At 64.3% G+C, this 57,671-nt stretch carries 28 protein-coding genes (2 of these 28 only partly in view); 16 read left to right on the top strand and 12 right to left on the bottom strand.

Annotated features, from left to right (window positions below):
* Window positions 1-392, top strand: partial view of a cobalt-precorrin-6A reductase gene (locus ACFI9K_RS17960; protein WP_462664754.1) — the 3' portion only. Its footprint begins 370 nt before the window's first position; the window shows 392 of its 762 coding nt (coding positions 371-762); the start codon falls outside the window, past its left edge; its stop codon occupies window positions 390-392.
* On the opposite strand, the gene ACFI9K_RS17955 is transcribed toward ACFI9K_RS17960, so the two are convergent.
* From ACFI9K_RS17955 to cobG, 3 genes are read right to left on the bottom strand one after another with little or no spacing between them, the layout of a single operon-like run.
* A complete protein-coding gene (locus tag ACFI9K_RS17955; RefSeq protein WP_462664753.1) occupies window positions 378-1,868 on the bottom strand; it encodes a precorrin-2 C(20)-methyltransferase in 1,491 nt (496 codons plus the stop codon). The genes ACFI9K_RS17960 and ACFI9K_RS17955 overlap by 15 nt on opposite strands.
* Complete coding sequence (locus tag ACFI9K_RS17950) at window positions 1,865-2,491, bottom strand: precorrin-8X methylmutase (RefSeq protein ID WP_462664752.1); 627 nt, start codon at window positions 2,489-2,491, stop codon at window positions 1,865-1,867. The genes ACFI9K_RS17955 and ACFI9K_RS17950 overlap by 4 nt, the downstream gene beginning before the upstream one ends.
* Before the next feature lie 54 nt (window positions 2,492-2,545).
* Window positions 2,546-3,676, bottom strand: a complete 1,131-nt coding sequence (gene cobG, locus ACFI9K_RS17945; RefSeq protein WP_462664751.1) for a precorrin-3B synthase — start codon at window positions 3,674-3,676, stop codon at window positions 2,546-2,548.
* A 231-nt stretch (window positions 3,677-3,907) separates the two neighbouring features.
* Here cobG and cobN point away from each other — a divergent pair, with 231 nt between their 5' ends.
* The 3 genes from cobN (at window position 3,908) to ACFI9K_RS17930 (ending at window position 8,423) form a co-directional block, all read left to right on the top strand.
* The gene (cobN, locus tag ACFI9K_RS17940; protein ID WP_462664750.1) at window positions 3,908-7,513 is read left to right on the top strand and encodes a cobaltochelatase subunit CobN; all 3,606 of its coding nucleotides are present in this window, start codon (window positions 3,908-3,910) and stop codon (window positions 7,511-7,513) included.
* A gap of 18 nt (window positions 7,514-7,531) precedes the next feature.
* Window positions 7,532-7,912 carry a PPOX class F420-dependent oxidoreductase gene (locus tag ACFI9K_RS17935; RefSeq protein ID WP_462664749.1) on the top strand — a complete coding sequence of 127 codons (381 nt, stop codon included), beginning with the start codon at window positions 7,532-7,534 and terminating at the stop codon, window positions 7,910-7,912.
* Between the two features lie 85 nt (window positions 7,913-7,997).
* A complete protein-coding gene (locus ACFI9K_RS17930) occupies window positions 7,998-8,423 on the top strand; it encodes a VOC family protein (RefSeq protein WP_462664748.1) in 426 nt (141 codons plus the stop codon).
* A gap of 12 nt (window positions 8,424-8,435) precedes the next feature.
* On the opposite strand, the gene ACFI9K_RS17925 is transcribed toward ACFI9K_RS17930, so the two are convergent.
* Genes ACFI9K_RS17925 through ACFI9K_RS17915 form a run of 3 tightly spaced genes read right to left on the bottom strand, consistent with a single transcriptional unit; the run spans window position 8,436 to window position 12,104 of the window.
* Window positions 8,436-9,803, bottom strand: coding sequence for a metallopeptidase TldD-related protein (locus ACFI9K_RS17925; protein ID WP_462664747.1), 1,368 nt, complete (start codon window positions 9,801-9,803; stop codon window positions 8,436-8,438).
* Window positions 9,800-11,326 carry a TldD/PmbA family protein gene (locus ACFI9K_RS17920; protein ID WP_462664746.1) on the bottom strand — a complete coding sequence of 509 codons (1,527 nt, stop codon included), beginning with the start codon at window positions 11,324-11,326 and terminating at the stop codon, window positions 9,800-9,802. The genes ACFI9K_RS17925 and ACFI9K_RS17920 overlap by 4 nt, the downstream gene beginning before the upstream one ends.
* Window positions 11,327-11,336: 10 nt before the next feature.
* Entirely contained in the window at window positions 11,337-12,104 is a 768-nt protein-coding gene (locus tag ACFI9K_RS17915; protein WP_462664745.1) for a sulfite exporter TauE/SafE family protein, read from the bottom strand.
* 17 nt (window positions 12,105-12,121) lie between these two features.
* On the opposite strand from ACFI9K_RS17915, the gene ACFI9K_RS17910 reads away from it, so the two are divergent.
* The 7 genes from ACFI9K_RS17910 to ACFI9K_RS17880 all read left to right on the top strand — a co-directional run bounded on the left by ACFI9K_RS17910 (window position 12,122) and on the right by ACFI9K_RS17880 (window position 45,925).
* Complete coding sequence (locus ACFI9K_RS17910) at window positions 12,122-13,285, top strand: sensor histidine kinase (protein WP_462664744.1); 1,164 nt, start codon at window positions 12,122-12,124, stop codon at window positions 13,283-13,285.
* A gap of 16 nt (window positions 13,286-13,301) precedes the next feature.
* Entirely contained in the window at window positions 13,302-13,958 is a 657-nt protein-coding gene (locus ACFI9K_RS17905) for a response regulator (protein WP_462664743.1), read from the top strand.
* Between the two features lie 80 nt (window positions 13,959-14,038).
* Window positions 14,039-14,575 (top strand): FxsA family protein, encoded by a 537-nt coding sequence (locus tag ACFI9K_RS17900; protein WP_462664742.1) that lies wholly within the window; start codon window positions 14,039-14,041, stop codon window positions 14,573-14,575.
* A gap of 17 nt (window positions 14,576-14,592) precedes the next feature.
* The gene (locus ACFI9K_RS17895) at window positions 14,593-16,188 is read left to right on the top strand and encodes an amidohydrolase (protein WP_462664741.1); all 1,596 of its coding nucleotides are present in this window, start codon (window positions 14,593-14,595) and stop codon (window positions 16,186-16,188) included.
* Window positions 16,178-17,782: an apolipoprotein N-acyltransferase gene (lnt, locus tag ACFI9K_RS17890; RefSeq protein WP_462664740.1), complete on the top strand. Its 1,605-nt coding sequence runs from the start codon at window positions 16,178-16,180 to the stop codon at window positions 17,780-17,782. The genes ACFI9K_RS17895 and lnt overlap by 11 nt, the downstream gene beginning before the upstream one ends.
* A gap of 677 nt (window positions 17,783-18,459) precedes the next feature.
* Window positions 18,460-45,228: a non-ribosomal peptide synthase/polyketide synthase gene (locus ACFI9K_RS17885; protein WP_462664739.1), complete on the top strand. Its 26,769-nt coding sequence runs from the start codon at window positions 18,460-18,462 to the stop codon at window positions 45,226-45,228.
* A 100-nt stretch (window positions 45,229-45,328) separates the two neighbouring features.
* A complete protein-coding gene (locus tag ACFI9K_RS17880; protein ID WP_462664738.1) occupies window positions 45,329-45,925 on the top strand; it encodes a hypothetical protein in 597 nt (198 codons plus the stop codon).
* A gap of 67 nt (window positions 45,926-45,992) precedes the next feature.
* On the opposite strand, the gene pabB is transcribed toward ACFI9K_RS17880, so the two are convergent.
* The 3 genes from pabB to ACFI9K_RS17865 form a co-directional block, all read right to left on the bottom strand.
* Entirely contained in the window at window positions 45,993-48,053 is a 2,061-nt protein-coding gene (gene pabB / locus ACFI9K_RS17875) for an aminodeoxychorismate synthase component I (RefSeq protein ID WP_462664737.1), read from the bottom strand.
* 9 nt (window positions 48,054-48,062) lie between these two features.
* On the bottom strand, window positions 48,063-48,458 hold the full coding sequence (locus ACFI9K_RS17870) for a chorismate mutase family protein (RefSeq protein ID WP_462664736.1): 396 nt from the start codon (window positions 48,456-48,458) through the stop codon (window positions 48,063-48,065).
* 278 nt (window positions 48,459-48,736) lie between these two features.
* Window positions 48,737-49,075 carry an RNA polymerase-binding protein RbpA gene (locus ACFI9K_RS17865; RefSeq protein ID WP_027497120.1) on the bottom strand — a complete coding sequence of 113 codons (339 nt, stop codon included), beginning with the start codon at window positions 49,073-49,075 and terminating at the stop codon, window positions 48,737-48,739.
* Window positions 49,076-49,267: 192 nt separating this feature from the next.
* Between ACFI9K_RS17865 and ACFI9K_RS17860 the strand changes: the two genes are divergently transcribed.
* The 3 genes from ACFI9K_RS17860 to ACFI9K_RS17850 all read left to right on the top strand — a co-directional run bounded on the left by ACFI9K_RS17860 (window position 49,268) and on the right by ACFI9K_RS17850 (window position 51,987).
* Window positions 49,268-49,600 carry a hypothetical protein gene (locus ACFI9K_RS17860; RefSeq protein WP_462664735.1) on the top strand — a complete coding sequence of 111 codons (333 nt, stop codon included), beginning with the start codon at window positions 49,268-49,270 and terminating at the stop codon, window positions 49,598-49,600.
* A gap of 87 nt (window positions 49,601-49,687) precedes the next feature.
* On the top strand, window positions 49,688-50,143 hold the full coding sequence (locus ACFI9K_RS17855; protein WP_027497122.1) for a tellurite resistance TerB family protein: 456 nt from the start codon (window positions 49,688-49,690) through the stop codon (window positions 50,141-50,143).
* 206 nt (window positions 50,144-50,349) lie between these two features.
* Window positions 50,350-51,987 (top strand): cation:proton antiporter domain-containing protein, encoded by a 1,638-nt coding sequence (locus ACFI9K_RS17850; protein WP_462664734.1) that lies wholly within the window; start codon window positions 50,350-50,352, stop codon window positions 51,985-51,987.
* A 90-nt stretch (window positions 51,988-52,077) separates the two neighbouring features.
* On the opposite strand, the gene ACFI9K_RS17845 is transcribed toward ACFI9K_RS17850, so the two are convergent.
* Window positions 52,078-53,166 (bottom strand): GGDEF domain-containing protein, encoded by a 1,089-nt coding sequence (locus tag ACFI9K_RS17845; protein WP_462664733.1) that lies wholly within the window; start codon window positions 53,164-53,166, stop codon window positions 52,078-52,080.
* 145 nt (window positions 53,167-53,311) lie between these two features.
* Window positions 53,312-54,907, bottom strand: a complete 1,596-nt coding sequence (locus ACFI9K_RS17840; protein WP_462664732.1) for a DUF2207 family protein — start codon at window positions 54,905-54,907, stop codon at window positions 53,312-53,314.
* 571 nt (window positions 54,908-55,478) lie between these two features.
* Between ACFI9K_RS17840 and ACFI9K_RS17835 the strand changes: the two genes are divergently transcribed.
* On the top strand, window positions 55,479-56,156 hold the full coding sequence (locus ACFI9K_RS17835) for a hypothetical protein (RefSeq protein ID WP_462664731.1): 678 nt from the start codon (window positions 55,479-55,481) through the stop codon (window positions 56,154-56,156).
* A 376-nt stretch (window positions 56,157-56,532) separates the two neighbouring features.
* On the opposite strand, the gene ACFI9K_RS17830 is transcribed toward ACFI9K_RS17835, so the two are convergent.
* Entirely contained in the window at window positions 56,533-57,351 is an 819-nt protein-coding gene (locus ACFI9K_RS17830; RefSeq protein WP_462664730.1) for a helix-turn-helix domain-containing protein, read from the bottom strand.
* A 135-nt stretch (window positions 57,352-57,486) separates the two neighbouring features.
* On the opposite strand from ACFI9K_RS17830, the gene ACFI9K_RS17825 reads away from it, so the two are divergent.
* Window positions 57,487-57,671, top strand: partial view of an SDR family NAD(P)-dependent oxidoreductase gene (locus tag ACFI9K_RS17825; RefSeq protein WP_462664729.1) — the 5' end (the start) only. 190 nt of this gene lie beyond the right edge of the window; only the first 185 of its 375 coding nucleotides appear in the window; its start codon is at window positions 57,487-57,489; its stop codon lies beyond the right edge, outside the window.

Below are 57,671 nucleotides of genomic sequence, written 5' to 3'. Positions count from 1 at the left end.
ACGCGGCGGCGGCGATCACGCCGGGCAGTCGGGTGTTTCTCACGACAGGCAGGCAGGGCGTTCACCATTTTGCGCGTGTCGATCACTCGTGGTTTCTGGTCAGAGCGATCGATCCTCCGACCGAACCGGTGCCACCGCGCATGCGCCTACTGCTCGACCGCGGTCCTTTCGACCTCGATCACGAATCGAACGTGCTCGCAGACAATCGAATCGACCTGTTGATCACCAAGAACAGCGGCGGCATCATGACGCGGGCCAAACTCGACGCGGCGAGAGCAGCATCGATCCCGGTCCTCATGGTCGCCCGTCCCGCGGCACCGACTTCGGCACCGACCGTGTACGACGTGGATGCCGCAGTGGACTGGTTGACGGAGCGGTTACGCGTCTGCTGACGGGTAACGCCGGGAGGTGAACACTTTCGAACCACTTCCTGTCTCGACCACTGTGGTCATCGACGATCCGATGATGAGCAGGCACCGCATGTCGATCGACTTGGGGTCGAGTTCGCCGAGCGTGACGGTGCGCACCGATTCTTGCGCGCTACCCACCGCACGTCCGATCACCACCGGTGTGTGCGGTGAACGATGCTCGAGCAGTAGATCTTTCATGGCTGCAACTTGCCAGGTTCTCGACGTGGAGGCCGGGTTGTAGATCGCGATCGCCATGTCGGCTCCAGCGACCGCCGAGAGCCGTGCGGCCACGATGTCCCACGGCTTGAGTCGGTCGGAGAGCGAGATCACGGCGTAGTCGTGGCCGAGGGGGGCTCCCACTCGGCTCGCAACCGCGTTCGCAGCGGTCATTCCCGGCACCACTCGGACCGGGACCGAACTCCACTGTTGTTCGGCCGCAACCTCGATGACCGCCGTCGCCATCGCGAAGACCCCCGGATCACCCGAGGACACCACAGCGACCCGCCGTCCCTGTTTGGCGAGGTCGAGGGCGAATGCGGCACGTTCGGACTCGACCTTGTTGTCGCTGGCATGTCGAATTTGGCCGGGACGCTGAGGAACCCGATCGATGTAGGTGACATAGCCGACGAGATCGGTCGCGGCGGCCAGTTCGGCTCGCACCTCGTCCGTCGTCCAGGCGTCATCACCTGGACCGAGACCGACGACGACCACTTCGCCCGTGCTGGTGGGCGTCTCGGCTCGGTTGGACGGGCTCGGCACCACGATCATAGAGAAGTACGGGACGTCGTCCGCGTCGGCCGCAGCGAGGACGCGTTGCTCGGGTGTACTGGCCCGCTCGACGTATCGCGCTTCGTCGAGCCTGCCCGATCGTTCGAGCGCGTCGAGTACCGCCGGGTAGGTTCGCCCGAGTTTCATGATGACCGCCGCGTCGGTACCGCGTAGTCGGCGTGCGAGTTCGCCGGTGGGCAGTGTTCCAGGCAGGACAGTGAGCACTTCGTCGCGCTCCACCAATGGAGTTGCCATGGCCGCCGACGCAGCACTGACCGAGGTCACTCCAGGAACCACCTCGACTTCGAACCGGTGTGCCAGGCGTTTGTGCATGTGCATGTACGAGCTGTAGAACAGCGGATCGCCCTCGGCCAGAAGCGCTACCGATCGGCCGGCGTCGAGGTGTGCGGCGAGCCGTGCCGCAGCGGACTCGTAGAACTCGTCGATCGCCCCCTGATACCCACCGGGGTGAGATGTCGTCTCGGTGGTCACCGGATACACAAGGTGCTCCTCGAGTTGACCGTCATGCATGTACCCGGCGGCGAGAGCGCGTGAGATGCTGCGGCCGTGCCGAGCGCTGTGGAACGCAACGACATCGGCAGCGCCGATCACCCGAGCTGCTTTGACGGTCAACAGCTCTGGGTCACCCGGGCCGACGCCGACTCCCCATAATTTACCGGAGGTGCTCATTCCTGTTCGCTCGCAATGGCATTGACCGCAGCAACGGTGATGGGACTGCCACCCCGCCGGCCTCGAACGACCAGATATTCCACGCCGAGGTCGGCGGCGATCAGATCTTCCTTAGACTCCGCGGCACCGATGAATCCGACCGGGCCGCCGACGATGGCTGCCGGTTTCGGGGCGCCGGCCGCGAGCATCTCCATCAGGTGGAACAGGGCGGTCGGAGCGTTTCCGATGGCGACGACAGCGCCGCCGAGCTTGTCGCCCCACAATTCCAGCGCAGCAGCGGTTCTCGTGGTTCCCATATGTCGAGCCAGATCCGGTACCCGCGGATCGGACAGGGTGCACAGCACCTCGTTGTCGGCCGGAAGACGGCGACGAGTGATGCCGGCGGCAACCATGTTGGCGTCGCACAGCACCGGCGCCCCTGCACGCAGTGCGGTACGAGCGGAATCGACCACGTCGGGCGTGAATCCGATGGTCTCGGTCAGGTCGATCTCGCCGACCGCGTGAATCATACGCACGACGACCTGGGCGACATCCGGCGCGAACCGAGACAGATCTGCTTCGGCTCGAATGGTTGCGAAAGACTGGCGGTAGATCTCCGCGCCGTCGCGGATGTAGTCGTGCATGCGTGTCACGATAGGGGAGAGGGACCCCTCGGCCGGAAGCCGGTCTCCGGGTGCTCAGGACACCTGGTAGCCGATTCCGGTGGCGATCACATCGGTGACCTCACCTTTCGGTCGCCCACAACGGCGCTCGCACCCGGACCAGTGTTGCCGTTCGTCACGCGGAGTCATCCGGGCGTCGACTGCCGCCGCGAGATCGGAGCGGACGTCGGCCAACGACTTCGCGCAGCCCGGCGATCCGGTACAGGCGCTCACCCTGATCCACGGTGAATCCGCATCGAAGATCAGGCCCATCGGTGCCAATACCCGAACAACTTGCTCGGCGGGCTCCTCGTCGAGATCGCACACGATCAACGACCGCCATGGAGTCACGATCACCGGTCGGTCGATGGCGGCGAGGAACTCGGCCAACCGTGCGCCGAGGACGCCGTTGGCGAGTCCTGCGGCCAGCGCCACCAGCCCGTCGGTCTGCTCGAGCCAGCCGATCGGTGGTACCTCGACAGGTGCCGGCAGCGGCACTGTCGTGCCTGCGGAGAGCCCGAGCAGGTCGATGATGCGGGCAACACCGTTGTCGACTTCGGCCAACCGCCACTGCGATTCGCGCAGTTCGACGAAGGCACCCGCGCAGTTCAGCAGGGTCGGCACCACACTGTCCCGATCCACTCGAACGCCACTGTCTCGGCCCGCGAGCAGCAGCGCGTACGACCCGTCGGGCTGGGCGTAGGCACCGAAATCCGGTTCGAGTCCACACATGTCGCCGCGCCCGTCGTCGAGAGCGAACAGCGTTCGCCCCGGCAGGTCTACCAGGTCGCGGCGCGCGCGGAGTCCTTCGTCGAGCTCGACGACGAGCGCACGTACATCGGTGAGACCCCCGACCCGTCCCGACAACGGAGAAGCGAGAATGTTCCGTACCCGCTCGTGTGTGGCGGACGGTAGCAACCCGGCGTCGGCCAACCTGCTCGCCAAGGCGACCGGGTCCGAGACCGCGCGGAGCTGGACGTTGCCCCGGGAGGTCAGCTCCACCGTTCCGTCGCCCAGTTCCGCTGCAGCCCGTGCCAGGACCTGCATCTGATTCGGCAACACAACGCCGCCCGGCAGCCTTATCCGCGCGAGCGGACCGTCCGCTGCGAGGTGCGTCGTCAGCGCTCCCGGGCAGCCGTCGGGCACCGATCTGTCGGGCGATTTCATGTTCACCAGGCTACAAGTGCGACGGATGGACCGATGTGGCGTGCGCACCGGTAGCATTCGGTGTCACGGCTCAGGCCGAGAGGAAACCGGCGAAAATCCGGTACGGTCGCGCCACTGTGACGGCCCTGCAGTTCGCGTGCATGGGCCCCGAGTCAGACCCTCTCGCCGACGAGACGACACAGAGATCCACCTATGTCAGGGGCGCGAAAACCCCCGAGAAGGGCGCTAACCGTGTTCTTGCTGCTGTCCACATCGGACACCGATCTGCTCAGTGCTCGCGCCAGTGGAGCCGACTTCACCTGGGGTAACCCATCTCGCTTGCTGGCGCAGGACATCCCGTCGATGGCCGAATCGGCCGAGCTGATCATCGTGCGCATTCTGGGATCACGCCGTTCGTGGGAGGCAGGCATCGACGCCGTTCTCGCCACCGGGCTTCCCGTTGTCGTTCTCGGCGGTGAGCAGGCACCCGACGCGGACCTGATGGAGATCTCGACGGTGCCGGCCAACGTCGCCGCGCAAGCCCACAATTATCTGGCCGAAGGCGGGTCGGACAACCTGCGTCAGCTGTACAACTTTCTCTCCGACACCGTGTTGCTGACCGGTCACGGTTTCGATGCTCCGCGGCACCTGCCGACGTGGGGGCACCTCGATCGGGTGTCGGCTCCGCACTCCGACGGCCCGACGGTGGCGATTCTCTACTACCGCGCCCAGCATCTGGCCGGAAACACCACGTACATCGACGCCCTCGCCGCCGCGGTCGAGAACGCAGGTGCCACGGCTCTGCCGATCTACTGCGCGTCGCTGCGCACGGCGGAACCGGACTTGCTCGAAACGCTGAAGTCGGCGGATGCCCTGATCGTGACGGTGCTGGCAGCGGGTGGCACCAAACCTGCCGGGGCGTCTGCGGGCGGCGACGACGAGGCCTGGGACGTCGCCGAACTCGCGGCCCTCGACGTTCCGATTCTGCAGGGTCTGTGCCTGACGAGTTCACGAGCGACGTGGTCCGAGAACGACGACGGCCTGTCGCCACTGGACGTGGCCACCCAAGTGGCCGTTCCGGAGTTCGACGGCCGTCTCATCACGGTTCCGTTCTCGTTCAAGGAGATCGACGACGACGGCCTGACCACGTACGTTCCGGACCACGAGCGAGCAGCGCGGGTTGCCGGCATCGCTGTTCGCCACGCGCGGCTACGACACATTCCGGCCGCCGACCGGCGTATCGCGCTGATGTTCTCGGCCTATCCCACCAAGCATGCGCGGATCGGCAACGCCGTCGGACTCGACACACCGGCCAGCGCAATTGCTTTGATGTCGGACATGCGTGCCGCCGGTTACGATCTCGGGCCGCTCGACGGCCCGGACGCGGTGCCCGGTCTGGCCGCTCGCGACGGCGATGCCCTGATCCACGCATTGATCGCCCGCGGTGGCCAGGATCCCAACTGGCTCACCGACACTGCGCTCGAGGGCAACCCCATTCGCATCTCGGCGGCGCGGTACAGAACCTGGTTCGAGCAACTCCCGGCCGATCTGCGCGACGGCGTGATCGAGCATTGGGGCCCGGCGCCGGGCGAACTCTACGTCGATCGCTCTGCCGACCCCGATGGTGAAATTGTCATTGCCGCAATGCAATTCGGCAACGTCGTCATCATGGTTCAGCCGCCGCGCGGGTTCGGGGAGAAGCCTGTCGCGATCTACCACGACCCGGATCTACCGCCGAGCCACCACTACCTGGCGGCATACCGATGGATCTCTGCCACCGAGGCAGACGGCGGTTTCGGTGCGGATGCGATGGTTCATCTGGGCAAGCACGGCAACCTCGAATGGCTGCCGGGCAAGACGCTCGGTATGTCCGCCTCCTGCGGGACCGATGCGGCTTTGGGCGATCTGCCCCTGATCTACCCGTTCCTCGTCAACGATCCGGGGGAGGGCACGCAGGCCAAGCGTCGAGCGCACGCCACCCTGGTCGATCACCTCATTCCCCCGATGGCGCGCGCGGAGAGCTACGGAGACATCTCCCGGCTCGAGCAGTTGCTCGATGAGCACGCCAACATCTCGGCCCTCGATCCAGCGAAGCTGCCCGCGATCCGGCAGCAGATCTGGACGCTGATGACCGCGGCGCAGATGCACAAGGATCTCGGACTCGACGAGCGTCCCGACGAAGAAGTGTTCGACGACATGCTGCTCAACGTCGACGGATGGCTGTGCGAGATCAAGGACGTGCAGATCCGCGATGGACTGCACATCCTGGGGCAGGAGCCCGTCGGCGATGCCGAGGTCGAGTTGGTGCTGGCGATGCTGCGCGCCCGGCAGATGTGGGGCGGCGAGCAGACGGTCCCCGGACTTCGTGAAGCGCTCGGCCTCAGCGAGGACGGCGACGAGGAACGCACGCGCGTGGACAGCATCGAGGCCGTCGCGCATGGTCTGGTCGCGGCCATGCAGGCCACGGGGTGGAATCCCGACGAGGCCGAGCGCGTGGCAGGTGAACACGGCGACGTCGTCGCAGAAATCCTGAAGTTCGCTGCCGCCGAGGTGGTGCCGCGTCTGCGCGGAACCTCACGCGAGATCGAACAGGTGCTGCATGCTCTCGACGGCGGATTCATCGCCGCCGGGCCGAGCGGTTCACCGCTGCGCGGGCTGATCAATGTGCTGCCCACCGGGCGTAATTTCTACTCGGTCGACCCGAAGGCCGTGCCGTCCAAACTGGCGTGGGAGACCGGGCAGGCAATGGCCGAATCTCTGCTCGCTCGCTACCGCCAGGATCACGGCGAGTGGCCGAAATCGGTGGGGCTGTCGGTATGGGGCACGTCCGCCATGCGAACGTCCGGTGACGACATCGCCGAGGTCTTCGCCCTGCTCGGCGTATCGCCGGTGTGGGACGAGGCGTCACGCCGGGTCACTCGGCTCGAGGTGATCGATCTCGCCGAGCTCGGCCGTCCTCGTATCGACGTGACGGTCCGGATCAGCGGCTTCTTCCGTGACGCGTTTCCGCACGTACTCGCCCTACTCGACGACGCGGTTCGGATGGTTGCCGCGTTGGACGAGGAGCCCGAGCAGAACTACGTTCGGGCACACGCGCAGGCCGACCTTGCCGAGCACGGTGACGAAAGACGCTCCACGACAAGGATATTCGGTTCCAAGCCGGGTACCTACGGTGCCGGCTTGCTCCAGTTGATCGACAGCAAGACCTGGCGCAGCGACGACGATTTGGCGCAGGTGTACACCACGTGGGGCGGTTTCGCGTACGGCCGTGGCCTCGACGGCGTCCCTGCGTCCGACGACATGCGCTCCGCCTACAAGCGCATCGCCGTTGCCGCCAAGAACACCGACACGCGCGAGCACGACATCGCCGATTCCGACGACTATTTCCAGTATCACGGCGGCATGGTGGCGACGGTGCGCGCACTGACAGGAAAGTCGCCCGAGGCGTACATCGGCGACAGCACGCGCCCGGAATCGGTGCGTACCCGCACCTTGTCGGAGGAGACCGCGCGGGTGTTCCGTGCTCGGGTGGTCAACCCCAAGTGGCTCGAGGCCATGCGCAGGCACGGATACAAGGGTGCCTTCGAAATGGCCGCGACGGTGGATTACCTGTTCGGTTACGACGCCACCACCGATGTCGTCCAGGACTGGATGTACGAGAAGCTCGCCGAAACGTACGTGCTGGACGAACAGAACCAGAAGTTCATGCAGCAATCGAATCCCTGGGCCCTGCACGGCATCGCCGAGCGCCTGCTCGAGGCAGTGGAACGCACGATGTGGGCCGAGCCGAACGCGCAGGTTCTCGACGGGTTGCGCCGGGTCTACCTCGAGACCGAGGGTGAGCTCGAAGGCGAGTAGCGACGTACTCTGGGCGGTATGGCTGCCACGTTCGACACCATTGCCACAGGCAAATACGTACTCCTGACGACATTCAAGAAGGACGGCACCGGCGTGCCGACCCCGCTGTGGGGTGCTCTCGACGGTGACCGACTTCTGATGTGGACGGTGACCGATTCGTGGAAGGTCAAACGCATTCGACGGAATTCGAAGGTGACCATTGCCCCGTGCGACATGCGTGGTAATCCTCAGGGCGACGCGGTGGACGCCACCGCCGAGATTCTCGACGAGGCCGGTACCGAGAAGGCCCGCGCGGCCGTCGCGTCCAAGTACGGGATTCTGGGCTGGCTCACCGTGAAGGGCAGCGTGCTGCGGCGCGGCAAGAGTGGCTCGGTGGGGCTGTCCATCACCGCAGCCTGAATCCGAGCCGTCGGCACCATCGCTCGCATGCGCAGTTCCGAATACTTCACGATGCAGCTTCCCGGCTGCCGGAATGGAGTATCACGTGCCTATCGCAGTGACCGACTACAACCACGTTCGTCTCACCGTCCGCGACATCGAGCGTTCGAGGGCGTTCTACGATTCGGTGTTCGGTTTCGACGTCGCCTATGCGTGGGATCCCGACGCCGACGAAGAGACCAAGAAGGCGCTGTGGTTCTTGTTCGGCGGAGTAATCTACAAGTTCGGCGGGGGACTGCTCGGCCTGCGTCCGGTAGCACCGAGCGACGACACGTTCGGTGAAGACCGCTGCGGGCTCGATCATCTGAGTTTCACCGTGGATACGCGAGCTGCTCTCGAAGACGCCGTCAAGACGCTCGACGATCTCGGCATCGCCCACGAAGGCATCAAGGACGCGGGGCCAGGGCTGTCCATCGTCGAGTTCCGCGACCCGGACAACATCGCGCTCGAACTCTCCGGACCCGACAAGTAGCCCGGACCGACGTCACTGAGCGGCGCTGACCGACGACATGTGAAAGTCGGGAATGCGCAGCGGCGGCATCGCCGTGCGAGTGAACCAGTCCTTCCACTCGCGCGGCAATGTCGCCTCCGTCGCACCCGCCTCGGTGACGCGGCGGAGCAGATCCAGCGGGCTTTCGTTGAATCGAAAGTTGTTCACAGCACCGGTGATTCGACCGTTCTCGATGGCGTACACGCCGTCTCTGGTCAGTCCGGTCAGTAGCAGGGAGGTCGGATCGACCTCACGGATGTACCAGAGGGTCGTCAACAGCAGTCCACGCTCGGTGTCGGCTACCATCTCGTCGAGACGGGCATTCGTACCGCCCGTCATCACCAGGTTCTCGCCCGGCACCGCGACGGGAGCTCCGTATTTCCCGGCGGTCGCGCGCGGGTAGGCCAGAGCGGAGACCGATCCGTCACGTACCCAGTCGACGCGGTCGATATCCATGCCGTTGTCGAACACCGACACCGAGTCGCTCGACGATCCTGCCACCACGAAGGGCGCATATTCGAGCCCGCGTTCGCGCGGATCCGAGTACAGCGTGAGCGGTAGGGCCGTGAGCTTTTCGCCCACTCGCGTTCCGCCCGTACCGGACAGCGCCGTTCGGCCTTCCTGCGCGCCACGCCCCTCCATGGTCCACATCAGGTAGATCATCAGATCCGCCACGGCCGACGGCGGTAACAGCGTCTCGTATCGTCCTGCCGGCATCTCGACGGTGTGCTGGGCCCAACCGAGCCGGGTGGACAGCTCGTCCAGCATGCTCTGGGCGGACACGTCCCGAAAGTCCGTGGTGCCCGTACCGACCCAGGCGCTGGCCCCAGATCGTTTGCCGTTGATCTCGATCGAGCCGGTCGGCTGCGTGAAAGTGCGACGTAGCCCGGTCGAGGTGCCGAGCCACACGTTGTCGATCCGATGCTGAGCGAACCCGTACAGGGCATCGCGACCGTCGAATCCGACGTTCAATTCCGTTGCCAGCGCGCCGAACACATCGATCGACGTGTGCAGTGCGGGGCGGTCCCACTCGGGGGAGTCCGAGGCCGGCTCGCCGGGGAGCAAGGGCATCGCGTCGTCGGCGGGCTCCGCCGAACGGGCAGCCGCTTCACTTGCACGCACCACCGCCTCGATCTCCTCCGGATCGACGCTGGTCGAGGAAACAGTCCCCACTCGAACGGAGGCAGCGTCACGCACCACGGACACCACCTCCCAGCGCCGCGAGGTCGCGATTCCGTTGGTGGTCATGGAGTTTCCGGCCCACCGAAGCGTCGCGTCGCTCGAATCGGTGACGATCACGATCGTGTCGTCGACGCTCCCGCAGGCAAGGGCTCGCTCGACCACGTGTTGTGCGGCGATCATCGACCTGCCTCCGATCGGGTGTTGAGGACGTTGACGCCGCGGAACAGCGCCGGCGGACAGCCATGGCTGACGGCGGCAACCTGTCCGGGTTGCGCCTTGCCGCAGTTGAATGCTCCACCTAGCCGCCAGGTGGACGGTCCACCGAGCAATTCCATCGAACCCCAGAATTCGGTGGTCGTCGCTTGGTACGCGACATCGCGTACCTGGCCGTCGAGCTTGCCGTCGCGAATGCGGTAGAAGCGTTGACCGGTGAACTGGAAGTTGTACCGCTGCATGTCGATCGACCACGACTTGTCGCCGACGACGTAGAGGCCGTCCTCCACTGCACCGATCAGGTCGGCAGTGGTTCGGTCGGTGTCCGGGTCCGGTTGCAGCGACACGTTCGCCATTCGCTGGATAGGAACGTGATGGGGAGAATCTGCGTATGCGCACCCGTTGGATCGCTCCAGACCGAGTCGGGGAGCGAAGACACGATCGAGTTGATAGCCGACCAAGGTGCCGTCGCGGACCAGGTCCCACCTCTGCGAGGCCACTCCGTCGTCGTCGTAGCCGATGCTGGCCAGACCGTTGACCTCCGTGCGGTCGGCAGTGACGTGCATGATGGGAGATCCGTAACGCAACGTACCCAACTGGTCCGGCGTCGCGAAGGAGGTTCCTGCGTATGCCGCCTCGTAACCGATGGCGCGGTCGTATTCCGTTGCGTGCCCGATCGATTCGTGAATGGTCAGCCACAGGTTGGTCGGATCGATGACGAGGTCGGTCGGCCCGGCGACCACGGTCGGTGCCTTCACCTTCTCCGCCAGCCACTCGGGAATTCTGGCCAGCTCGTCGGTCCAGTCCCAGGTGCTGGTGTCGCCGAGATACTCCCAACCACGTCCCACCGGTGGCGCGAGGGTGCGCATCGTCTCGAAGGCACCGACGGACCGGTCGACGGTCGTCGCCTCGAACTGAGGATGCAGGCGAACCCGCTGCTGGGTGATGGCACTTCCGGCCAGGTCGGCATAGAAGGATTGCTCCTTGACCTGCAACACCGACGCGGTGACATGGTCGACGCCATCGGACGCGGCCAGTCGGGACGAATACTCCGCGAGCAGCGCTACCTTGTCGACGGTCGGTACCTCGAAAGGATCGACTTCGTAGTCCGATACCCACGTTGCATTCGAGTAGACCGGCTCCGGTGCCAGCTCGACCCGTTCGCGATTGAGGGCACGTAGTGCCGTCGCCACCTCGACTGCTTTCCGGGCGGTGTCGGCGGCTGCGTCGGTGCCGAGTTCTGCATGGGAGGCGAACCCCCATGTTCCGTCGACCACCACCCGCACGGCGAGACCGATCTCACCGGCATCGACCGAGGATTGAACCGAGCCGTCGCGCAACGAGATCGACTGCGTGGTCAGGCGTTGCACGCGCACATCGGCATGGGAGGCTCCCGCCGACCGCGCCGTGCTCAGTGCGGCATCCGCGAGTTCCTGCAGGGGCAGAGCGAGGAAGTCGGCGTCGACCGACCGGTCCGATTGTCTCGTCACCGCACCGACGCTAGCCGAACTGTTGCCAACCGAGTCGGACAACCATCCCGATCACGACGACGAGTAGGACGATTCTGACGAATCCGGCTCCTCTCGCGACCGCTGTTCTGGATCCGACCACTGCACCGAACACGTTGCATACCGCCATCGCAGCTCCGAGTTGCCAGTAGACACTGCCGGTGGCAGCGAAGAACGCGAGGGCACCGACGTTCGATCCGACGTTGATCACCTTCGCCATCGCAGCACTGCGTACGAATTCTGTTCCGAGCATCGTGGCGAACACGATGATGAGGAACGTGCCGGTTCCGGGCCCGAGGATGCCGTCGTAGAAGCCGATCCCCACGGCTGCGAGGCCGACGACGATCAGAACCTTGCGGTGGGTCGGCGGCGACGACGCCGCTGTGAGACCGATGGTCGGGCGGCACGTCACGAGCACTGCCACGCCGACGAGAACGACCATGATGATCGGGATGAACAGCTCGCGGTCGATCAGCGAGACTGCGGCAGCTCCGGCCGCCGAGGCCACCGCCGCGAGGACACCGGCCGGGATCAGTACCGGCCAATTCAGCGAGACCTTGCGTGCGAAGGTCACCACCGCGGCGACGGTACCGAACACCGCCGTAGCCTTGTTGGTCGCGAGCGCCGCCTGCTGCGTCAGTTGCGGAGCGACGAGCAGAATTGCGGGCAACAGGATCAGCCCGCCTCCACCGACCACCGCGTCGACCCAGCCCGCAGCTGTCGCAGCCACCATCAGCAGTCCCCAGTCCGCGGCAGTCATACGGCAAACTCAATCACATGCGTCGATTCAGCCTGTGGCTTCGTGGGCAGCCCTTCGTAGCCGATGCACTGCTGGCGGCGGGACTGTTCGTCGTCGAGATGCTGGTGTTCGCTAGTTCTTCGCAAGGACAGAACGCACCACTGTTTCTGCTGTTCTCTGTTGTGCTGTCGGTACCCGTTGCGTGGCGACGACGCTTTCCCCGGTCGGTGGCGGCAATCGCTCTTGCCGCTACCGGCGTCTGCGACATCGCAGGCAGCATGGCGGGCGACGCCACCAACGGTCACCCGGCGACGTTGGCGCTGCCGATCATGCTCTACACCCTGGTTGCGTATGTGGGACGAGTTCAGGGTGGTGTGTACGCCGTCGCTCTGGCCGCGTATTCCACAGCGTCCATGCTGTTGTTCGACCAACCGATCTTCACGTCGCTGCTGTTCGGTGCCCTTCTGTACACGCTGTCCTGGATCGCGGCGGAATTCCTCGGGGCCCGACGGGCGTACGACGAGGCGACGCAGGCCCGGCTCGTCGTGGCCGAATACGACCGTGATCGCCGCGCCGACGAGGCCGTGCTGGCCGAACGCACGCGCATCGCGCGTGAACTGCACGATGTCATCGCCCACAGCGTCAGTGTCATGGTGGTTCAGGCCGACGGTGCCTCGTACGCCATCCGACGCAATCCGGAGCGCGCCGAGCAGGCCGTTGCCAACATTTCGGCCACCGGTCGCCTCGCGCTCGCGGAGCTACGGCGCACGGTCGCGCTACTTCGCACCTCGCCCGACTCGGACGACATGCCCCAGTACGGCACCGCGGGTCTTGCCCGCGTGGTCGAGATGATGGGCCGTGCCGGGCTCAACGTCGAACTGGAGCAGACCGGAAACCTCGACGACATCAGCCCGGCGATCAGTCTGGGAGTGCATCGGTTGGTTCAGGAATCGCTGACCAATGTTCTGCGGCACGCCGGCCATGCTCCCCGTGCCCTCGTCAGAGTGGTGCGAGAGGAGCAGGAGGTCACCGTCGAGATCTCGGACAACGGCACCGGTGTCGGCACAGCGCCATCCGTGGACGGCGGCGGTCACGGATTGCTGGGGATGCGGGAGCGGGTGGCCGTGCTGCAGGGCACGCTGCACGCGGGCCGCACTCCACACGGCAACTGGCTCGTGCGCGCGACACTGCCGGTCGACTGAAGGATAGGTTGAGTCGGTGCCGATCACCGTTGTCGTCGTGGACGACCAGGAACTCATGCGCATGGGATTGAACATGGTGCTCGAGGCCCAGGACGACATCGAGGTGATCGGGGAGGCATCCGACGGTGCCGGTGCCGTCGAAGCCGCGGCCAGGCTGGCACCCGCCGTGGTGTTGATGGATGTCCGCATGCCCGGCATCGACGGTGTTGCCGCCACTCGCACCATCACCGAGTCCGGCTCCGCCACAAAGGTTCTGGTGATGACGACATTCGATCTCGACGAGAACGTCCTCGGCGCACTTCGCGCGGGCGCAAGTGGATTTCTGCTCAAGGACACACCACCCGAGGATTTGGTGTCCGCAATTCGTAGCGTGGCCGCGGGCGATGCCGTCGTCTCACCGAAGGTCACCAAGCGACTGCTCTCGAGGTTCGTCGCCCACTCCGTCCCGTCGACCGATGCGTCGGTTCTCGACGCACTCACCGGTCGTGAGCGGGAGGTGCTGGTGCACTTGGCCACCGGCATGTCCAACGCCGAGATCGCAGCGGTGCTGCACCTGTCCGAGGCGACGATCAAGACCCACATCGGTCGGATCCTGACGAAACTGGATGTTCGCGACCGCGTCCAAGCAGTCGTGTTGGCGTACGAGACCGGCCTGGTACGGCCTGGTTCCTGAGAATTTCCGACAAACAGGGCTTTCTGGGAGCGATTTCGTCGACTCGAGCGTTGTACCGGTCAAGCGAAGAAAGGACCGTCATGCTCGCTCTGTTCGTACTTTATGTCGTCGTCGAGGTCGCGGCACTGGTCGCCGTGTCGAGCGCGCTCGGTGTGCTCTGGACCGTCGTGCTGCTGATCGGTGGATCGCTGATCGGTTCACTGCTGGTGCGGTCGCAGGGTGGGCGCGTGTTGGACGGTCTGAGGAGGGCGTCGCGCGGTGAACGTTCCGCCGGCGGCGCAGTGGCCGACGGCGCTCTGTTCGCGGCGGGATCCGTCGCGATGTTCGTTCCCGGACTGGTCACCACGGTGATCGGTTTGCTGCTGCTGATCCCGCCGACTCGGTGGCTGTTGCGGCCGGCGGTCATGTGGGCGGCCGCACGCTGGCTACCGCAGGTTGCTACCGCAACGCGGCGCATGCGCCCCACCGTCATCGACGGTGAGATCCTCGACGACCGCCCCGAGACAGCCGGCACAGCGCCGTCCGCGGCCGGTTCGGCACTCGTGCTGGAAGGCCAGGTGATCGAGGCCGACCAGGTCGATCGACCGACCGGGGATTTCCGGAAGCCGCACCGGTAGGGGCACACTGGTCGTTCGTGACCACCGAATTGTTCTGCGGCGGACGGATCTACAGTCCCATGGCCTCCGACGCCACCGCCATGGCCGTGACCGATGGAGTCGTCAGTTGGATCGGTGAGGATCGCACCGGCCGAGCGCTTCACCCCGGAGTACCCGTCACCGACCTGGCCGGTTCTTTCGTGGCACCGGCATTCGTCGACACGCATGTGCACATCACCGACCTCGGGTTGTCCCTGATCGGACTGGATCTGTCCGGTTGCCGATCCCTCGACGAATGCATGCGTGCGCTGGCCGACTACGCGGCGAAGACGCCGGAGGCGCTCGTGTGGGGGCACGGCTGGGACGAATCCGAATGGATCGGACGCCGCCCACCGACGACGTCCGATCTCGATGCTGCCGCTCCTGGCCGATCGGTGTATGTCACGCGAGTCGACTCTCATTCGGCCGCTGTTTCCACACCGTTGCGGGCTGCGGCGGCGGGTATGAGCACCGCCACGGGGTACTCGCCACAGGCCCCACTCACCGCCGACGCACACCATCTCGCGCGGCTGACGGCTCGCGCCATGCTCACCGCGGACACCCGCGATCGGGCCCGTACGGCGGCGCTCGACCACGCTGCGGCGCAGGGAATCGTCGCCGTCCACGAATGTGGGGGCCCGATCGTGTCGGGAGCCCAGGACTTCCGAGAACTGATGTCGACCGAGCACGGGGTACAGGTGCGCGGCTACTGGGGTGAGGTCGTCGATACAGCCGACCGGGCGCGGCAGTTGTCGGCCGAAACCGGGGCGCATGGACTGGCCGGAGATATTTTCGTCGACGGCTCGTTGGGATCGCGCACGGCCTGGTTGTCGTCGCCCTATGCGGACGACCTCGGAACTGGAGTGTCCTATCTCGACGTCGACGCAATCACCGCGCACATCTCGGCGTGTACCTCGGCCGGAATCCAGGCCGGCTTCCACGTCATCGGCGATGCCGCAGTGACAGCGACAGTCACGGCCTTCGCGCGGGTGGTGGCCGAATCGGGGACACCGGCCGTTGCCGCGTGCGGGCACCGGCTGGAACATCTGTCGATGGTGACGCCCGAACAGTCCGATCTACTGGCGTCGTGGGGAGTGATCGCCAGCGTGCAACCGCTCTTCGACGCTACGTGGGGCGGTTCGGACGGACTGTACGCAGCACGGCTCGGTGCCGAGCGTGCTGCTGCGCTCCATCCGTTCGCCCGCCTGGCCTCGGCCGGAGTCGCCCTTGCCTTCGGTTCCGATGCGCCGGTCACCCGCCTCGATCCATGGGCGACGACGAGAGCTGCCGTCAACCACCACACGCAGGGCAGTGCCGTGTCACCCCGGGCAGCATTCTCGGCCGCGACGCGGGGAGCCTGGCGCGCGGGCGGGGTCCGGGACGGCTTGGCGGGCACGTTGGTGCCCGGTGCACCGGCCTCGTTCGCGGTATGGGACGTCGACGAACTCGTGGTTCGGGCACCGAAGGACAGCGTCCAACGCTGGTCGACCGATCCGCGTGCGGGAGTATCACCCTTGCCCAGCCTCGACGAGTCGGCCGAGAGCCCGCGTTGTTCGATGACCGTGCATCGCGGCAAGGTGATCCATGAGCAGTGACAGCGCTTCCGTGGACGCACCTACGGCGGACCCGAAGCCTTTCTCGCGCGGTCGTCGTCTGTCTCGGGCCGCCGTACCGACCCTGCTCTCGGTCGCTGCCGGGGCACTGATCTTCGGCAGCTTCCCGCCCCGAACACTGTGGTTCCTGGCACCTGTAGGTATTGCGGTGTTGGCGCTCGTACTGACCGGCTTCGGCGGTCGACGCTCGGTGTCGCCGAAGGCCGGATTCGGCTACGGGTACGTCGCCGGACTCGGATTCTTCGTCCCTCTGCTGCCGTGGGTGGGTGTCTACGTGGGGCCCATGCCGTGGTTGGCGTTGGCTGCCGCCGAGTCCGTCTTCGTGGGACTGTTCGGGGTGTTGGCGGTCGTCGCAGCCCGAAGTACCTGGTGGCCCCTGTTCATGGCGTTGGCGTGGAGCCTCACCGAATGGCTGCGGTCGAGTGTTCCGTTCGGCGGCTTTCCCTGGGGCCGGTTGGCCTTCGGGCAACCGGAGGGCTGGTTGCTGCCGTTGGCGAGCATCGGGGGCGCGCCGCTGCTCAGCTTCGGGGTGGCTCTGACCGGGATGGGACTGGCGGCGCTGGTCCTGGTGAGCACCCGCCCCAGCGGTGCGCGATCCTTCGTCGTTCCGATCGCCGCGACGACGATCGCGTCCATCGCGGCGCTGGCTCTGCTACCGACATTGCACACCAACGACGCAGAGGACGGTGAGCGCACGGTCACCATCGCAGCCGTGCAGGGCAGCGTTCCGCGCCTGGGTCTGGACTTCAACGCACAGCGCCGAGCGGTTCTGGACAATCACGTTCGAGAGACCATGACACTCGCCGCAGACGTCGACGCGGGCACGACACCCGCACCGGATCTCGTCGTGTGGCCGGAGAACGCGTCCGACATCGACCCGTTGCGCAATCCCGACGCTGCGACTCTCATCACACAGGCATCCGTTGCCGTCGGTGCGCCGATACTGGTGGGCACGGTTCTCGTCAATGCAGATGGAACGAATTCCAATTCCGTTATCGCCTGGAACGGTAGCGACGGACCCGGTGAGCGGCACGACAAGAAAATAATTCAACCGTTCGGCGAATACTTGCCCTACCGAAGTTTCTTCAGGTTGTTTTCCGAATATGCCGACCGGGCGGGATATTTCGTTCCTGGTAACGGTAACGGAGTCGTGCACGCCGCAGGAATCGCTGCCGGAATAGCGACGTGCTACGAGGTCGCATTCGATCGCGCTCTGGAAGAATCGGTCCGGTCGGGTGCCGAATTCATCGCCATCCCCACCAACAACGCGACGTTCGGCGACACAGAAATGACGTACCAGCAACTCGCGATGTCGCGAGTACGGGCCGTCGAACACGGAAGGACAGTCGTGGTCGCCGCAACCAGTGGCGTCAGTGCAGTCGTTGCACCCGACGGCGACGTGCTGCAACAGACTTCGTTGTTCACCCCTGACGTGCTCGTTTCCAGTGTTGCGCTGCGCCGGACGCACACCGTGGCCACACGTCTCGGTAACGGACCGGAATTGATTCTGTGTCTCGGTGCCGTCGGTGCACTCGGTTGGACCCTGTTGCTCAGCCGACGTAGGTCCGTCGCATAACAGGCACCAAGTTGGTTATGGGGTGTTTTTGAGGACCGGTCGCCTGATAAAAGTGGAGGGCCGGCCCTCCGACCCTGTCCGAGAAGTCATTCGTTCGATTGAATAGCGTGCGTTCGACTGGCGAACACAGTCACTCCTGTAACAGGCTGGAAGAGGTGGTCGATGGTTCTTATGACTACTGCACAAAGGGCTCGGGCCAATGTTGTATCTTTGAAAGCCGCTGGAGGTGTCGGAGACCGTTTATGGGTGGTGGCTTCAGCGGGTGGACAGGCCCGGTGGTCGCGGCCACCGGTTGTGAGGGAATCGAAGTGTCGGCACCGGCGTTGTGTCCATGCCGTACACCTGTTGGGGGAGGGGAAGTTCGTGTCTCAGTCACCTGTTGCGCCGGTCACCGACTCACGCTCGTTCGACGGACTCAGAGTTCGGTCGGCGCGGTAGGACCGGGGAGTCGCCCCGTTTCGATCCGATCGGCGCCGCGCGACGAAGCAATACGAGCCCTCTCACCACATCGGACGTGTGTGAATCGACACGAACGTAGACCAGAACGGAAACCAGAATTGCTCAATCGCGCGCACAAGCCGCCGCGGCTCGACACCTCGAACCGGTCCGAAATCATCGAGCCGACCACCTCGGCGTCAGATTTCGCCGCCGCGACCGTGCCGCCGAAAGGCAAGTGAATGCGCGCAACGACTACCGGTGGGTCGCACACGCCCCCCACCGGAACCGGTTTCGAGAACGGCTTTCCTCTGTCGTCCGCCCAGCGGGGAATGTGGTTCGCTCAGCAACTCGCTCCTGACGTTGCCGTCTGTATCGCTCAGTACGTGGACTTGCGAGGCGACCTCGACATCGCTGTCCTTCAAGAAGCGTCTGCTCGCGCCGGACACGAATTCCAGTCTGCGTATCTCCGTCTGGCCGAGGTCGACGGGGAGGCTGTTCAGCTGGTCGATCATTCCATCGATCAAGCCGTGCACTACCTGGACCTTCGCGGCGAGGACGATCCGATGGCCTCGGCGCTGCGATGGATCGATCACAATTACGTGCAGCCGGTCGATATGGAAAACGATCCGCTGGTCGAGAGCTGGATCCTTCAGGTCGAGGACGAGCGCAACCTCTGGTACAGCAAGATCCACCACGTAGCCCTGGACGGCTACGGGGCCATGACACTGGTGAACCGCACTGCGGCGCTCTACACCGCCGCGGTCGAGCATTCCGAACCTGCCCCCAACAAGGCAGCCGAGCTCCGTCGGCTGTACGAGCTGGACCAGGAGTACCGGACGTCGACACGGTTCGAGTCCGACAAGGAGTACTGGGTCGCCCGCGCTGCGGACATCCACGACGGAGCAACTCTGTCGAATACGGACGGCCGCACGATCGCGGCGAGCAAGCTGCGCAGCATTGCGCTGCCCGACGACGTCGTCTCCGCGCTCGAAGACTCCGATTCCACCAAGGGCGGAACGGCCGCCGCGGTGTTCATCGCTGCGTTCGGCTGCTACCTCTCACGAATGACCGGACGAGCCGACGTCCTGGTCAACATTCCGGTGTCCGCCCGCACCACGGCATTGCTTCGCCGGTCCGGTGGAATGCTGGTCAACGTAGCGCCCATTCCGATGCACGTCCGCGAGGATGCCACCGTCGGAGAGCTGGTTCAACAGGTTCAGCTCGAACTGATGGGTGCCCTGCGGCACCAGCGGTTCAGCATCGAAGACATCCGGCGTGAGCTGGCGGCCTCGGGCAGCGACAAGCAGCTGGCCGGACCGATGGTCAACATGATGCTGTTCCATCAGCAGATCAACCTCGGTTCCATCGTCGGCGAATTCAACATCGTCACGTCGGGACCGGTCGAGGATCTTCTGGTCAATGTGTACCAGAGTGGTTCGCCGGCAAAAACATTCGTCGATTTCAGAGCGAACCCGAACCGGTACGACGACGGCGACCTCACAACACACCACGCGAACTTCGTGGACATGGCGGAAGCCTTCATCGCTGCCGGGCGCGACGTCGTCGTGGCCGATGTACATCCCGACAGTGCCCGTGAGGGCGAACGACGTCGACGTATCGCCGCTCAGCTCGCCTACTGGACCGATCGACTCTCCGATTCTCCGGACCTCATCGCAATTCCCACCGATCGCATCCGGCCGTCGCGCATCGGCCATGTACGCGCATCTCATGACATCACCCTCGGTTCCGAAACCTGGGCAGCTGTCGAACGGCTGGCCGCCGACCGCGGGACCACACCGTTCGTGGTCTTCGAATCCGTTCTTGCCGTACTTCTTTCGCGACTGGCCAGCACCGATGACGTCTCGATCGCCGTACCCGCCGACAGCGGTGAAACCGTGGTTCTGCGGACCAATCCGGACGGACGGCAGTCTTTCGGCGACTTCGTCGCTGCGTCCGAAGCCGATTTCGGTGCTGCACTCGCACACGGTGACGTGTCGTTCGAGACCGTCGTCGACGCCCTCGGTCTGACCCGTTCCGGCTCGCACAGCCCGTTGGCTCAGGTTGCGCTTCGATTCGGTTCCGCGGCCCTGCCGCACGACGGAACCGGGCTGGACCTTGTCGTCACGGTCGACCAGTCCGATTCGGTCGGCGTCGAATTGGATTACGCCACAGAACTGTTCGACGCCACGAGCATGTCGCAGTTCGGCCGCCGACTGGTGCGCATTCTCGACGCGCTGACAGGTGACCCCGATCTGCTGATCGCCGACGTGGACATGTTGTCCGCGGCCGAGCGTGCTCGGCTTGCGCCGGTTCGTGGTCCGCGGTCTGTGGTGGGTGTGGTGTTGCCGGAGTTGTTGGCTGGTGCGGTGGGTGTTGCGGGTGTCGGTGGTGTTGCGGTGGTGTCGGGTTCGCGGGTGCTTTCGTATGGTGAGTTGGATGCGGCGTCGTCGCGGTTGGCGCGGATGTTGATGTCGGGTGGTGTGGGTCCGGGGTCGTTCGTGGCGTTGGCGTTGTCGCGGTCGGTGGAGTCTGTGGTGGCGGTGTGGGCGGTGGCGAAGGCCGGTGGTGCGTTCTTGCCGGTGGATCCGAATTATCCGGTGGATCGGATCGAGCACATGTTGGTCGATTCGGGTGCTGTGGTGGGTGTGACGTTGGGTGCGCATCTGGGTGCGGTTGCGGGTGTTGGTGGGGTGTCGTGGGTGGTGCTCGATGATCCGGATGTGGTGGCGGATTTGGCGTTTCGGTCGGCTGCTCCGGTGTTGGACGAGGAGCGGTCGGGTGTGTTGCGTCTCGATGATGCGGCGTATCTGATTTATACGTCGGGGTCCACCGGTGTGCCCAAGGGTGTGGTGGTCACTCATCGTGGTGTGGGGAACTTGGCTGCGGAGGAGCGGGTTCGGTTCGGTGTGGGGCCGTCGTCTCGGGTGTTGGCGTTTGCGTCGCCGAGTTTCGATGCGTCGATTCTCGAGTTCGTGTTGGCGTTTTCGGGTGGGTCGACGATGGTGATCGCTCCGCCGTTGGTGTTCGGTGGGGTGGAGTTGGCGTCGTTGCTCGCCGAGGAGCGGGTGTCGCATGCGTTCGTCACTCCTGCGGCGTTGGCGTCGGTGGATCCGGTGGGGTTGGATTCGGTGGAGGTCGTGGTCACCGGTGGTGATGTGTGTGCGCCGGAGTTGGTGGCGCGGTGGGCGCCGGGTCGGCGGATGTTCAATGCGTACGGTCCGACGGAGGCGACGATTTTCTCGTCGATTTCTTCTGCGTTGGTGGTGGGGGAGTCGGTTGATATCGGTTCTCCGACTATCGGTTTCGCGGAGGTGGTGTTGGATGCGCGGTTGAATCCGGTGCCGGTCGGTGTGGTGGGTGAGTTGTATCTGGCGGGTCCGGCGTTGGCTCGTGGGTATCACGCGCGGTTGGGTTTGACGGCGGAGCGGTTCGTGGCCAATCCGTTCGGTGGTGCGGGTTCGCGGATGTATCGCACCGGTGATGTGGTGCGGTGGAATTCTTCGGGTGCGTTGGAGTATGTGGGTCGCAGTGATTTCCAGGTCAAGGTGCGTGGTTTCCGGATCGAGTTGGGTGAGATCGATTCGGTGTTGGCCGGTGTGCCGGGTGTCGATTTCGCGGTGACTGTGGGTCGTGAATCTGCTGCTGGGGCAACGGTGTTGGTGTCGTATGTGTTGCCGGTGGCGGGGACGGTGATCGATGTTGCTGCGGTGCGTGAGCAGGTGGGGTCGGTGTTGCCGGCGCATATGGTGCCCTCGGCGTTGGTGGTTCTCGAGTCCATTCCTTTGACACCGGCCGGCAAACTCGACCGAAACGCACTCCCCGAACCGGAACTCGGATCGCAGGGCGCTCTCGAATCGGCAGAGACCGAATACGAAGCCGCTGTGGCAGCGGTCTTCTGCGATGTTCTCGAGGTCGATCAGGTCGGCGTGACCGACAGCTTCTTCGATCTGGGCGGAAACTCGCTCGTGGCGACGCGTCTCGTCGCGCGCGTCAACTCTTCTCTCGGAACCGACCTGAAGGTGCTCGATCTGTTCGAGGCATCGACGGTGCGAACCCTGGCAGAACGTGCGGAAGCGAAGGGTGCCTCGTTGCACCGCCGCCCCGCACTCGTTCCGGTCGAGCGACCCGAGTCGATTCCACTCTCGCTCGCGCAGCAGCGCATGTGGTTCATCAATCAGTTCGATGTGGCCTCACCCGCGTACAACATTCCACTGACCGTCCGACTGACCGGTCGCCTGGACGTCACCGCGATGTCCGCGGCCATCGGCGACGTTCTGTCGAGGCACGAATCTCTCCGGACGGTGTTCCCGACGGTGGGCGATCTGCCGAATCAGGTCATCATGCCGGTCGAGGACGTCACCGGCCCCAACCTTCCACTCGAATTCGCCGAGGTCGACGCCGCATCGGTCGACGCCCTCGTCCGAACCTCTGCCACAACAGGATTCGACGTCACCGTCGATCTTCCATTCCGGGCCGTGCTGTATCGGACCGGTGCCGAGAGTTTCGTACTCGCCATCGTGGTCCATCACATCGCTGCCGATGGTGCCTCGATGGCACCGCTGGCCCGCGACGTCATGATCGCCTACGGTGCCCGGTCTGCGGGATCGGCTCCGATCTGGGATCCCCTCACCGTGCAGTACGCGGACTTCGCCCTGTGGCAACATGCCGTCCTCGGCGACGAGAACGACCCCGCATCCCTCGCATCGCGGCAGATCGAATTCTGGCAGTCGGCACTGGCAGATCTGCCCGACGTGTTGCCCATGCCGCTCGATCGGCCACGGCCCATACGGCAGTCGATGCGTGGCAGCGTCACCCCGTTCACCATTCCAGCCGACGTCGCCGCTCGATTGAACTCGGTCGCGGCCGAACACGAGTCGACGCTGTTCATGGTGGTCCACTCCGCGCTCGCTTTGCTGCTCGCCCGGCTGAGCGGCACCCGCGACATCGCTATCGGCACCCCGATTGCCGGCCGTGGGGACGCTGCACTCGACGACCTGGTGGGAATGTTCGTCGGCACGCTCGTACTGCGTACACAGGTCGAACCGCACGCGTCCTTCGGCGAATTGCTGGCCGCTACCCGCCGGTCCGATCTCGCTGCGTTCGACAACACCGACATTCCGTTCGAGCGACTCGTCGATGTGCTCGATCCGGCGCGGTCGACCGATCATTCACCGCTCTTCCAGGTTCTGCTCGAATTCCAGAACAACGCCTCGGCCACCCTGGAACTGCCCGAGCTCACCGTCGAGTTCGAGGAAATCGGCACCGATACAGCAAAGTTCGATCTGCAACTTCGCGTCGATCAGAACCCCGCCGACGAGTCCGGTGCGTTGTCGGCCGCCTTCACCTACGCCACAGATCTGTTCGATCCCGACACCATCGATCGGTTCGTCGACCGCTTCTTGCGCATCGTCTCCACCATCGGCACGTCGACGGACGTCCGAACCGGCGACATCGACATTCTCTCCGCCGCGGAACGCGAACTGGTTCTGTTCGAGTGGAACGACACCGCACGTCTGATCGAGTCGTCCTCGCTGCACCAGCAAGTTCCGGCCGGGGATATCGGAGTCACGCTGAGCAGCCTGTTCGACCGGCAGGTGCTCCGCAGCCCGTACTCGACCGCGCTGGTGTTCGAGGACGAACACATCACCTACCTCGAACTGGACGAGCGGGCCAATCAGCTCGCCCGACACCTCATCTCGCTCGGCGTGGCACCGGAAAGTCATGTCGGCCTTGCCATGCGACGATCGATCGACCTGCTCGTGGGCATGTACGCCATTGTCAAGGCCGGTGGTGCGTACGTGCCGATCGACCCGGACCATCCGGTGGAGCGGTCGTCCTACGTACTGTCGAGTGCTCAACCGGTGTGCATTCTCACGACGAGCCGCGACTGGATCAATATTCCGGTGGCAACTCCGGTTCTCGCCGTCGATCTGTTGGACTTCTCCGATCGCGATCACTCGGCGGTCACCGATGCCGACCGCCTGGGCAGCCTGAGTGGTTCGAACACCGCCTATGTCATCTACACCTCCGGTTCCACCGGGCGGCCCAAGGGCGTGGCAGTCACGCACTCCGCCATAGTCAATCGTCTGCTGTGGATGCAGCACGAGTATCGCCTCGAGCCCGCCGACACCGTTCTGCAGAAGACACCCGCCACCTTCGACGTCTCGGTATGGGAATTCTTCTGGCCGCTTCAGGTGGGTGCCAAACTCGTCATCGCAGAACCGGACGGACACCGCGACCCGGTGTACCTCTCTCGCATCATTGCCGACGAGCACGTCACCACCGTGCACTTCGTGCCGTCGATGCTCGCTGTGTTCGCGGCCGGTGCCCGGGCTGCAGAGTGCGTGTCGCTGCGGCTCGTCTTCTGCAGCGGCGAGGCACTTCCGCCTGCCACTGCGGCTCAGTTCGCTCAGTTCTCCCTCGCGGAGTTGCACAATCTCTACGGCCCGACCGAAGCCGCGGTCGACGTCAGTTACTACCACGTCACCGGACGGGATCCGGTGTCCATCCCCATCGGTGCACCGGTGTGGAACACCCGGTTGTACGTTCTCGACGCCTCGCTGCGGTTGGCGCCGATCGGCGCACCCGGCGAGCTGTATCTCGCCGGTGTCCAACTCGCACGCGGTTACGTCGGCCGCGGAGACCTGACGGCAGATCGTTTCGTCGCCGACCCGTTCGGTGAACCGGGCGAGCGGCTCTATCGCACAGGCGATCTGGTTCGTTGGCGCGCAGACGGTGAGCTCGAATACATCGGCCGTACCGATTTCCAGGTCAAGTTGCGCGGCCTGCGCATCGAGCTACCCGAAATCGAAGCCGTCCTGCTGCGGTCCGAATCGGTCGCCCAAGCGATCGCATTGGTACACAAGGACCCGAACACCGGCGAGACGCTAGTTGCGTACGTCGTGGGCGCACCCGGTTCTGCCGTCGACCCCACCGAACTGACGGCCGAGGCCGCGCGGCGACTTCCGGTCTACATGGTTCCCTCGCATGTGGTTGTGCTCGATTCGCTTCCGGTCAATGCCAGCGGCAAGCTCGATCGAAAGGCTCTGCCTGCGCCCGAGTTCACCGTCGCCGCTTCGGAATTCGTCGGTCCTGAGAACCCCGTCGAAGAGATCGTGGCCGGCATCTTCGCCGACCTGCTCGGCATCTCTCAGGTGGGAGTCACGTCGAGCTTCTTCGAGATCGGTGGTAACTCGCTGATCGCGATGCGCTTGGTGGCGCGTGTCAATGCCGCACTCGGCAGCACCATCGGCATCAGGGATCTGTTCGATGCGCCCACCGTACGGGCGCTGTCCGCAGGCATCGATGTTCGCGAACACGACGCCGCGGCAGCTCCGCAACTGGTTCCGCAGGAGCGCCCTGCCGTCGTACCGCTCTCGCTCGCGCAGCAGCGGATGTGGTTCATCAATCAGTACGACACCGAGTCGGCTGCGTACAACGTCGCGTTCGCCATGCGGCTCAGCGGCGTCCTCGATGTCGATGCGATGCGGTCGGCCATCGGCGACGTGTTGACCCGGCACGAGTCTCTTCGCACCATGTTCCCGCTGCACAACGACGGCCCGGTGCAGTCGATACTCGACGTGCAGTCGGCGCTGCCGGATCTGACTCCCATCGCCGCGGACGACGAGCGTCACGTGCACGAACTGGTCGGCGAAGTAGCCGGCGCGGGCTTCGATGTGGTGGCGGACGTGCCACTGCGCGTCCGGCTGATCCGGGAACGCGAGAACGAGCACGTGCTCGTCATGGTGGTGCACCACATCTCGTCCGATGGCTTCTCCAGCGCTCCGCTGGCCCGCGATCTGATGGTGGCGTACAGCGCCCGTGCTGCCGGGCATGCGCCGAGCCAGGAACCGCTGCCGGTTCAGTACGCCGACTACGCACTGTGGCAGCGTCGATACCTGGGTACCGAATCCGATCCCGAGTCTCTGATGGCACAGCAATCGACCTACTGGGTCGAGACGCTGTCCGGCAGCCCGGAGGTTCTTCCGCTGCCCACCGATCGCCCCCGCCCGGCGGTGGCGTCGCTACGTGGCGACTCGGTCTCGTTCGATATCGACTCGGCCGTCCACGCACGGCTCGCAACCGTTGCTGCCGAGCACAATTCGAGTTCGTTCATGATCGTGCACGCTGCTTTGGCAGTCCTTCTCGCGCGACTGTCCGGTACCGAGGACATCTCCGTGGGAACACCGATCTCGGGTCGAGGAGATGCCGCGCTCGACGAACTCGTCGGCATGTTCGTCAACACGCTCGTACTACGGACCCAGGTTTCCAGCGCCGCTCGTTTCGAAGACCTTCTCTCCGATGTTCGGTCCACCGACCTCGCCGCATTCACACACGCGGACATCCCGTTCGAGCGCGTCGTCGACGCGGTCGATCCCGCGAGGTCGACGGCCCACGCGCCGTTGTTCCAGGTCATGCTCGAGTTCCAGCACACCGATCGGCCGACGGTGACGTTGCCCGGACTGTCGATCGAAAGCATCGAACTGCCCAACGACATCTCGAATTTCGACCTGCAGTTGACGGTCTCCGAAGAATTCGACAAGTTCGGGGTACCGAACGGCATCGGTGCCGGCTTCCGCTACGCCACAGAACTGTTCGACGCCGATACGGTCCGAGTGCTCGCCGATCGCCTCGTGCGAATCCTCGATGTGGTGACGACGGACCCGGCCGTGCGTATCGGTGACATCGACATTCTGTCGAGCGACGAATACACCTCGCTTGCGCCGGTTCGTGGTCCGCGGTCTGTGGTGGGTGTGGTGTTGCCGGAGTTGTTGGCTGGTGCGGTGGGTGTTGCGGGTGTCGGTGGTGTTGCGGTGGTGTCGGGTTCGCGGGTGCTTTCGTATGGTGAGTTGGATGCGGCGTCGTCGCGGTTGGCGCGGATGTTGATGTCGGGTGGTGTGGGTCCGGGGTCGTTCGTGGCGTTGGCGTTGTCGCGGTCGGTGGAGTCTGTGGTGGCGGTGTGGGCGGTGGCGAAGGCCGGTGGTGCGTTCTTGCCGGTGGATCCGAATTATCCGGTGGATCGGATCGAGCACATGTTGGTCGATTCGGGTGCTGTGGTGGGTGTGACGTTGGGTGCGCATCTGGGTGCGGTTGCGGGTGTTGGTGGGGTGTCGTGGGTGGTGCTCGATGATCCGGATGTGGTGGCGGATTTGGCGTTTCGGTCGGCTGCTCCGGTGTTGGACGAGGAGCGGTCGGGTGTGTTGCGTCTCGATGATGCGGCGTATCTGATTTATACGTCGGGGTCCACCGGTGTGCCCAAGGGTGTGGTGGTCACTCATCGTGGTGTGGGGAACTTGGCTGCGGAGGAGCGGGTTCGGTTCGGTGTGGGGCCGTCGTCTCGGGTGTTGGCGTTTGCGTCGCCGAGTTTCGATGCGTCGATTCTCGAGTTCGTGTTGGCGTTTTCGGGTGGGTCGACGATGGTGATCGCTCCGCCGTTGGTGTTCGGTGGGGTGGAGTTGGCGTCGTTGCTCGCCGAGGAGCGGGTGTCGCATGCGTTCGTCACTCCTGCGGCGTTGGCGTCGGTGGATCCGGTGGGGTTGGATTCGGTGGAGGTCGTGGTCACCGGTGGTGATGTGTGTGCGCCGGAGTTGGTGGCGCGGTGGGCGCCGGGTCGGCGGATGTTCAATGCGTACGGTCCGACGGAGGCGACGATTTTCTCGTCGATTTCTTCTGCGTTGGTGGTGGGGGAGTCGGTTGATATCGGTTCTCCGACTATCGGTTTCGCGGAGGTGGTGTTGGATGCGCGGTTGAATCCGGTGCCGGTCGGTGTGGTGGGTGAGTTGTATCTGGCGGGTCCGGCGTTGGCTCGTGGGTATCACGCGCGGTTGGGTTTGACGGCGGAGCGGTTCGTGGCCAATCCGTTCGGTGGTGCGGGTTCGCGGATGTATCGCACCGGTGATGTGGTGCGGTGGAATTCTTCGGGTGCGTTGGAGTATGTGGGTCGCAGTGATTTCCAGGTCAAGGTGCGTGGTTTCCGGATCGAGTTGGGTGAGATCGATTCGGTGTTGGCCGGTGTGCCGGGTGTCGATTTCGCGGTGACTGTGGGTCGTGAATCTGCTGCTGGGGCAACGGTGTTGGTGTCGTATGTGTTGCCGGTGGCGGGGACGGTGATCGATGTTGCTGCGGTGCGTGAGCAGGTGGGGTCGGTGTTGCCGGCGCATATGGTGCCCTCGGCGTTGGTGGTTCTCGAGTCCATTCCTTTGACACCGGCCGGCAAACTCGACCGAAACGCACTCCCCGAACCGGACTGGTCCGCTCAGGTCTCCACGGGCGGTCGCGATGCGGAGAATGCAGTCGAGAAGACGCTGTCCGGATTGTTCGCCGAAGTTCTGCGGTTGGACAGAGTCGGCGTGGACGATTCGTTCTTCGCACTCGGAGGCGACAGCATCATGTCGATTCAGTTGGTCTCGCGCGCCAAGGCCGCAGGACTCGCTCTGTCGCCACGAGACGTGTTCGAGCACAAGACAGTTGCTGCATTGGCCGAGGTGGTAGCGGCCGGTGACGGTACCGCTGCGGTGGTGCTGGAAGAATTGCCGGGAGGCGGCGTCGGCGACGTCCCGCTGACCCCGATCGTGGCGTGGATGCTCGATCGAACGGCAGTGTTGGACAAGCACACTCAGACCGCTGTGCTGACGCTTCCGGCGGACATCGAACTCGACGTTCTCGAAGCCACCGTCCAGACGGTTCTCGATCACCACGACATGCTCCGCGGCGTGTTGCATCGCGGTGAACACCCGTCGATGGAGGTACTTCCTGCCGGATCGGTCTCGGCGCAGTCGGTAATCCACCGAGTCTCGTCGACAAGCGTTCACGGGGCGGAATTCTCGGCTCAGGCCAAGTCGGAGGCCGCGTCGGCAGTCGGCCGCCTGGCACCCGATTCCGGTGTCATGATCCAGATGGTGTGGTTCGACGCAGGCACCGAGGGAAGTCGTCTGCTCGTCGTCGCACATCACCTGGTGATCGACGGTGTGTCCTGGCGAATTCTCGTGCCGGATCTCGCGTCGGCTTGGGCCCAGATCATCGGCGGAAGCACCCCGGAACTTGCACCGGTCGGCACCTCGATGCGCCGTTGGTCTCACGGATTGCGTGAGGTGACCGCAACTCGCTCCGACGAGCTGGCGATGTGGCGATCTGTTGTAGCGCAACCAGATCCGCTCATCGGATCTCGTGCCCTCGATCGAGAGATCGACGTGTACCGGACCGTGGACAAGATCGAGCTCAGTCTGCCGACCGATGTGACCGAAGGACTGCTGACGGCGCTGCCCGATGCGTTCCACGGCAGCGTCAACGACGGTCTTCTCGCCGCCCTGGCCCTGGCTTCCGCCGTATGGCGACGTGGTCGCGGAGTGATCGTCGACGACGCACTCATCTCTCTCGAGGGCCACGGGCGCGAGGATCACGTCGTACCCGGCGCCGACCTCGGCCGAACCATCGGTTGGTTCACCACGATCTACCCGCTCAGACTGAGCCTGGACGGTATCGACCTCGACGATGCCCTCGCAGGAGGCGTCGATGCAGCGCGCCTGATCAAGTCGGTCAAGGAGCAGATGCTGGCCGTGCCCGATCACGGGATCGGCTACGGCATGCTGCGTTACCTGGACGAGGACGGTGCCGCTGCACTGCGCGATTTCCCGGCACCGCAGATCAGTTTCAACTACCTCGGGCGCTACAGCACCGATATTCCGGACGAGCTTCGCGGGCACGGCTGGTTGCCGGTCGACGACTCCGGTGTCGGCGACTCACAGGACGAGGATCTGCCCGTCGCCGCTGTGCTCGACATCAACGCCGTCACGACCGCGACACCCACCGGACCGCGATTGGAAGCATCGTTCGCGTTCCCCACCGGTGTGCTCGACGCGGCCGAGGTCGCAGAGTTGGTCGAACTGTGGCGTCAGGCCCTCACCGCGTTGACTCGGCTTGCGCAACGTCCCGGGGCCGGCGGTTTCACTCCGTCGGATCTCGATCTGGTCCGACTCGATCAGAGCTCCATCGACGACCTCGAACGTGTCTATCCGACGTTGGACGACATCTGGTCGATGACACCACTGCAGGCCGGCCTGCTGTTCCACGCCGAACTCTCGGACCAGTCCGTCGACGCCTACATCGTCCAGCTCGTGCTGGAGCTGCGCGGATCAGTCGACGAGGCGCGGTTCCGTAGGTCGGCGCAGGCATTGCTGCGCAGGCACGCCAACCTCCGCACGGCTTTCGTGCACAACAACGACGGCGAGTCGATCCAGATCGTGCATCACGGTGTGGACGTGCCGTGGTCGTCGATCGACCTGACCGGGCTGGACGTCGGCGATCGTGCCGCCGAGCTCGAACGCATCGAACACGAGGACCGCGCCACCCGCTTCAACATGGCGCAGGCTCCGCTGTTGCGCTTCATGCTGATCACGGTGGCACCGGGCGAGTGGCGGCTGGTGATGACCAACCACCACATCCTGCTCGACGGTTGGTCGACGCCACTGTTGCTCAAGGACCTGTTGACCCTGTACGTGGTGGACGGGGACGAGACGGTACTTCCTCGTGTCCCTGCCTACCGCGACTACCTGTCGTGGCTCGCCAAGCGCGATCGTTCGGCAGCGACGGCAGCATGGACCGACGCGCTCGCAGGACTGTCCGAACCCACGCTGCTGACTCCGGTGGAGAGTCGCCGCCAGGAGTCCACGTTGGCCGGCCGTGCGCTGATCTCGCTGGATACCGCACAGACCGACCGCCTGCGGGCCGTCGCCCGCGCACGCGGGGTAACCATGAACTCCATGGTTCAGGCGTCGTGGGCCATGGTCCTGGGCACTTTGACCGGGCGCTCCGACGTGGTATTCGGTGCGACCGTGTCCGGGCGACCGCCCGAGGTGTCCGATATCGAGTCGATGGTTGGCCTGTTCATCAACACGCTCCCGGTCCGAATCGTGCTCGATCCTTCCGAGACGCTGGGCGAATACCTCGATCGGGTGCAGGCCGAGCAGGCTGCTCTGCTCGATCACCACTACTTGGGCCTGACCGACATCCAGCGCGCCGTGGGACCGGCAGTCGCCTTCGACACGTTGACGGTGTTCGAGTCCTACCCGATGGACCGCGCAGGGCTGTCGGAAGAGACCGACCTCGCCGGCATGCATGTCCACGACGTCCACGACGGCAGCGACACGGCGCAGTATCCGTTGACCCTGGTCGCAATGGTCGACGACCGACTGCACATCGAAGCGAAGTATCTGCCGGAACTGTTCGAGGACAGCGTCGTTCGGGCGACGATCGACAGAATCGTCCGGGTTCTCGAGGCGATTGCCACCGACACCGATGTGCGCGTCGGATCGCTGTCACTGCTGTCCGAGGACGAACTGGATCGACTGGCCCCGGTACACGGACCTGCGTCCTCCGACGTGCGTCTGCTCCCGGAGATCTTCACCGATGCTGCGGTGACGAACACCGACGGCGTGGCACTGTGGAGCGAGAGCGGCAGCCTCGATTACGCCGAACTGAACGCGCGGTCCTCCGCGCTCGCGCGCGCACTGATCGCGCGCGGTGCAGGACCCGAAACCGTTGTTGCACTGGCGTTACCGCGCTCCGTCGATTCGGTGCTGGGAATCTGGGCAGTGGCCAAGACCGGTGCCGCCTTCTTGCCGATCGATCCGAGCTACCCTCGCGATCGCATCGAGCACATGTTGGTCGACTCCAACGCGTCCATCGGCCTCACGCTCGACACCCACGAGTCCGCGGTCGAGGGTCTCGGCTCGGCTCGGTGGACAGTCCTCGATCACGACGACGTCCGCGACGAGCTGGCCGCTCTCTCCACCGCGCCGGTGCTCGACGACGACCGAACGCGTCCGATGCACATCGATCAGGTCGCCTACCTGATCTACACGTCGGGCTCGACGGGTGTGCCCAAGGGCGTCACCGTCACCCATCGCGGTCTGGCGAATCTTGCGGAGGAGGAGCGAAGCCGCTTCCAGGTGACCCCCGATGCCCGCGTTCTGGCGTTCGCGTCGCCGAGTTTCGATGCCTCGATTCTCGAACTGGTCATGGTGTTCTCCGGTGCCGCCACGATGGTCATCGCACCGACATCGGTATACGGCGGCACCGAGCTGGCAGAACTGCTCGCCGAGCAGAAGGTGACGCACGCGTTCGTCACTCCCGCCGCCCTGGCGTCGGTGGATCCCGAAGGACTCGACGAGCTGCGCGTCGTCGCCACCGGTGGAGACGTGTGTCCGCCCGAGCTGGTGGCTCGCTGGGCACCGGGTCGTCTGATGTTCAATGCGTACGGACCCACCGAAGCGACAATCTTCTCCTCGATCAGCGATCCTCTGGACATCGAATCATCGATCGACATCGGTTCGCCCACAATCGGTTTCAGCGAAGTCGTACTCGACGGGCGGTTGCACCCCGTTCCGGTCGGAGTTGCGGGTGAGCTGTACCTCGCCGGGCCTGCGCTGGCTCGGGGTTACCATTCCCGATTCGGTTTGACCGCAGAGCGATTCGTCGCAAATCCCTACGCCGAGCCGGGCGCGCGGATGTATCGCACCGGAGACGTTGTGCGATGGACCGAATCCGGAACGCTCGAGTACGTCGGTCGCAGCGACTTCCAGGTCAAGGTGCGCGGTTTCCGCATCGAGCTGGGTGAAATCGACGCCGTACTCACCGACGATCCGACGGTGGAATTCGCCACCACGGTAGGAGTCGACGGTCCGTCGGGCAACACGATTCTGGTCGCCTACGTTCTCCCGCGGCCGGGTCGGCAGATCGACACCGCCGCGTTGCGCACCCATGTGTCGAGTTCGCTTCCCACACACATGATCCCGACGGCCTTCGTCGAGCTGGAGTCGATTCCGTTGACCCCGGCCGGAAAGCTGGATCGGAGAGCACTTCCCGCGCCCGATCTGCATCTCGGCAGCGACTCCCGAGCTCCGCGTACCGAGACGGAGCGAATCATCGCCGACATCTTCGGCGAGGTGCTCGGAATCGACACAGTGGGCATCGATTCGAGCTTCTTCGATTTGGGCGGCGACTCCCTCAGCGCCACCAGACTCACCGCACGGGTCAACACTGCACTCGACACTGCGATCAGCGTTCGCGCGCTGTTCGAGGCACCCACGGTCGAGTCGCTGGCAGTACGCGTGGACAGCAACCCGCTCGGTAGCGTTCGCCGCCCAGCCCTCGCTGCGAAACCACGGCCGAGTTCCATTCCGCTGTCCTTGGCGCAGCAGCGAATGTGGTTCATCAACCAGTTCGACGTGACGTCGGCGGCGTACAACATCCCGCTCGCGGTTCGTTTGACCGGTCGACTCGATACTGCTGCGATGAGTGCAGCCGTCGGCGACGTTCTGGAACGACACGAATCGCTGCGCACCGTGTTCCCCACCCACGAGGATCGCCCCGAGCAGAAGATTCTCGATGCGCACGCCGTGTCGACCGAACTCGACGTCGTCGATCTGGACGCAGCCGATGTCGTGTCGGCCATCTCGGCCGCCGCTGCACGGGGATTCGACGTCTCGACCGAGCTGCCCTTCCGGGCAGTTCTGTACCGGTTGGCACCGGACGAGTTCGTGCTCTCGATAGTCGTGCATCACATTGCCGCCGACGGAGCGTCCATGGCACCGCTGGCGCGCGACGTCATGGTGGCCTACGGAGCTCGCGCCGCTGCCGCGTCACCGATGTGGGTACCGCTCGACGTGCAGTACGCCGACTTCGCGATCTGGCAGCGCGACGTTCTCGGTGACGAGTCCGATCCGTCCTCACTCGCAGCTCAGCAGCTGGACTTCTGGAAGACCGCCCTGGCGGACTTGCCCGAGGTTCTCCCGTTGCCGTTGGATCACCCCCGCCCGGCCCGTCAATCGATGCGCGGCAACAGTGTTCGCTTCGAGATCGATCGTGACACCCACGCGGCACTGATCGACGTCGCGCGGGCCAACGAAGCAACCGTCTTCATGGCCGTGCACGCGGCATGGTCGGTCCTGATGGCGCGACTGAGCGGCACCGAGGACATCGCGGTCGGCACCCCGATCGCCGGCCGCGGCGACGCCGCTCTCGACGATCTGGTCGGCATGTTCGTGGGCACGCTCGTGCTGCGCACCGAGGTGTCTCCTGAGCTCTCGTTCACCGACCTGCTCCGTGCCACGCGCGCCGCCGATCTGGCTGCGTTCGACAACACCGACGTACCGTTCGAGCGGTTGGTCGATGTGCTCGACCCGACGCGTTCCACCGACCATTCGCCGCTGTTCCAGGTGCTGCTCGAATTCCAGAACAACACCTCGGCGACGCTCGAGTTGCCGGACCTGACGGTGCACGCTGTGGACATCGACGCGCACGTGGCGAAGTTCGACCTACAGCTCACCATTGCGGAGAACGTCGACGAGACCGGTGCGCCGGCCGGGATGACCGCAGCGATCACGTACGCGGTCGATTTGTTCGAGGAATTGTCCGTCCAGGAGTTCTCGGCGCGCTTCAGTGCCGTCCTCGGTGCGGTCACCGCCGAACCGGACAGTGCGGTCGGCGACATCGATCTGTTGCTTCCCGGTGAACTCGATGCGATGACGCACGAGTGGAACCACGCCGGTCTCGAGGCGGACGATTCCACCTTGGCCGACCGATTCGCCGCTGCTGCAGCACGATTCCCGGATTCACGGGCCGTCGTCTTCGGCGATCGATCGATGACCTACGCCGAACTGGACGACCGCTCGAGCCGCTTGGCTCGGGTTCTGATCGGTCGCGGCGTGACGCCCGAATCGCTCGTCGCGGTCGCCATGCCACGTGACGAGCAGCTGATCGTGGCGCTGCTCGCCGTGATCAAGTCCGGTGGCGGATACCTGCCGATCGACGTCTCGTACCCGGCCGACCGGCTCGCGTTCATGCTCGAGGACGCCTCGCCCGTCTGCATCATCTCCACCGTGGCGGACATCGCCGCGATTCCGGCCTCCGAACTCGATGTTCTCCTGGTCGATTCGCCGGAGCTGATCGCCGAGCTGAACGACGTTTCCGGCACTCCGCTGACGGATGCGGACCGCTCCGGCAGAACGAGTGCAGATTCGGTCGCCTACGTCATTTACACGTCGGGTAGTACCGGGCGTCCCAAGGGCGTCCAGATCGCACACCGCAATGTGGCGACGCTGTTTGCGAACACCGCGAATCTGTTCGATTTCGACAGCAGCGACGTGTGGACGATGTTCCATTCGTACGCGTTCGACTTCTCGGTGTGGGAACTGTGGGGCCCGTTGCTGCACGGCGGAACCCTCGTCGTCGTCGACTACTACACAGCGCGCTCGCCCGAGCTGTTCCGCGAGTTGCTGGTGCGCGAGAAGGTCACGGTGCTCAACCAGACACCGACGGCGTTCTACCAGTTCGCAGAAGCGGACAGGGTTGCCACTGCATCCGTGGGAGCTACCGACAACTCTGCAGAACTGTCGCTGCGATACGTGATATTCGGCGGTGAGGCACTCGATCTCGGACAGTTGGGCCGGTGGTATGCCCGACACGACGAGTCGACGCCGACCCTGGTGAATATGTACGGCATCACCGAGACGACGGTCCACGTGAGCCACCTGGCCCTGACCGAGGAGTTCGCTGCCTCCGCCTCCGCCAGCGTCATCGGCCAGGCAATCCCGGCACTGAACGTTGCCGTTCTCGATACGCGCCTGAACCCGGTGCCACCAGGCGTGACCGGCGAAATGTACGTCTCCGGGGCACAGCTCTCACGCGGCTACCTCGGACGAGCGGGCCTGTCGGCAACGCGTTTCGTGGCAGACCCGTCGGGTGACGCCGGCTCGAGGCTGTACCGCACCGGTGACACGGCGAGGTGGAACCGCGACGGGGCGCTCGAATACCTGGGCCGCAGCGACATGCAGGTCCAGTTGCACGGCTTCCGCATCGAGCTCGGCGAGATCGAGAGCGCTCTGCTCGCATTCGACGGAGTCGCAGCGTCCGTGGTCGCGGTACGTGACGACGGCTTCGGTGATCGCCTGATCGGCTACGTGGTCGCCGAAGCAGGCCGGACACTCGACCACGCCGCCGTGCTCGAATTCGTGGGCACCACGCTGACGTCCTACATGGTGCCTGCGGCGCTGATCGTGTTGGACGAGTTGCCGCTCACCGCCAACGGTAAGCTCGATCGCCGGGCGTTGCCGGCTCCGGACTTCTCGGCCAATGTGACCGAAAGTCGTTTGCCTGCAAACGAAGTCGAGTCCATTCTGGCCGGTCTTTTCGCCGATGTCCTCGGTCTCGATACGGTCGGCGTCGACGATTCGTTCTTCGCGCTCGGTGGCGACAGCATTATGTCCATCCAGCTCGTCTCGCGCGCCAAGGCAGCGGGCCTCGTGCTGGCCCCACGCGACATCTTCGAGCGCAAGACGGTGGCCGCGCTCGCCGAGGTCGTCGTTCTCGGCGGCGACGTCGTCGTGCTCGAGGAGCTCGAAGGCGGGGGAGTCGGCCCGCTGCCGCTGACACCTGTTGTTCGGTGGATGTTGGACCGCAGCACCGACTTCGGCCGGTACACCCAGACAGCCTTGCTTCAGCTTCCGGTCGGTATCGACAACGACACCCTCGAACGCACCGTCCAGGCAGTTCTCGATCGCCACGACATGCTGCGATCGCGACTCTTCCAGGATGCCGACGGCACCTGGCGCGAGGAAGTGTCTCCGATCGGGACGGTGTCCGCGGCATCGGTGATTCACGCCGTTCCGGTGGACGCGATCGACGGAACCGAGTTCTCCGCCCGCGCCGCAACAGAACTCGATGCTGCGGCCGACCGACTCGTTCCTGCCGACGGCGTCATGTTGCAGATGGTGTGGTTCCAGGGCCCCAACGGTTCCGGTCGACTTCTCGTCGTCGCCCACCACCTCGTCATCGACGGCGTGTCATGGCGAATCATCGTTCCGGATCTGGCGACCGCATGGAGCCAGGTCGTTGCAGGCGACGAGCCTGCCCTCGCCGCGATCGGCACATCGATGCGTCGCTGGTCGACCGGTTTGACCGAGGTCACCCCGAGCCGCGCGGACGAGCTGGGGCTGTGGCAACGCATCCTCGGTGGCGAGGATCCGACCATCGGATCGCGGGCACTGGACAAGCGGGTGGACGTCGACGCGACCGTGCAGCGCATCCGTACCTCGCTACCCGTCGAGGTCACGGAACGACTGCTCACGACCGTTCCGAATGTCTTCCGTGGCAGCGTCAACGACGGGCTCCTGGCAGGCTTGGCTCTGGCGCTGACCGCGTGGCGTCGCGAACGCGGTGCCGCGGTTCGTACCGCTCTGATCACCCTCGAGGGCCACGGGCGTGAGGACGCCGTGGTGCCCGGTGCCGATCTCGGCAGGACCGTCGGCTGGTTCACCACGATCTTCCCGGTACGTCTCGACCTGGGATCCGTCGACATCGCCGACGCGTTGTCCGGTGGAGACTCCGCCGGCGCACTGATCAAGGCCGTCAAGGAGCAGTTGCTCGAGATCCCCGATCACGGCATCGGCTACGGCATGCTGCGGTACCTCGATCCCACAGGCCGCGAAGCGCTGTCCGGGTACGCCGCTCCGCAGGTCAGTTTCAACTACCTCGGGCGCTTCTCGACCGGTTCGTCCGAGGGCATGGAAGACGTGGGCTGGATTCCCGTGGCCGACGCCGAACTGGGCGACGCACAGAACCCGGACATGCCCGTACCGGCCGCATTGGACATCAATGCCGTCACCACGTCGACACCCGACGGCCCGCAGCTGGACGCCACGTTCGCGTTCCCCGCTGGAATTCTCGGTGCCGACGAAGTGGACCGGTTGATCGAGCTGTGGACGCAGGCGCTCACTGCGATCACCGAGCACGCGTCGGCCGACGGCGCGGGCGGTCTCACTCCGTCCGATCTCGAGCTGGTCGACATCGATCAGAAGTCGATCGAGGTACTGGAGAACAGGTTCCCGAATCTGGACGACGTGTGGTCGATGTCGCCGCTGCAGGCCGGGCTGCTCTTCCACGCGCGCCTCGCGGGCGAGGTCGGCAGCGACGTTGCCGGCGTCGACGCCTACATGGTGCAGCTGGGCCTCGAGTTGCGTGGCACGGTCGATTCCGCGCGGATGCACGCCGCAGTCGACAAGCTCGTGTCACGTCACCCGAATCTGCGTGCCGCCTTCGTCCTCGACGGCTCCGGCGAATCTCTGCAGATCGTGCAGAGTTCGGTCACGGTTCCGTGGGCAGAGATCGATCTGCGCGGTGAAGCCGATGTCGAGGCCGCACTCGAGGCAGTACTGGAGGCAGACCGCGGCGTTCGGTTCGAGATGGACTCCGCGCCGCTGCTTCGATTCACGCTCATCACACTCGCCGACGATCACTGGCGGCTGCTACTGACCAACCACCACATTCTGTTGGACGGCTGGTCGACGCCGCTGGTCGTCAAGGAACTCATCACGCTGTACGTCACCGAGTCCGACGACTCGATGCTGCCGCGGGTGCCCGCGTACCGGGATTACCTCACGTGGATGCGGCAACGTGACGTCTCGATTTCCACCGCACAGTGGGTCAGTGCGATGGCGGGCGTCGAGGAGCCGACTCTGCTGGTGACCGGGGACCGGGGCCGGCAACTGTCCACGGTCTCTCGTGAATCCGAGCGCTCGTTGTCGATCGAGACCACCGCTGCCCTACGCGATTTCGCCGCGCGCCGCGGGTCGACCCTGAACACTCTGGTGCAGACCGCCTGGGGCATTGTGCTCGCGACGCTGACCGGTCGAGACGACGTCGTCTTCGGTGCCACCGTGTCGGGACGTCCGCCCGAGGTCCCAGGCATCGAAGGCATGATCGGGCTGTTCATCAACACGCTGCCCGTTCGGGTCACGCTCGATCCGAGCGAGACATTGGGCGCTCTGGTCGATCGTGTACAGGCCGAGCAGGCGTCGCTGTTGGACCACCACTACCTCGGGCTGACCGACATCCAGCGCGCAGCAGGTGCCGGGGTCGCGTTCGACACGCTGACGGTGTTCGAGTCGTACCCGGTTGATCGTGCCGGAGCCTCTGCGGCAACGGATTTCGCGGGCATGCAGGTGACGGACATCCTCGGAACCGACGCCGCACACTACCCACTGACTCTGGTCTCGTCCGTCGACGAGCGACTCAACATCAAGGCCAAGTACCTCCCCGAACTGTTCGAGATCGACGATGTCGTTGCCATCGTCGATCGAGTCGAACGGGTACTCGAGGCAGTGCTGGCCGACGAACAGCAGCCTCTGGCTCGCCTCCGACTGCTCGACCGAGGCGAAATTGCTGCTCTGGCACCGGTATCCGGAATCGAAGGCCGGTCGATGCGGCTGTTGCCGGAGATATTCGCCGACGCCGCCGCTCTCGATCCGGACGCCATCGCCCTGCGCAGCGCAGACGGAGAGCTGACGTACCGCGAGCTGGACCGACGGTCGAACAGACTTGCTCGGATCCTGCTGAGTCACGGTCTTCACACCGAGACATTCGTCGCGCTCGGTATCGCACGGTCCATCGAGTCGGTGCTGACAGTGTGGGCGGTCGCCAAGTCCGGTGCCGCATTCGTTCCGGTCGACCCGAACTACCCGGCCGACCGCATCGAACACATGCTGGCGGACTCCGGCGCGAGTTTCGGTGTCACCACCCGCGCGCATCTGGACGACCTACCGTCCACCGTGCCGTGGATCATTCTGGACGATCTCGCCACGGACGGCCAGGGCGGAGTCGGCGACGAGCCGATAGCCGACAGCGAACGTCATGGTCGCATCACTCTGGAGAGCGCGGCCTACACGATCTACACCTCGGGTTCGACGGGCGTTCCGAAGGGCGTCGTGGTCACGCACTCCGGCCTGGACAACTTCGCAACCGAGCAGCGCCAACGCTATGGCGTCTCGAAAAACTCACGGACGCTTCACGTTTCGTCGCCGAGCTTCGATGCCTCGGTGCTCGAGTACCTGCTCGCCTTCGGCGTCGGGGCCACGATGGTGATCGTGCCGCCGACCGTCTACGGCGGCGAGGAACTCGCGTCGTTGTTGGCATCGGAGGCGGTGACGCACGGATTCATCACTCCGTCCGCCCTGGCGTCGGTCGACCCGAGCGGTCTGGACACATTCGCCGACGTTGTCGTCGGCGGCGAGGCCGTCCCGGCCGAGTTGGTCGGCAAGTGGGCTCCCGGACGCAACCTGTACAACGGGTACGGTCCGACCGAGGCCACGATCATGTCCAACATCAGTGCACCGATGGTCGCCGGCGAGCCGGTGTCGATCGGTGGCCCGGTTCGCGGCGTACACGAAGTCGTTCTCGATTCACGACTGCAGCCGGTTCCCGTCGGCGTCGCTGGAGAGCTCTACCTCGCCGGTGTCGGCCTGGCTCGCGGCTACCACGATCGCATGGGCCTGACAGCGGAGCGATTCGTCGCCGACCCGTTCGGTGCCCCCGGTGCACGGATGTATCGCACCGGAGACGTGGTGCGTTGGTCTGCGGATCTGACGATCGAGTATGTCGGTCGAAGCGACTCCCAGGTCAAGGTCCGTGGGTTCCGCATCGAACTCGGCGAGATCGACGCCGCACTCTCCGAGCATCCGGCGGTCGACTTCGCGGCGACCTTCGGCACTCCGGGGCCGTCGGGCGCGACGGTTCTCGTCGCATACGTCCGCCTGGCACACGCAGGTGTCGATACCTTCGACACCGCTGTGTTGCGGGATCATCTCGCCGCCGCGCTGCCGTCGCACATGGTTCCGAGCGCGTTCGTCGTGCTCGACACCATTCCGCTCACACCCGTGGGCAAGCTCGATCGCTCTGCGCTGCCCGTACCGGAGTTCGGTGCGGCGACGTCGTACCGTGAGCCCAACACCCCCGCCGAACTCACCGTGGCTGCGGTGTTCGCCGAGATCCTCGACGTAGATCGAGTCGGGGCCGACGACAGCTTCTTCGAGCTGGGTGGGGACTCGCTCAGTGCAACTCGGGTGATCGCGCGCGTGAACGCGGAATTCGGTACGACGATCGGCGTTCGCACGATCTTCGAGACGCCCACGGTGTCCGGTCTGGCCAGCGCGGTCGGTACTGCAGACACCGGAACGCAGCGACCTGCGCTCGTTGCGGTCGAGCGGCCGGAGCACATTCCGCTCTCTCTTGCTCAGCAACGTATGTGGTTCATCAACCGGTTCGACACCTCGTCGGCGGCGTACAACGTGCCGCTGGTCGTCAAACTGACCGGAAAGCTGGACACTGCGGCACTGGCCGCGGCGGTCGTCGACGTTCTCGAACGTCACGAGTCGCTGCGCACGACCTTCCCCGAGGGTCCGCAATTCCCGGTCCAGCTGGTACATCCGGCGGATGAGGTCGCACCCGCCGTCGAGCCCGAACGGATCGCGGCCGGGCTGCTGACCGATCGCGTGGCGCTGCTGGCAGGTCGAGGGTTCGATGTCACCACCGAGATTCCGGTGCACGTGGAACTGTTCGAGGTCCTGGACGGCAACAGCACCGCGGCAGACGATCACGTCTTCGTCCTGGCCATGGTGGTGCACCACATCGCAGCCGACGGTGCCTCGATGGCACCGCTGGCACGGGACGTCGTACTGGCGTACTCGGCTCGCAGTGCGGGACACGCGCCGGATTGGCGGCCGCTGCCGGTGCAGTACGCCGACTACACGCTGTGGCAGCGCTCGTTGCTCGGTGACGAGCAGGACGAGTCGAGCGTGGCCGCGACTCAGTTGAAGTACTGGGCCACCGAGCTCGCAGGCCTACCGGATCTGTTGCCGTTGCCGACAGACCGTCCTCGGCCCACCACGCAGGACTTCCGCGGTGGCCGGGTCCGATTCACCGTCGATGCCGAGATACATCGGGCGCTCGTCGAGGTGACCCGCGAGCAGAACGTCAGTATGTTCATGGTTCTGCACGCCGCGTTCGCCGTGGTGCTGGCCCGACTCAGCGGTACTGACGACATCGCGATCACCACCCCGGTGGCAGGGCGCGGTGACGCAGGACTGGACGACCTCGTCGGAATGTTCGTCAACACGTTGGTGCTGCGCAGCCGGGTCGTCGAGGCCCACTCGTTCCTGGATCTCCTCGCGCAGGTCAAGGCCGGCGATCTCGATGCGTTCGATCACACGGAGATGCCGTTCGAGCGCATCGTCGAGGTGCTCAATCCGACGCGGTCGACGGCGTACGCGCCGCTGTCTCAGGTGGCACTGTCGTTCCAGAACAACGAGAAGGCGTCACTCGAGCTCCCCGACCTACGGGTGGAGGGATTCGATTTCGACGTACCCGTGGCCAAGCAGGACTTGCAGCTGCTGGTATCGGAGAATTTCGGAGACGACGGGCAACCCGCCGGTTTCGAGGCAGCGTTCGATTACGCCACGTCACTGTTCGACGAGTCCACCGTCGACGCCATCGCGGCGCGATTGGTTCGCGTGCTCGACGCCGTCGGAAGCGACCGCCGTACAGCGGTGGGAGATATCGACATTCTCGGTGCCGACGAGAAGCAGGCCCTGGCGCCTGCCCGAGGTCCAGCCGACGTTGCGCTACGGACCTGGCCGGAAATGCTCGCGGCGTCGGTGGCGCTCGATCCGTACGCGGTGGCCGTCACGTACCGAGGCGTGAGCCTGTCCTACGCCGACCTCGACAGCTGGTCGAACCGAATCGCGCGGATGTTGATCGACTACGGCGTCGGCCCGGAGACGTTCGTCGCCCTGGCACTGCCACGGTCGATCGAATCGGTGCTGTCGGTGTGGGCGGTTGCGAAGACCGGTGCTGCGTTCTTGCCGGTGGACCCGAACTACCCGTCCGATCGCATCGCGCACATGCTCGAAGATTCCCGCGCGGCGATGGGACTGACCGATGTCGACAGCAGAGAATCGCTACCCGACACCGTGCCGTGGCTCGTGTTGGACGATCCCGAAACGTCCGCGGAACTCTCTCGCTATCCCGTGGACGCCGTCACCGATGCGGAGCGCACGGCGACACTGAACCTCGATCACCCGGCATACCTGATCTACACATCGGGTTCGACGGGTCGCCCGAAGGGCGTCGCAGTGCGACACCGAGGCATGGCCAACCTGCAGGCCGAGGTCATCGATCGGTTCCGTCCCACCCGTGATTCGAGGGTGTCCCACATCGCGTCGCCGAGCTTCGACGCGTCGGTGTACGAGCTGACGATGGCATTCGGCGTCGGTGCCACCGTCGTGATCGTGCCGCCCGGCACGTTCGGCGGTAGCGAACTTGCCGACCTGCTCGAGTCCGAACACGTCACGCACGCATTCCTTACTCCGGCGGCGTTGTCCTCGATCGACGAGTCTCGTCTGGGCACCGTCCGCGTCCTCGCCGTCGGCGGCGAGGCGTGTACCCCGGAACTGGTGGCGAAATGGGCACCGGGCCGCACGATGTTCAACGGCTACGGTCCGACCGAGACCACCATTCAGGCAAGTGTCGGTGGGCCGTTGATCCCCGGCGGCACGGTGGATGTCGGCCGGCCCGGTACCGGGTTCCGTTTCATGGTGCTCGACGCACGTCTGCGGCCAGTCCCGGCAGGGGTGTCGGGCGAGCTGTACATTGCCGGTCCCGGCACTGCACGGGGCTACCTCCGGCGGTTCGGGCTCACGTCCGAGCGCTTCGTCGCAGACCCCTTCGGCAACCCGGGCGAGCGGATGTACCGGACCGGTGACGTCGTGCGCTGGGGAAGCAACGGAACCGTCGAGTTCGTCGGACGCAGCGACTTCCAGGTCAAGGTGCGCGGCTTTCGCATCGAACTCGGCGAGATCGACTCCGCCCTCACCGAGCACGAGAAGGTCGGATTCGCCGCCACGATCGGGCACACCGCAGCCTCCGGTGACACGGTGCTCGTGTCCTACGTGCTGGCGGCAGACGGCGAGACGCTCGACACCGAGGAGCTACGAGATCGCGTGGCGAAAGTGCTTCCGCGACACATGGTTCCGTCGGCGATCATCGAACTCGACGACATTCCACTGACCCCGGTGGGCAAGCTCGACCGTCGGGCACTGCCGATACCGGAGCTGACGGTCTCGACCACTCCGTACCGCGCGCCGAGTACCGACGTGGAAGCAGCCATCGCCGATGCCTTCGCCCAGGTTCTCGGTGTCGACCGAGTCGGTATGGACGACAACTTCTTCGAGCTCGGCGGAACCTCGCTGGTGGCCACGAAGATCGTGCCGGCCATCGAAGATGCCATCGGGGTACGAGTTCCGCTGCAAGCGCTGTTCGTCGACCCCACACCGGCCGGGCTGGCCGCGCGGGTGGCGTCCGACGCCGACGCCGCGGGTGCCGATCTCGATTCGGTGTTCGGAGTGGTGATTCCACTGCGCAGTACAGGGTCGAAGGCACCGCTGTTCTGCGTCCACCCCGGAATCGGGCTCTCGTGGGGATACGCGGGCATCGTCTCGAAGTTGACCGACGACCGTCCCGTGTACGGCCTGCAGCTGCCGAGCATCGTCGAAGGGACGACGTTCGGTTCGATTCGTGATCTCGCACATCGATACGCCGACGAAATCCGGTCCGTTCAGCCGGTGGGTCCGTACCACCTGCTCGGTTGGTCGTTGGGTGGCTCGCTCGCTCACGCGATCGCTGTGGAATTGCGCAGCACCGGTAGCGAAGTTCGCACGCTCGCTCTGCTGGACAGCTACGTCGACGGTCATGACGACGACACCATCGACGGAGCACTGAGCGTCGAAAACCTACTCGGAGGATTGGGCCTCGACCTGACAGCGCAGCCGTCGGCCGAGCCACTGACCTACGAGCGCGGCGTGGAATTGCTCGACGAATCCCTGGGACAGACGACCGGCGTGACTGCCGATCATCTGCGGAGAATCAACGCGGGATTCGAGAACTCGACAAGAATCATGGCCGAGTTCGTGCCCGACGTATTCGACGGAGATGTTTTGTTCTTTTCCGCAACGAAGGGTGCGAGCGACGGAATTGTCCGATCGCCGCAGGAATGGCGACCGTACGTCACAGGAGATATCGTCATCCACGATGTCGAGGTTTTCCACAACGAGATGACAAATGCCGAAGCGGCCGATGTAATCGGACCGATCGTCGATTCTCATCTGGGTAATACACCTGAATAACGTTTTGGCGTGTTCTTCACATCGAGAGCACCTGTACGAATACCATCGGCGTTCGATACGAATGCGGTCGAATGCTCGTTACTACAACCAGGGGACAGAAGTGAAACTGATCAGAACAGCTACGGTCGCGGTGGCGTTGACCGCCGCGGTAGCCACCGGGGCCGGCCACGCCGTAGCAGACCCGTCGTCGGACGCAGTGAACTACCAGACGTCGGTCAACCCGGATGGAACCGTCAAGACCATCCTCGACGCCGGATTGTTCCGAGTCGATGCGGACAACGAGACGGTAGCGATCATCGATCAGTCCGGTGCCACTCTTGCATCGGTCCCGCTGGAATACACCATCAACGGCACGGTCTACTCGATCGCACCCCTGATCGGTGCCGAGGGTCGCGAATTGACGTTGACTCCGCAGACTGTCCCGGTCGCTGACACTGCGGGTCCTCGGACCAAGCAGCAGGCGTTCGACAACATGGTGAACCAGCTGGCAATCGGCTGGAACAACGGCGGCGGCGTGGGTACGGCCATCGGTGCGGGCCTCGGCTTTGCAATCGGCTGCGTATCGATCTTCCCGAACTTCATTTCCGGTTGCATCATCGGAACGGTCATCGGGACAGTGGCCGGAACGGTGATCGGGATCAACAACGGCAACCCGCAGGCACAGCCCGCGGTCTTCGAGTACTTCACCACTCCGTAAGGCGCGCGAGCGCCGCACGGTCGCGAGCTGGAACAAGGGGTGGGGCGCACGCGCCCTGCCCCTTCTTCTACTTTCGGCCGGTCAGCGCACGGCGCATGGACACAGCCTTGATCATCGTTTCCTCGAACTCTTCGTCGGGATCGGAGAGCGCGACGATCGCACCGCCCACCCCGTACGTCACCTCGTGTTCGGTGGCGACGATCGTGCGAATGACGATGGAGAAGTCCGCGGTACCCGTGATCGAGAAGTATCCGATTGCACCCGAATACACTCCGCGCGGACCGTCTTCGAGCTTGTCGATGATCGCCATGGTTCGGATCTTCGGTGCACCGGTCATGGATCCACCCGGAAACGCAGCGCGGATACAGTCTGCCGCCGAGGCGTCGTCGCGCAGGCGACCGCGAACTGTCGACACCAATTGGTGTACCGGAGCATAGGTTTCGACGTCGAACAATTTCGGTACGTGCACCGAACCCGGAATGCAGACCTGAGCCAAGTCGTTGCGGACCAGATCGACGATCATGAGGTTCTCGGCTTTGTCCTTCTCGTTTGCGACGAGGTCGGCTTTCAGCGCGTTGTCCTCTTCGGGGGTAGCTCCGCGCGGACGAGTTCCCTTGATGGGCTTGGATTCCACGATGCGATCCGCGTCGATTCGCAGGAAGCGTTCGGGGGATGCGCTCAAGACCGAGACTTCGGGAAAGTTCAAGAAGGCGCTGTACGGAGTGGGGTTGATCTCGCGCATGTAGGAATAGGTTGCCGCAGGATCGATGGACCCGGCCACCGTGGCGGTGTTCGTCAGGCAGACTTCATAGGTTTCACCGGAGCGGATTTCCGCGAGGCACTGTGAGATCAGATCGAGGTAGTGGGCACGATCGTGTCGAAGCCTCGGCTCGAGCGAGTGCTCTGCTCCGAGTAGGGGAGTACCGGACGCGCCCGCGCCGGATCTGTCCGCCCGTGCGGCTTGCCCGGTCAGTGCGCGCAGTGTGGCGGTCACCGAGTCGAACCACTGCGCCAAGACTGGATCACCGGGTGTGGTGGCCAATCCCATCAAGTACAGGGTGCCGGCCTCGTGGTCGAACACCAGAGCGCGATCCGCGAAGACCATGGAAGCGTCCGGGGTGGCGGCTGTGTGCACCAATTGTCCGCCGGTGTCCGCTTTCAACTCGTAACCGAGGTATCCGACGTAACCCAGTCCGAAGGCGAACGGAAGGTCGTGGCGAGGGGGAGTGGCACGCTCGCGCAATCGGTCGTCGATGTAATCGAAGAACGTGGAGTGAACGAGTTCGGTCGAACCGTCGGAACCTTCCACGGTCACGGTGGTCTCGGCGACAGAGTAGGTGACGTACTCCGCGTGGGGGCCCGAGCAGTCACCCATGACGGTGAATCTGCATTCGGGCTCGAGTGCAGCGCTGCCGTCCAGCCAGAAACTCTTCTTGCCGTTCGCGTAGAGCGTCTCGAAAACCTGCTCGGGATCGAAAGTTTCGTCGAGCGATCGCGTTTCGATGGTGAACATCGAATGCTGGGTACCTTCGGCACTCGAGGCGCTCGACTGCGCCAACGTCAGGTCTCTGAAGTTGGCGAGCAGTTCGCGTCCGTATTCGGTGCTGATGGACTCGGGGTGGAACTGCACTCCCCACATCGGCTTGCTGCGATGCCTAACTGCCATCACCAGACCGTCGGGTGTCCACGCGACTTCTTCGAAATCCGCGGGCGTCTGCGTCACGACCAGTGAGTGATACCGAACTACCGAGTAAGGCGACGGAATCCCGGCGAACAGGTCGACACCGGTGTGAGTGATATCGGTGATCCTGCCGTGCATCGGTGCCGGTGCGAGATCGACGCTGCCGCCGAACAGGTGGCACAACCCCTGGTGCCCGAGGCACACACCGAGAATCGGTAGGCCCGATTCACGGATCACCCGACTGCTGATGCCGAAGTCCTGCTCCAGATCAGGGCGTCCTGGCCCGGGGGAGATGACCACGTTGTCGTAGGCACCGAAGTCCAGAGACGACCACTCGGCGTCGTTCTTGACCACTGTCGGCGGTCGGCCGTTGACCTCGGCCAAGAGGCTGTACAGGTTGTAGGTGAACGAATCGTAATTGTCCACGATCAGAGTGTTGATGGTCATCGGAGTGCTCTACCGTTCGCTCTCGAGGCCCGACCCGGACGCCGGAGAATCGATGATCAGATCCTCGACGCGACACGCTTCGGCAATCATCGATCGGTACAGCTCTTCGAGGAAGTCGGGGGACAGGCCGTTTTCGGACGCGAAGTCTCTGGCTCGTTCGGTCACCAATCCGACGCGGCCGGGTTGCATCATGGGAATGCCGTGTTCGCGTTTTACGTGTGCAACTCGGACACACACATCGATGCGGTCTCGAATTGCCGCGCGAAGCACTTCGTCTATTCCATCCAACTCGCGCCTCAACTCGGCAAGCTTCGACTCGCCCACCGCACGATCACCTTCGAGATTCGCCTCGGAGGCAGCTGTGCGCAGAGCGTCGTTGGAACGTTGATCAGAATCCTGGCTCACGAGATAATGCCCCCTGATGGTTCGACTCCAGTGGTGATGACTATCGGATTATGTCGACGATTGTTACGACGACCATTGCCGATCATCTACCTACATGTTCGAGCAATACTCGATCATGGCACCTCGGTCGGTTTTACCGCCACTCAAATGGATCGAAAACGGCCGCAAGGCGACGTTGAACACATCGCACGCCGTTCGAAACAAACGCTGAGTTCGTATGAAGACAAAAAACTGCACCGCCGGATTTCTTTCGATCCAGCGGTGCAGTCGATAACTGTCTACGCTCCGCGGCGCTTGACCTTCAACAGGTCCAAGCGTTCTTTCAGAAGTTCCTCGAGTTCGTCGACCGAACGTCGTTCGAGCAACATGTCCCAGTGGGTGCGCGGCGGCTTGACCTTCTTGGCCTCCGGCGCCGTTCCCTCGATCAACGATCCTTCGAGACCGTTTCGGCAGGCCCAGGTACCGGGAATTTCTGCGTCGTCGGCAAAGGGGACGTCGAACTCCTCGCCGTTGTCGCACCGGTAGCGCGCCACACGACGAGGGGCCAGGTCGTGATCACGATCGGTCTCGTAGCTCACGGCTCCCAGTCGGCTACCTCGAAGTACACGATCTGCCATGGTGAAGTCCTCTCCATCGATAGTAGGTACGCGCGTCGGTGTCATCCGTCGACACCGAGCTACACCGTCTACCCACTGATCTACAACGTCGCCGCGTGTCGGTTCGTTCCCGGGCCGGTGCGCCCCGGTGCGATGCCATCGTCGCAGCTGGTGAATGCATCTTACCTTCCGGCCGCAGTAGGCTGAACGACCATGTCCGTCAAAACACGCCGTGACCACACGTGCGCATGGTGCGGACGCCCCGTCGCAGACTCCGGGACCGGACGTAAGCGACGGTATTGCCGTCAATCCTGTCGCCAACGTGCCTACGAGCAGCGCAGTGCGATCAAAGGGACCTCGATTCCCGACGACGCAGTAATCCTGACGGCCGACGAGGTGTCGGCGGCGGCCGATCGAGCGTTCGAGGTCCGCTGCGCAGCCGAGGACGTCGGTACAGCGGTCACAGAAGGTGCGGACTCGGTGGAATTGCAGCGCCTGTGTGCCGAATTGTTGACCAAGGCCCGCGATGCGGAGCGACTGCGCTGAACGACGGGCCCGGTTTCCTCGACGGTGCCGTGGACAATGGACGGGGTTCGCGCGTGTGCGCGGATACCGAACACGAAGAGGAGCTCCATGGCGTTCTGGGATCAACTCAAGTCCAAGGCACAGGAACTGAACGGGCAGCTGCAGACCAAGACCAGCCAGTTCAAGAACAAGGAATTCGCCAACGGCAGCATGGCCATGTGTGCGCTGATCGCGGCAGCGGACGGCACCATCGACCCTGCCGAGCGCCAGAAGACGGCAGCGCTGATCGCCGGCAACGAGGCTCTGCGGGTGTTCGAGTCGGATGAGCTTCGTCAGAAGTTCGACTGGTACTGCGACAAGCTGCAGGGTGACTTCGACTTCGGGAAGGTCGAAGCAACTGCCACGATCGGCAAGCTGAAGTCCAAGCCCGACCAGGCGCGTGCCGTCATCCAGATCGGCATCATCATCGGCGGCGCCGACGGCCATTTCGACGACCACGAGAAGGCTGCCGTCCGCAATGCGTGCTTTGCCGTAGGAATCGATCCGGCCGAGTTCGAGCTGTGAGACGTAGCTACCGGTAGAGACGAAGCATTCGGTCTCGACCACCTTGATCGGCGAAGTCACGTCTTCGTCGGTCGCCGTTGCCGTCCGAACGTCACGCGCTGTGAAATGCCAGGAATGCCGCGATACTGGGCACACTCCGACTGTATGTGCCGATGTCGTCGATCCGTTGGAGATTCGGTTGCGACCCACCAGCAGAGAGACCGTGCATGACAGTTGCTGCGATCTACCTCGTCATCGCCTTCGGTCTGGGCGGACTCGCCATGGCTGCTCGTCTACCTCCGCTCGTCGGCTTCCTGGCAGCCGGTTTCGTCATCAACGCCCTCGACGTCGGTGAGATGCCCCAACTGGAACTGATGGCAGATCTAGGCGTCACATTGCTGCTGTTCGCCATCGGTCTCAAGCTGGACGTACGCATTCTGCTGCGCCGTGAGGTGTGGCTGACGACGTCGATACATCTGGTTGTCAGCGTCGTACTCGGAACCACCGTCCTGTGGCTCGCAGCCGTCGCCGGGATGGCCATGCTGTTCGGGCAGAGCACCACGACGATAGCGTTGCTCGCCTTCGCAATGTCGTTCTCGAGCACCGTATTCGTCGTCAAAGTGCTCGAAGAACGAGGCGAATCGCACGCACTCTACGGCCGCGTGGCGATCGGTGTACTCGTGATGCAGGACATCGTTGCCGTGGTGTTCCTCACCGTCACCAGCGGCACCCTTCCCAGTCCGTGGGCGGTGACGCTTGTTCTCCTGTGGCCGCTGACTCGACTATTGCGCCGAGTGTGGAGCGGTTTGGGCCACGGCGAGATGCAGTCGCTCTTCGGCATAGTGATGGCCCTGGTGCCGGGCTATGCCCTGTTCTCCGCCCTGGGACTCAAGGGAGACCTGGGCGCGTTGATCATCGGCGTCCTCCTGGCTTCGCATCCGGCCTCCTCCGAGCTGTCCCGATCGCTGTTTCATATCAAGGAACTGCTGCTCGTGGGCTTCTTCGTGTCCATCGGCCTGTCCGGGCTACCCGATGTTCCCAGTCTCGGTGTCGCCCTGCTCATGGTGCTTCTGTTGCCGCTCAAATCGGTGCTGTACCTGGCCCTGTTCGCCCTGATGAAGCTCCGGTATCGAACCGCCCTGCTTGCGGGATTGAGCCTGATGAACTACTCCGAATTCGGTCTGATCGTCGTGTCGGTCGGAGTGACGACCGGGCTGTTGGCCCCGGCCTGGCTGGTCGAGATGTCGATCGCCGTGGCGTTGAGCTTCGTGGTGTCGGCGCTCGTGAACGGTCGAGGGCACCTGATGGTGGAGAAGATCGCGGCTCGACTACCCGATCAGGACGATCGGAGTCTGCACCCGGAGGAACGTTCGGGGGATGCGGGCGACGCCGAGGTGGTCGTGATCGGAATGGGACGCGTGGGGTTCGCGGCGTATCAGCGGCTCACCGAGCACTACCGGCTCAGCGTGGTGGGAGTCGACTACGACGGTCCTCGGATTCGCCGACTCGCCGAACAGGGCCTGCGGGTGCTGGAAGGCGACGCCACCGATCTCGATTTCTGGAATCAACTTCGGCGCTCGGAGTCCGTGCGAATCGCCGTACTGGCGATGCCACGTCATGGAGCCAACGTCACAGCACTCGCATGTCTCCGCGAATCCGGTTTCAGCGGAACCGTCGCCGCCGTCGCCCGCTACGACGACGAGGTTCAGTGGGCCAAGGAACACGGTGTGGATATCGCATTCAACGTCTATGCCGGTGCCGGGTTGGAACTGGCCGACCAAGTGGGGCATTCGGCCCCCGAATACAACGGTGATCACGTCGACTCCGAGACCGTCGAGCCGCGCACGCCGGACAGCAGCGGATGATCGGCGCGGCGAGTGCTCCAGGCGTCCGCCCAATACGGCTACCGGCGAACTCGGTTGTGTGCCTGCGCCGTTACGGATGTGGGGGAGTCGTCAGCCCGGCGCAGAGCCGCGGTGATCGATCTGTTTCCTGGCGCTCTTCGCGCGGTACATCGCCCCGTCGGCGGTTCGGAGCAGGCCCAACACGGCCTGCTCCGACCCTTCCGAGTGGGTCTCGGTGGTCGCCGAGCCCACGCTGACCGACAGCCCCGACAACATTCGTGTGTCGGACAACGCAGCCACCAGGGCCTCGACACCAGGCTCCGTGGTCCCCGGTTCCGCGACGCAGACACAGGCGAACTCGTCGCCGCCGAGTCGGGCAACCACCCACTTGTCAGCGGTGACCGTGCGCAGATGTTGCGCCAGATCCACCAGAACAGCGTCGCCGGTGTGGTGACCGAAGGTGTCGTTGAGATGTTTCATTCCGTCGACGTCGAGCACCACAGCACTCATCTCGACGGAACGATCTTTGTGCGCATCGAGGAGCACGATGTCGACGGCAGCGAAGAGACCGCGACGATTGCACAGGCCGGTGAGCGGATCGACCAGCGATTGTTTTGCGCGCGAACGTAATTCACTGACGTAGATGACCAGCACCATCGGTGCCGCGAACATGAGCAGCATGGTGAGAGCGTGAGCCGCCACGACCCACATACTGGCGGCCTCGTTCAGGGCTGCTCTGACGGAAACGATCACGAGAACGGCAACGGTCGCAGCCATGTGCACCCAGTAGACAAGTGGTCGCACGGCTATGACAGCGAACGTGGTGACCACTGCGAACAGCACGGTGCCGCCGATTGCGGTGAGCAGATCCTGTTTGAGCAGCAGGCAAGCACCTATGGACACGTCGGCGTAAATTACGTACGCCACGAGCAACTTCGAGGAGGGCCAGCCACCGAGGAACCATCGGAGTGACACGGGAAGCGTCGTGAGGCTGACGAGCACCACGACAACCACGCCGATGCCGTCGTATTCCTCGGTGGGCGCACTGAGGAGCCCGATCAGTCCGATAACGACAGTGGCCAGGCCGATGAAGAATTGCGTAATTTTGACTCGGCCCCCGTCGAGGTCGAGCACGACCGGATTGTCCCGTCGAGATTCGGACGGATGAAACTCGGCAAACAGTGCGCGTACAGCGATCATGAGAACCCCTGGTTGGAGATTGTGCGCCTCCTAGCACCGTAACCGGGCAAGGGTAGCAGGATCGGACATTGCCGATGTTCGCTTCCTCGTTCAGGGCGTGCTGAACCGTGTCCGATTCGATCGAGTTGGGGTATCCAGCCATCGATCAGGTACTGCCGGCCGCTCCGCCTCCTCCACCTGCACCGCCACCGGAAGCAACGGATCCACTACCACTGGAGACGAACACCCCGGAGAACGCAGCCCAGGGGAGGACCACCGGGTCGCCCGTCGCATAGTGGGCACTCTCGGGTGATGTGAAGGCTCGTAGCGGCGTCTCACTGCCGGGGTCGGTTGCGGCCTCGAGTTGTTTCCGAAAGAACGAGGCCAAGCCGAGTGCAACGATGTCGGGCAGAGCTGCGTTCAGGTCGACCGATTCGTCGTTGTCCTTTGCGGCCTGCTTCAATCCGTCCCGGTACGCCTCCCAGGGGCGAGCGGCGTCGCGGCCCGCGACCGAGAACCGTGAGTACGCGATCGCCGCCGCCAGACCCGCGACGAACAGCAGGGCCGACAGCGCTACCGCGAGCCACATCGTCGGGGCACCCGACGTCGCGACAGCGATTCCGCCGATTGTCAATGCGCCGCCGAGTACGCCGAGCCCTCCCAAGGCTGCCCGGCGTCGGCCTGTGCCGTCGGCAACGAATTCGCCGGCGCGAAGAGCTCTGTCCACAACTTCTTTCGTTGCGCCGGGGCCTCGAGCAATCTTCTTCAGCTCGTCGCCGCGTACGACATCGTCCTCGGCATGTTCGGCAAGCATCGACCAGACCGCCTGTTGAACCTCTCCGCGCGCACGTGTGCGGTCGACAAGCCTGACACTGACGGTGCCCTTGTCGAACTTTCCGGGTTTCTTGTCCTGCTCGAAGGCGAGCGCGTCGGCGGCGGCAAGCGCCAGTATCGTCCCGGGTACACCGCTGGGCTGCGCGCTGCGGTGTACGAGGGCGGTCGCGACTGCTGCATCGGTGGCCTGGTCCGGGCGAACCGTGGTCGGAGATTGCCGAGAGACAGTCGGTTTCGCGCGGCCTCGAAACACCGTTCCCACCACGAGCAACCCGAGAATCGCGATCACGGAACCGGCCCACGGCAGCCATGTGGAGCCGGGACCGTCGGCGAACCGGTCCAGTGCCGTGACAGGTGGACCGTTACGGATGTCGGACTCCAGGCGGTCGATTCCTGCGGTCAGGCTGCCTGCGACGTCACCGTCTCGCAGCGGCGGAATCAGTGCGTCCTCGATGATGGCCTCTTGTTCGTCCCGCGGAACGTTGCCGTCGTCGTATGTGGTGCCGAGGAAGATGCCCGCGCGAGCCTCGTCGACCTTGCCCGGCTCCCGGTTGATCAGAATCGCGCCCGCGGTGTCCTGGTCGACGCCTGTCGCGGACACCCATCTCTGCTGCAGGTCTTCGACCTGATCCAGCGTGTCATCGGAGTCCGCGTCGAGTTCACGCACGTACGCGATCACGTCCGCTCCGGTGTCGGATTTCAACGTCTCCAGCCGGCGTTCGATGTCGGCGGTTTGCGACGGATCGAGCGAGTTACCGGTTCTGTCGTAGACACGCTGACCGGAGTTCAGACCCTCGAACGCGGCATCTCCGCCGGACGCGTCGCCGGAGCAGGCCACGAGACCGAACGACGCACAGAGAGCAATCAGGACGATGGCAACTCGGCGGTTCGAACGTCGACGACGGGATGGTGCAGGAAAGGCGTCCATCGCCGAATGCTAACCAGAATTCGTGTGCGGTAGCCAGCACATTCGACCGACGGCACGGTGAATATCGAGATGCCGAGCGCCTGTACCAGTTCGTCACAGTGACGAAACGGAACGAATCAAGGGGAGAGGAAAGTGGGGTGGACCGCCCGAACCGACGCGCACCGACCTGTTGCATCGGACAGACAGGCCAGGCATCGTCTGCGCCGGAGGTTCACCGGCGACGGGACGGGTTCGTGTCGACCATTCCGGCACCGCCGAGCGTGCGTCGCAACGAATCAGCTATACAACGACGAGGCACGTCGGATTGGTTGATGTCGACCAAAACCGCCTGGGTCCACTGAACTGCAGGTAGCCGTTTTGCCGATAATCAACATTATGTCAACTAGCACGCCCGGGCACCCTCTCCTGCAGAGTGAACCGCGACGAACCATCCCATCGCTCTGACCTACATGCAACGGCTCATGCCCGTTCGACGGACATCTGGATCCCGCCGGAGACCGATTCGGCGCGCTCTTCGGATATGTTCCGCTGCAGAACAAAATGACCGCGTGGCGAGGGTTGTGGAGACCGAGTGGATGCAGCACAAGCGGTGATCGCGTTCTACATCGCGATCTGGGTCGGAATGTCGGCGGTCGCGGCGATCGTCGGCAAACGAAGAGCACTGTCTTGGGTGGCCGCCGTCGCATGGACCTTCCCTGCCGCCTGGCTGACGCTGATCGGGGTATGGATTCTTCCGGACCGAAGTGTGTACGAGCGGACGACCTCGGTCGCACCGGCCGAGCTGTGGCCAGTTCACCTGACGTTGGCCGTATGGGTACTGCCCTTTGCCGCCGTGGCCGTGTGGCTGCGAAGCAGGAACGCGATTCGTAATGCGTGCACGGTTTGTGGGATCGCCGTCGCGACGGGCGTAGCAGTGACCCTTTTTCAGATCGCCAACCCCGACGAACTGATCTTCCTGACAACTCGAAGCAGCCGGCCGCATCTCGACATCATCGTTGGCTGTGGCCTCGGCGTCATCGGGATCGTTCTCGTCGCGAGCGTCGTCCGGCAGCCGGCAGCATGTCACGTCAACCGTCTTGTTGCCTGCGCGCTCATATTCGGGAGCGCGGGCGTGACCAACTCCATAGGCGGTCTGCTCTGGCTCAGTTGGCTCTGCGTTGCCGCCGCAGCAGTCGCTCTGGTTATCGCAGCGATCCACGCCGATCGTCGACGCCGAGAGCTTCGATGTCACGTGGAGTGCGCAAGTTGAATCAGGCAGGGTGGTTACCCGCGCTCGGCGTTATCGAAAGCCAGGCGGCTATGTGATCCCCCCGGTCTGCGCATGACGGAAGATCACATGCTTCTCCCCCGCACACGCAGCACCATCGCACCAACGGTCTTCGGCACCGATCGCCGAGCCTGCAATGTCTCGAATATGCTCTCTCGCAACCGATACGAGTGCGGTCGCTTCGATGACACCATCGACGGTGATGTTCTGTGTGATGACCAGCTTGCGCATAGTCAACTGATACCACCGCGGTAGCGGACGAACCATGTTTTCGGACAATAGGTTCGGACTACAAAGCACCGATTCGGAACTCGACGAACCGAGCCGATGAGGACCACTCCCTCGGCTGCGAATGTCGTCACGGTGCTGCAGTGAGGTGCGCCAGGGTGCATAATTTGTCGTGGCTGCTGCTGCCATGGTCAGCGTAGTACAGCACGAGAACGAGGCCTTCGACCGGCAATTTGTCCCTGTGCAGTCGCATCTCGCCGACAACGGGGTGATCGACGACGAGAGATCCACCCGTCAGTTCACGGACGTCGTGTCGCGCCCACAACTCGCGGAAACGGCCACTGGCGACCGACAGCTCGCCGACCAACTCCACGACGCGAGCGTCGTCGGACGCGTCGCCGATCGAGTTGCGGAACGACCCTACGAACGACGCGGTCGCTGCCTCCCAGTCGCGATGGAAGCTGCGTTCCTCCGGGTCGAGAATCAGGGAACGTAGGCGGTTCTCCCCCGGCCGCAATCTGGGTGAGAAGGCCGACGCCAGAGCGTTGGCTGCGAGCACGTCGTACGTTCGCGCTTCGATGAACGCCGGTACGTCGATGGCGGCCAGCAATTGGTGCAGTCGGGCCGGCACCCGCTCGGGACGTTTGCGCCGCAATCTCCGTGACCGCGGCTTCACGAACTCCAGCAGATAGTTCTCCTCCACCTCGTCGAGGAGCAACACCCGGGCAAGGGCGGTCAACACCTGAGGCGACGGATTGGCATCGCGACCGTGTTCGAGGCGCAGGTAGTAATCGGAACTTATGCCGGCCAGCATCGCGACCTCCTCGCGACGAAGACCCGGAACTCGTCGACGGGCACCACCAGGAAACCCGGCTTGCTCCGGCGTGACCAGCGCTCGACGCGCTCGAAGGTAGTCGCCCAACCCACTGGAGCCCTCGGCAGTGCTCATACGGCCACAGTAGACACCCCGAATGGGCCGAGACGGGGTCCTGTCACTCCCTGGATGGGCGGGGCATCGTGTTGCGACGGCGGATGGCCGGATTCTGGACGAGTACTGATCCGTCTAGAGGGAAGTAGGGCACTGGTGGATACCGCGAACCGCACCGTTCTCATCGTCGGAGGAACATCCGGCATCGGGCTCGGACTGGCACGACGCTTCGCATCGGCGGGTAGCACCGTCGTGGTCGGCGGACGTCACACGGAGCACATCGACGATCTCGAAACCGTCACAATCGATGTAGCCGAACCGGATTCGATTCTGCAGGCCCG

The organism is Rhodococcus sp. PSi06, from assembly GCF_054960675.1.
Note: the sequence above shows the minus strand (reverse complement) of the source record. Positions and strands in the feature narration are given on the sequence as shown.

Bases quoted from the DNA above. Each gene is read 5' to 3' on its own strand.
- ACFI9K_RS17955 (WP_462664753.1), bottom strand. From the start codon at position 1,868: ATGAGCACCTCCGGTAAATTATGGGGAGTCGGCGTCGGCCCGGGTGAC.
- ACFI9K_RS17950 (WP_462664752.1), bottom strand. From the start codon at position 2,491: ATGCACGACTACATCCGCGACGGCGCGGAGATCTACCGCCAGTCTTTC.
- cobG (WP_462664751.1), bottom strand. From the start codon at position 3,676: ATGAAATCGCCCGACAGATCGGTGCCCGACGGCTGCCCGGGAGCGCTG.
- ACFI9K_RS17935 (WP_462664749.1), top strand. From the start codon at position 7,532: ATGGCTGCCACGTTCGACACCATTGCCACAGGCAAATACGTACTCCTG.
- ACFI9K_RS17925 (WP_462664747.1), bottom strand. From the start codon at position 9,803: ATGATCGCCGCACAACACGTGGTCGAGCGAGCCCTTGCCTGCGGGAGC.
- ACFI9K_RS17915 (WP_462664745.1), bottom strand. From the start codon at position 12,104: ATGACTGCCGCGGACTGGGGACTGCTGATGGTGGCTGCGACAGCTGCG.
- ACFI9K_RS17910 (WP_462664744.1), top strand. From the start codon at position 12,122: ATGCGTCGATTCAGCCTGTGGCTTCGTGGGCAGCCCTTCGTAGCCGAT.
- ACFI9K_RS17900 (WP_462664742.1), top strand. From the start codon at position 14,039: ATGCTCGCTCTGTTCGTACTTTATGTCGTCGTCGAGGTCGCGGCACTG.
- lnt (WP_462664740.1), top strand. From the start codon at position 16,178: ATGAGCAGTGACAGCGCTTCCGTGGACGCACCTACGGCGGACCCGAAG.
- ACFI9K_RS17885 (WP_462664739.1), top strand. From the start codon at position 18,460: ATGCGCGCAACGACTACCGGTGGGTCGCACACGCCCCCCACCGGAACC.
- pabB (WP_462664737.1), bottom strand. From the start codon at position 48,053: ATGACCATCAACACTCTGATCGTGGACAATTACGATTCGTTCACCTAC.
- ACFI9K_RS17865 (WP_027497120.1), bottom strand. From the start codon at position 49,075: ATGGCAGATCGTGTACTTCGAGGTAGCCGACTGGGAGCCGTGAGCTAC.
- ACFI9K_RS17860 (WP_462664735.1), top strand. From the start codon at position 49,268: ATGTCCGTCAAAACACGCCGTGACCACACGTGCGCATGGTGCGGACGC.
- ACFI9K_RS17855 (WP_027497122.1), top strand. From the start codon at position 49,688: ATGGCGTTCTGGGATCAACTCAAGTCCAAGGCACAGGAACTGAACGGG.
- ACFI9K_RS17850 (WP_462664734.1), top strand. From the start codon at position 50,350: ATGACAGTTGCTGCGATCTACCTCGTCATCGCCTTCGGTCTGGGCGGA.
- ACFI9K_RS17845 (WP_462664733.1), bottom strand. From the start codon at position 53,166: ATGATCGCTGTACGCGCACTGTTTGCCGAGTTTCATCCGTCCGAATCT.
- ACFI9K_RS17840 (WP_462664732.1), bottom strand. From the start codon at position 54,907: ATGGACGCCTTTCCTGCACCATCCCGTCGTCGACGTTCGAACCGCCGA.
- ACFI9K_RS17830 (WP_462664730.1), bottom strand. From the start codon at position 57,351: ATGAGCACTGCCGAGGGCTCCAGTGGGTTGGGCGACTACCTTCGAGCG.